Genomic DNA, 57,671 nt, shown 5'->3' on the forward strand with positions numbered 1-57,671 from the left:
CCCGCGAGCAGGTCCCGCCGCTGTCGATCATCAACGACACCCTGCTGTCGGGAATGAAGACGGTCGGTGAACTGTTCGGATCCGGCCAGATGCAGCTGCCGTTCGTCCTGCAGTCCGCCGAGGTCATGAAGGCGTCGGTGGCGCACCTGGAACAGTTCATGGAGGCGACCGACGAAGACGGCAAGGGCCGAATCGTGCTGGCGACCGTGAAGGGCGACGTCCACGACATCGGCAAGAACCTCGTCGACATCATCCTGTCGAACAACGGCTACGACGTGGTCAACATCGGGATCAAGCAGCCCATCGCCACCATCCTGTCGGCCGCGGAGGACAGTGGCGCCGACGTCATCGGCATGTCGGGCCTCCTGGTGAAGTCCACGGTCGTGATGAAGGAGAATCTCGAGGAGATGAACACCAGGGGCAAGTCGGAGATCCCCGTTCTCCTCGGCGGTGCGGCGCTGACCCGCACCTACGTCGAGGGCGATCTCGCCGACGTCTACTCCGGTGACGTCCGGTACGCCCGCGACGCGTTCGAGGGCTTGAGCCTGATGGACGAGCTGATGGCGATCAAACGCGGTGAGGGCCCCGATCCGGACAGTCCCGAAGCCAAGGCCGCCGCCGCGAAGGTCGCCGAACGCAAGGCACGTCGCGAACGCTCCCAGCGCATCGCGGAGAAGCGGAAGGCCGAACAGGAGCCGGTCGAGGTTCCCGACCGCTCCGACGTCGCCGTCGACAACGAGCTGCCGAAACCGCCTTTCTGGGGCACCCGGATCGTCAAGGGGATCCCGGTCGCCGACTACTTGTCGATGCTCGACGAGCGCGCACTGTTCCTCGGCCAGTGGGGACTGCGCGGGACCCGCGGCGGCGACGGGCCGGACTACGACGAACTCGTCGAGACCGAGGGGCGTCCCCGTCTGCGGGAATGGATCGACCGGCTGTCGGTGGAGGGCATCCTCGCCCACGCCGCCGTCGTCTACGGTTACTTCCCGGCGGTCAGCGAGGGCGACACCGTGCACGTCCTCGAGTCTCCCGACCCCGCCGCGGCGGTCCGCCACAGCTTCACGTTCCCGCGTCAGCAGCGCTCGCGGTTCCTGTGCATCGCGGACTTCATCCGCCCGCGGGAGCAGGCCGTGGCCGACGGTTCCGTCGACGTCCTGCCGTTCCAGCTCGTCACGATGGGGACCCCGATCGCGGACTTCGCGAACCGCCTGTTCGCCGACAACGCCTACCGCGACTACCTGGAGGTCCACGGCATCGGAGTGCAGCTGACCGAGGCGTTGGCCGAGTACTGGCACCAGCGGGTCCGTCGAGAGCTGACGTTCACCGCGGGTGCGATGGCCGACGAGGACCCGGATCGTCCGCAGGGCTTCTTCGATCTGGAGTACCGCGGTGCCCGCTACAGCTTCGGCTACGGGGCCTGCCCCGATCTGAACGACCGCGCCAAGATGATCGACCTGCTGGAGCCGGGGCGCATCGGCGTGGAGCTGTCCGAGGAGCTGCAGCTGCACCCCGAACAGTCGACGGACGCGTTCGTGCTGCATCACCCCGAGGCCAAGTACTTCAACACCTGAGTCTCTACGACCGTGGGACCCGCTGGGCGGTCCCCACCGAAAGGCGTCTGCTGTGGTCGACGATCGCGCACTTCCCCTGGCCGTCTTCTGGGACATGGACGGAACACTGTTGGACACCGAGCCGCTGTGGACGCTGGCGATGGAGGAGTTCGCCGAGCGGGTCGGGGCCGTCATGACGCCCGAGTTGCGGGAGGCCACGATGGGCAACAGCTCTGTCGACGCCCTCACCCGGGTGTACGACGCCGGTCGCGTGCCGGAGTCCGGGCGCGACTTCCAGGGGGACGAGGCGCGAATGGTGCAGCGGGTGCTCGACCTGTTCGCGGACGGACTGCGGTGGCGTCCGGGGGCACTCGACGCACTGGCACTGGTGGCCGAGGCTCAGATCCCGATGCTGCTGGTGACCAACACGATCCGCGAGGTCGCCGAGGAGATGCTCGACACGCTCGGTCGTGACAGGTTCGTCGCGACGGTGTGCGGCGACGAGGTCGCGGCGGGTAAACCCGAGCCGCACATCTACCGGCGGGCCGCCGAGATCGTCGGCCATGCGCCGCGCCGATGCCTGGCCGTGGAGGACTCGCCGGTCGGTGCCGCCGCCACCCACGCCGCGGGGGTGCCCGCGATCGTCGTCCCGTCGGCCGTGCCGGTTCCCGTGCGTCCGACGTACACCTACCGCGACACCCTCGTGGGGCTGACCCTGGAGGACCTCGCGGCGGCTGTCGCGCGACCCGGCTGACGGCGGTCGGCCCGAGCGGCGGCGCGACCCCGGGGCGTGCCAGAATACATAGCGTGAAAACCTTCGATGAACTCTTCGCCGAGCTGGCCGACAAGGCGCGGAACCGACCCGCGGGCAGTGGAACGGTCGCGGCCCTCGACTCCGGGGTCCACACGCTCGGCAAGAAGATCATCGAGGAGGCCGGGGAGGTCTGGTTGGCCGCCGAACACGAGTCGGACGACGCCCTCGCCGAGGAGATCTCCCAGCTCGTCTACTGGCTCCAGGTGATGATGATCAAGCGCGGACTGCATCCCGACGACGTGTACCGGCATCTGTAGATCCGCCCGCCCGTAGAGCACGCACGTCGACGTCACCGACGAGACCGATGCCACTCGGAGACCGACGTCACCCCGAAACCGTCAACTGCGCTAGGAGCACCGCCATGCTGCGAGTCGCCGTCCCCAACAAGGGCGCCCTGTCCGAGTCCGCCGCCGCGATCCTCTCCGAGGCTGGCTACCGGAAGCGGTCCGACCCCAAGGACCTCAACGTGATCGACGTCGCCAACGACGTCGAGTTCTATTTCCTGCGACCCAAGGATGTCGCGATCTACGTGAGCGCCGGCACCCTGGATCTGGGGATCACCGGCCGTGATCTGGCCGCCGATTCCGGTGCCGAGGTGATCGAGGAGGTCGCACTCGGCTTCGGCGGGTCGACGTTCCGGTACGCCGGTCCGGCGGGGGAGGACTGGTCCGTCGACGATCTGGCGGGCAAGCGGATCGCGACGTCCTACCCGAACCTGGTGCGCCGCGATCTCGCCGACCGCGGGATCGAGGCGGAGATCATCCGGCTCGACGGGGCCGTCGAGATCTCCATCCACCTCGGTGTCGCCGATGTGATCGCCGACGTCGTCGGGTCGGGCCGCACGCTGCGGCTCCACGATCTGACGGCGTTCGGCGAATCGCTGTGCGACTCGGAGGCCGTGCTGGTCCGCAATCCGGCGAACGCCGAACCGAACCGCGCGGCGCGGCAGTTCATCAAGCGAGTCCAGGGCGTCGTGTTCGGCCAGCAGTACGTCATGATCGACTACGACTGCCCCAAGACGCTGCTCGACCAGGCGTTGACGCTGACTCCCGGGCTGGAGTCGCCGACGATCTCGCCGTTGGCCGATCCCGACTGGATCGCCGTCCGGTCGATGGTGCCGCGCAAGACCCACCAGTCGGTCATGGACGAGCTGTCGTACCTGGGCGTCCGTGCGATTCTGGCGTCCGACATCCGGTCGTGCCGGTTCTGACAGGGCTCGTCGCCGATCAGCCCTGGGCGGCGATGAGGTCGGTCTGCGCCGACCGTCCGAGGAAGCCGCTGACGTCGTAGAGGTCGGCGAAGCTGGCCCCGTACCCGCGGGTTCCGACGGCCAGGTCCGCATCGATGCCCAGCCAACCGCTGGTCGGCCGGCCGACGAGATGCACGGTGGTGTCGAGGTTCATCCACGACCACTCCCGCGGATCGAGATCGGTGCCGACGCCGTTGGCCACGTCGAGGACCGTGAAGACCTGTTCGAGGTCCGTCGGCTCCTCCCCGGCGACGAGGGGGAGGGCGGGACGGATCCACACGGCCTGCGATCGGCCGTTGCGTCCCTCGGTGAGGGCGACGACGGTGGTCCCGATGAAGCCGACTCTGCCCCACGGGACGCCGTTCTCCGGGTCGTCGGGGAAGCCGATGATCTGGTCGAGATCGTCGGGGCCGAGCGGCAGCGGTTCGCGCGGCAGCGTCCGCGCCGATGTCGTGTCGGAGGCGGCCATGCGCCAGGCCACCGCGCGGCCGGCCAGCCGGTAGTCGCCGCCGGGCTCCTGGATCTCGAGGTCGGCGGAGACCATCGAGATGCGACGACCCGGCCGCGGCATCGTCGCGCGCACGCGGTTGACTCCGAGGCCCATCGCTCCGAAGATCTCGAAGGTCACGCGCGTGAACTCCTGGCCGTCGTCGGGGACGGCGCCGAGCATGCTTCGCACGAGCAGCCCCGCGGGCGGTCCGCCGTGCTGGATCTGCGGCGACCAGACGCTCACCGTGGCCTCGGTCGGTTGGAAGTACTCGTAGCCGTCGTCGTGTCCAGGCGGTGTCGGGACGGGTTCGTAGTAGCAGTCGAACGGCACCTCGTCGAAGTTCATACCGGCACCCTATGACAAGGTTGTCACAGCAGTGACCGCCGGTGTCCGCCGTCGGCGGCGCCACGCGAACCGGCCCCCGACGCACGTGCGGCCGGAGATCGGAGGACCAGCGCACGATGGCGACGACCGGCCCATTCGCCGTGGGAGACCGCGTTCAGCTCAGCGATGCGAAGGGACGCAAGTTCACCGTCGTCCTCGAGGCGGGTAAGGCTTTCCACACCCACCGCGGAGCCATCGCCCACGACGACCTCATCGGGTCGCCGGAGGGGTGCGTGGTGGAGGCGACGTCGGGCACACAGTATCTGGCCTTACGCCCGTTGCTGACCGATTACGTGCTCTCGATGCCTCGCGGCGCCCAGGTGATCTATCCCAAGGACTCCGCGCAGATCGTCGCCGAGGGCGACGTCTTTCCCGGCGCCCGCGTCCTGGAGGCCGGCGCCGGGTCCGGGGCGCTCACGCTCTCGCTCCTGCGCGCGGTGGGACCGACCGGCAGCGTCCTGTCGTACGAAGTGCGCGACGATCACGCGGCGCACGCGGTTCGCAACGTCGAGACCTTTCTCGGCGAGGCACCCGAGAACTGGCGACTGGTGGTCGGCGATCTGGCCGATCACGATCCCGAGGACAAGTACGACCGCATCGTCCTCGACATGCTGGCGCCCTGGGAGTGCCTGGACGTCGCCCGACGCACGATCCTCCCGGGCGGGGTGCTGATCGTCTACGTCGCGACGGTCACCCAACTGTCCCGTGTCATGGAGGGACTGCGCGAACAGCAGTGCTGGACCGAGCCTCGCGCCTGGGAGTCGCTGGTCCGCGAGTGGAGCGCCGTCGGACTCGCCGTCCGCCCCGAGCATCGGATGCAGGGTCACACCGCGTTTCTCATCACTGCGCGGCGGCTCGCCGACGGAACCGAAACCCTTCGCGTTCAGCGACGTCCGACACGCGGGTAGCGTGGTCATGGCAGTCCAGTGAAGGAGGCACGATGACCGAGTCGGATCAGACGTCGAGCAGCGTCGAGTTCTCGACGATGCAGCAGCGCGTCGAGAGTCTCACCGTCCGGAACGGGAAGCTCACCGAGATGCTCAAGGATGCGCGCTCCCAGCTCATCGCCCTTCGTGAAGAGGTCGACAACCTCGGGCAGCCGCCCAGCGGTTACGGGGTCCTCCTCGCGGTCTGCGACGACGACACCGTCGACGTGTTCACCTCGGGCCGCAAGATGCGGTTGACGCTGTCTCCGAACGTCGAATCCGCCTCCCTGCGGCGCGGTCAGTCGCTGCGCCTCAACGAGGCGCTCACGGTCGTCGAGGCCCTCGAGTACGACGCGGTCGGCGAGATCGCCGCGCTGCGCGAGATCCTCGCCGACGGGCGGCGGGCGCTGGTCGTCGGTCACAGTGACGAGGAACGCATCGTCGCGCTCGCGGACTCGTTGATCCACGTCGACGACGGTGGCGAGAACTCCCGGACGCTGCGGCCGGGGGATTCGCTGATGATCGACTCGAAGGCCGGTTACGCGCTCGAACGCATTCCGAAGGCCGAGGTCGAGGACCTGGTCCTCGAGGAGGTGCCGGATGTCGACTACGAGGACATCGGCGGGCTCCGGAGGCAGATCGAGCAGATCCGCGATGCCGTCGAGCTGCCGTTCCTGCACAAGGACCTGTTCCGCGAGTACGCGCTGCGGCCGCCCAAGGGCGTTCTGCTCTACGGTCCGCCCGGTTGCGGTAAAACGCTCATCGCCAAGGCGGTCGCCAATTCGCTGGCGCGGAAGATCGCCGAGTCGCGTGGTGACGACGCCCGCGAGGCGAAATCGTACTTCCTCAACATCAAGGGTCCCGAACTGCTCAACAAGTTCGTCGGCGAGACCGAGCGCCACATTCGGTTGATCTTTCAGCGGGCGCGCGAGAAGGCGTCCGAGGGTACGCCGGTGATCGTCTTCTTCGACGAGATGGACTCGATCTTCCGGACACGCGGCTCCGGGGTGTCCTCGGATGTGGAGACCACCGTCGTCCCGCAGCTGCTCAGCGAGATCGACGGCGTCGAGGGACTCGAGAACGTCATCGTCATCGGTGCGTCGAACCGCGAGGACATGATCGATCCCGCGATCCTCCGCCCGGGTCGGCTCGATGTGAAGATCAAGATCGAGCGGCCCGATGCGGAGTCGGCGATCGACATCTTCTCCAAGTACCTCACCACCGAGCTCCCGCTGCATCCGGAGGATCTGGCGGAGTTCGACGGTGACCGGCAGGCGTGTGTCGACGGGATGATCCAGCGTGTCGTCGAGCGGATGTACGCGGAGTCCGATGACAACCGGTTCCTCGAGGTCACCTACGCCAACGGTGATAAAGAGGTCATGTTCTTCAAGGACTTCAACTCCGGTGCGATGATTCAGAACGTGGTCGATCGGGCCAAGAAGTACGCGATCAAGGGCCACCTGGACACCGGGCAGAGCGGTCTTCGCATCTCGCACCTCCTCGATTCGATCCTCGACGAGTTCTCGGAGAACGAGGATCTGCCGAACACCACGAATCCCGACGACTGGGCGCGGATCTCGGGCAAGAAGGGCGAACGGATCGTGTACATCCGGACGCTGGTCACCGGAAAGACCGCGGGTGCGAGCCGGGCGATCGACACCGAGTCGAACACCGGCCAGTACCTCTGAGCGGTCGCCCCGCAGCGGAGTCATTCCCTCGACGGATACCGGACGTTCCCGACGTCTAGAGTGATCGGCGATGAATACGACACCGGTGACCCCGCTCAACGTGCGCGTGGCGCAGTCTCGCCCCCAGGTGCTCCGGACTTCGCCTGCGACACTCGGCCGGACGCCCGAGAACGCGGTGGTCGTGAACCATCCGCTGGTCTCGCGCGTACACCTGGCCTTCGAGTGGTCCGACGGGTGGACGGTCTCCGACAGGGGGAGCACCAACGGATTCTTCGTCAACGGGGCCAAGCTCGACTCGGTGCGGGTCGATCGGCCGATGCAGATCCGTCTCGGCGACGCGACCACCGGACCGGTCGTCGACCTGACGCCGCAACGCCCGTCCGTGCCGACCATCGTGCCCCCGTCGGCCGCGCAGTCGGCGCCCCCGGCCGGACCACCGGCGGCACCTCCGCCCGGACCGCCGCCCGGACCGCCGCCGCGACCGACCCCCGGAGCGCCGCGGGCGGCGAGTCCGGCTCGCCCGGCGCCCCACCACCCGGCGCCCCCATCCCCGGCTCCCCAGCGCCAGCCGCAGACACCGCCGCAGACTGCGCGGCGACCGCAGACCGGTCCGCCGGCGGCCGCGCAATACCAGCAGGCGCCGCCCAGGTTCGGTGCGCTCGCCGACGCACCGCACCTGGCCGCACTGCATCAGAACGCCTCCGCCGTGTACGAGGTGCCCGGGCATCTGCGCGGACGAGAGACGATCTCGATCACGGGCGCACAGACGATCGGCCGAACTCCCGACAACGACATCGTGGTGAGCGACGTCCTGGCGTCCCGTCACCACGCCCGCCTCACCCGCGCACCGCAGGGACTGCTGCTGGAGGATCTGGGGTCGGTCAACGGCACCTTCGTCAACGGCCAGCGGGTCATGGCGCACCGTCTCAGCGAGAACGACGTCGTCACGATCGGCAACTCCGACTTCGTGGTGGCCGAGGGAACCCTCACGCGCGGCCGCCCGCAGGCCCAGGTCGCCGGCGGCCTCGAGGTCGACGGCGTCGGCCTCACGATCGATGGCAAGGACCTGCTCAACGACGTCTCGTTCCGTGCGGCACCCGGTTCGCTCACCGCGATCATCGGGCCGTCGGGCGCGGGGAAGTCGACGGTCTCGAAGATCGTGGCCGGACTCGGCAATCCGACCGTCGGCGTCGTCAGCTTCGAGGGCCGCGGCGTGCACAGCGAGTACGAGGCGCTCCGGTCGCGTATCGGCATGGTCCCCCAGGACGACGTCCTGCACCACAAGCTCACCCTGCGGCAGGCCCTTCGCTACGCCGCGGAGCTTCGGCTGCCCTCCGACCTGTCGACCGCCGACCGCGACGTGGTGATCGACGGTGTGCTCAGCGAACTGCAGCTCACCGAACACGTCGACACGCGGGTCGACAAACTCTCGGGCGGTCAGCGCAAACGCGCATCGGTGGCCATGGAACTGCTCACCGGCCCGTCGCTTATCATCCTCGACGAGCCGACATCGGGACTGGATCCGGCACTCGACCAGCAGGTGATGAAGACGCTGCGGCGACTGGCCGACGCCGGTCGCGTCGTCCTCGTCGTCACCCATTCGCTGACCTACCTGAGTCTGTGCGATCAGGTCCTGCTCCTGGCGCCGGGCGGCAAGACCGCCTTCTGCGGCGCTCCGTCCGATGTCAGCGCCGAGCTGGGGACATCCGACTGGGCCGAGATCTTCTCATTCGTCGCGGATCAGCCGGACCAGGCATGGGCGTTGTACCGGGACCGCCATCCGCAGACCTCTCGGCCGTCGTCGGCACCGCCGATCGATCCGCCGCCCACACCGCCGCATTCGAGTCTGGTGCGACAGACGAGCACGGTGTCGCGCCGGCAGCTGCGTCTGATCTGGGCGGACCGCGGCTACCTCGCGGTCCTCCTGCTGATGCCCGTGATCCTGGGCGCGTTGACGCTGGTGATCCCGGGGGAGAAGGGGTTCAGCGCACCCGACGGTCCCCCGGGGATGCTTCCGAAGGATCCGGGGGAGGCGCTGCAGATCCTCACCGTCCTGGTGATCGGTGCCGCGTTCATGGGAACGGCGCTCTCCGTCCGCGACCTGGTCGGGGAACGGTCGATCTTCGAACGCGAACGTGCGGTGGGACTGCGACCCGCGGCGTACCTGTTCGCCAAGATCATCGTGTTCTGCCTCGTGACCACGTTCCAGGTCGCGATCATGATCGCGCTGACCTACGGGCTGCGGGCGTTGCCGTCGGCGCAGGATGTGACACCTCCCGATGCCGATGGTCCGCTGATCCCGCCGGCCGCGGCGCTGTTCCTCGCGGTCGTGACCGCAGCGTGGGTGAGTGTCCTGGTCGGCTTGACGATCTCCGCAGCGGTCCGATCCAGCGAGCAGACGATGCCGCCGCTGGTGATCGTCATCATGGTCCAGCTGGTCCTCTCGGGCGGACTGATCGCCATCGGTTCGGCGGCGGTCAAGCCGATCACCTGGCTGCTCCCGACGTACTGGGCGTATGCCAACGCGGCGCAAGCCGTCGACGTTCCGTACATCGCGCCGGACGTCGCGCAGGTGAAGCCGGTCGACGAGGAATCCGTCGACGGCCCGATCATGTACACCATGTGGGACCCGACGCCGATCCACGCGCTCATCGCTTACGGGGCGCTGGCGGCGCTGGGGGCCGTGCTCACCGGCGTCGTGTACTCGAGGCTGCGGCTGCGCTCGCACTGACCGGCACTACGCTGGCAGTCATGCAACGCATCATCGGCACCGAAGTCGAATACGGGATCTCCGCGCCGGGTGACCCGTCCGCCAACCCGATCATGACCTCGACGCAGGCCGTGCTCGCGTATGCGGCTGCCGCACAGGTGCCGCGGCGCGATCAGCGAACCCGGTGGGACTACGCCGTGGAGTCCCCGATGCGGGACGCCCGAGGCTTCGACCTCGGCTCGAGCAGCGGTCCGCCGCCCATCATCGACGCCGACGAGATCGGTGCGGCGAACATGATCTTGACCAACGGGGCGCGTCTGTACGTCGACCACGCCCACCCCGAGTACTCGGCCCCGGAGGTCACCGATCCCCTCGACGCGGTGATCTGGGACAAGGCCGGAGAACGCGTGATGGAGGAGGCGGCGCGGCACGTCGCCAGCGTTCCCGGCGCACCGCGCCTGCAGTTGTACAAGAACAACATCGACGGCAAGGGAGCCTCGTACGGGACGCATGAGAACTACCTCTGCGACCGCGCCACCCCGTTCGAGTCGATCGTCGCCGGCTTGATGCCGTTCTTCGCTTCACGTCAGGTGATCTGCGGCTCCGGTCGCGTCGGCATCGGGCAGCGCGGTGAGGAGCCCGGATATCAGCTGTCGCAGCGGGCCGATTACATCGAGGTCGAGGTGGGGCTGGAGACCACCCTCAAACGGGGGATCATCAACACCCGGGACGAACCGCACGCCGATCCGGAGAAGTACCGACGGCTGCACGTCATCATCGGCGACGCCAATCTGGCCGAGACCGCGACCTACCTCAAGGTCGGCACCACTGCACTCGTCCTCGATCTCATCGAGGCCGGGGTCGACCTGTCCGATCTGGCGTTGGCTCGTCCGGTCGACGCCGTGCACGCGATCAGCCACGATCCGACCCTGCGCGCAACGGTGGCGCTCGAGGACGGTCGGGAGATGACGGGACTCGCCCTGCAGCGCGAGTATCTCCACCGGGCGCAGACGTTCCACGACCGGAACCACGTCGACGATGCGCGCGCCGCCGACGTCCTCGCCATGTGGGCCGACGTCCTCGACCGGCTCGAGCGCGACCCGATGGAATGCGCGGACATCCTCGACTGGCCGGCGAAGCTGCGGCTCCTCGACGGCTTCCGGACCCGCGAGGGTCTCGGATGGTCGGCGTCTCGACTCCATCTGATCGATCTGCAGTACTCCGACGTCCGGCTCGACAAGGGGCTCTACAACCGCTTGGTGTCGCGGGGCTCGATGAAGCGCCTCGTCACCGAGGAGCAGGTCGCGAACGCGGTGCACAACCCGCCGGAGACCACCCGCGCCTATTTTCGCGGCGAGGCGGTCCGTCGATTCGGCGCAGACGTCGCCGCCGCGAGCTGGGATTCGGTGATCTTCGACCTCGGCGGCGACTCGATGGTGCGAATCCCGATGCTCGAACCGCTCCGCGGGACCGCACGGCATGTCGCCGAATTGCTCGAGACCGCGCAGAGCGCAGCGGAACTCGTCGACCGGCTCACCGCACAGTGACCGCGACGGGGACCACCACACGGACCCCGACCGGAGCCGGCCCGGGCCGGTAGGGTTGAGGTCCAGACCACTCTTCAGGAGGCGAATATGGCGCAGGAGCAGACTCATCGCGGCGGCGGGGGCGGCGACGACGAGATCGTCGGCGGCGGTGCCGCCGGACAGGAACGTCGTGAGAAGCTCGCCGAGGACACCGACGACCTGCTCGACGAGATCGACGACGTGCTCGAGGAGAATGCCGAGGACTTCGTCCGCGCCTACGTGCAGAAGGGCGGGCAGTGAGTCTGCGCCCCGGCGACACGGTTGGCCCCGACATCTCGTCGTTCACGGAGTACCTCCGGGTGAACGCTCCGGACCGGTTGCCGCACAACGCTCTTGCCGATCGCACCGCGACGCCGTCCGCGACCTCCGCGATTCCGCACGGCACGACGATCGTCGCCGTGAGCCACCCGGGCGGGGTGATTCTCGCCGGCGATCGCCGGTCGACGATGGGCAACCTCATCGCGACCCGCGATGTCCAGAAGGTGTACGTGACCGATGAGTTCTCGGCGGCCGGGATCGCCGGTACCGCGGGCATCGCCATCGAGATGGTCCGCCTGTTCACCGTCGAGTTGGAGCACTACGAGAAGATCGAGGGCGTCCCGCTGACGCTCGACGGCAAGGTCGCCCGACTCGCCACGATGGTGCGCAGCAACCTCGGAGCCGCGATGCAGGGCCTCGCCGCGATTCCGCTTCTCGTCGGATTCGACGCCGACGCCGACGCCGCGGCGCGCGGCCGCATCTTCTCGTTCGACGTGGCCGGGTCACGGCACGAGGAGACCGCCGGGTACGAGGCCATCGGCTCCGGTTCGGTCTTCGCCAAATCGTCCCTCAAGAAGCTCTATCACCCGGCCCTGTCCGGCGACGAGGCGCTGCAGGTCGCGGTGGAGGCGTTGTACGACGCCGCCGACGACGACTCGGCGACCGGCGGACCCGATCTGGTGCGCAGAATCTTCCCGACCGCCGCGCACGTGACGGCCGACGGCGCGCAGTTGGCCGCGGAGTCGCAGATCGAGGAGGCCGCCGAGGCCGTGATCGCCCGACGGCGTGCCGAGGCGGCCGGGGGAGGCGACCTATGACGTTCCCGTACTACGCCAGTGCCGAGCAGATCATGCGCGACCGCTCGGAACTCGCCCGGAAGGGCATCGCACGTGGGCGCAGCGTCATCGCGCTCACCTACGCGGACGGCGTCCTGTTCGTGGCCCACAACCCGTCCAACACCCTGCGCAAGGTCAGCGAGATCTACGACCGCATCGGTTTCGCCGCCGTCGGGAAGTACAACGAATTCGAGGGTCTCCGCAAGGCGGGCATCCAGATGGCGGACTTGCGGGGCTACAGCTACGACCGGGCCGACGTCACGGGACTGTCGCTGGCCAGCGCCTACGCCAACACCCTCGGAGCGGTGTTCACCGAGCAGGCCAAACCGTTCGAGGTCGAACTGTGCGTCGCGGAGGTCGCCCAGCCGGGGCGCGAAACCGCCTCGAGGCTCTATCGAATCGGCTACGACGGGTCGATCGTCGACGAGACGTCGTTCATCGTGATGGGCGGCACCACGGAGCCGATCGTCACGGCGATGACCGAGGCCTACCGTCCGGACCTCGATCTGGCCGCGGCGGTGAGGATGTCGGCGGCGGCTCTCGCCGCGTCGGCCGACACCCCTTCCTCGGGGAGCACGGCCTCGGGGGGCACGACATCGGGGAACGCGGGATCGGGGAGTCCCGCGGCAGGCGAGAAGGCGGCTCCGCCCGCGCTGACCGCGGCCGACGTGGAGGTCGCGATCCTCGACCGCACACGGCCGCGACGCGCCTTCCGCCGTCTCACCGACGCGGCCGTCGCCACACACCTCGGACAGGAGTGACCCGGTGGAACGACGCATCATGGGCATCGAGACGGAGTACGGCGTCACCTGCACCTTCCAGGGGCAGCGACGACTGAGCCCGGACGAGGTCGCACGCTACCTCTTCCGGCGGGTCGTCGCGTGGGGACGCTCGTCGAACGTCTTCCTCACCAACGGCTCACGCCTGTATCTGGACGTCGGCTCGCATCCCGAGTACGCGACCGCGGAATGCGACTCGATCTCCCAGTTGATCGCCCACGACCGCGCCGGGGAGCGGATCCTCGAGGAGCTGCTGGTCGACGCCGAGGAACGCCTCACCGCCGAGGGGATCGGCGGAGACATCTATCTGTTCAAGAACAACACCGACTCCGCGGGCAACTCGTACGGCTGTCACGAGAACTATCTCGTGAGCCGCGTCGGCGAGTTCGGCCGGGTCTCCGACGTCCTGTTGCCGTTCCTCGTCACCCGTCAGCTCATCTGCGGCGCCGGCAAGGTGCTCACGGTCGGGCACGAGGCCAAGTACTGCCTGTCCCAGCGTGCCGATCACATCTGGGAGGGCGTCTCCTCGGCCACCACCCGGTCGCGGCCGATCATCAACACCCGGGACGAGCCGCACGCCGACGCCGAGAAGTACCGTCGGCTCCATGTGATCGTCGGCGACTCCAACATGTCGGAGACGACGACGATGCTCAAGGTGGGGTCCGCCCTGCTGGTCCTCGAGATGATCGAGTCGGGGATCTCGTTCCACGACTTCGCCCTGGACAATCCGATCCGTGCGATCCGCGACATCAGTCACGACCCGACGGGTCGCCGCGAGATCCGGCTCGCCGGCGGGCGTACCGCCACGGCACTGTCGGTGCAGCGCGAATATCATGCGCGAGCGGTCGCGCATCTGGCCGACCGGACGCCGGATCCCGTCATGGATCGAGTCGTCGATCTGTGGGGGAGGGTGCTCGACGCCGTCGAGACCGACGACTTCAGCCGAGTCGACACGGAGATCGACTGGGTCATCAAACGCAAGCTGCTCCAGCGGTATCAGGATCGCCTGTCGATCGACCTCGCGCACCCGAAGATCGCGCAGCTCGACTTGGCGTACCACGACATCCGACGCGGCCGCGGCGTCTTCGACGTGCTCGCGCGCAAGGGCCTGGCCGACCGGGTGGTCACCGACGATGAGATCGACCGGGCCGTCTCGGAGCCGCCGCAGACCACTCGCGCCCGGCTCCGCGGGGAGTTCATCACGGCGGCGCAGGCTGCGGGCCGCGACTTCACGGTCGACTGGGTCCATCTCAAGGTCAACGATCAGGCGCAACGCAACGTGCTGTGCAAGGACCCGTTCCGCAGCGTCGACGAGCGCGTCGATCGGCTGATCGCCTCGCTCTAGCACCTACAGTGGGGCGGTGGCCAAGAAAAACGAGAGGCTCGTGAACCTCGTCATCTGTCTGATGTCCGCACGGCAGTTCGTCACCGCCGACTTCATTCGAGAGAACGTCATCGGGTATTCCGGCGGGGACCAGCAGGCGGACTCGTTCAAGCGGATGCTCGAACGGGACAAGCGGGAGCTCCGCGAGATGGGCATCCCCGTCGAGACGGGCCGCAACCCGTCCGGCGAGGAGGGATATCGCATCAACCCCGACGAGTATTCGCTCCCGGACATCACACTCGATCCCGACGAGGCGGCCGCCGTCGCGGCAGCCTCGGCGGTGTGGCATGAACCCGAGGTGGCGGCCGTCTTCCAGACCGCCCTGTTGAAGTTGCGTGCCGCGGGCGTCGAGGTTCGCCAGGACGACGAGTTGGCGGTGAGCCACGGTGCCGCGACGCGATCGGTCGGCGACGAGCGCGTGATCGGTGCACTCCTGTCGGCCATCGACGCGCGGCGGTCGGTGCGTTTCACCCATCGCACCGTCCGCGGTCGGAGCGAGCGCAGCCTCGAACCCTGGGGCGTCGTCTCCCACACCGGCCGCTGGTACGTGGTCGGTCACGACCTCGACCGTGACGCGACCCGCACGTTCCGGATCTCGCGGGTCACCGACGTCCGCGCCGACTCGGCTCCCGGAGCGGTGCGGGTGCCGTCCGACATCCGACTCACCGACATCGTCGCCGAGGCCGTCGCCGAGGCCTCCGAGGCCGCCGGCTCCACCGCTCAGGTGTGGGTCGCCGCCGACCGTGCGCATGGCCTGCGGCGGATCGCCGAGACCGCCGAACGCCACGAACATCTCGGCGAGGCCGGGGATCTGCTCACCATAGCGATCCGGTCCCGGTCCGGCCTCAAGCGTCTGGTCCTGGCCGCCGGCCCCGATGCGGTGGTCCAGTCGCCGGACGATCTTCGCGCCGAGGTGATCGCGGACCTGGACCGGCTGATCGCGCAGGAGGCGGCGTCATGACCTCGGCGACCGCACCGTCCCGGCTGTCGCGCCTGCTGGCGATGGTGCCGTACTTCCAGGCCCGTCCCGGCATCAAGCTCGCGACCGCAGCCGACGATCTCGGGGTGAGTGTTCCCCAGCTGACCGCAGACCTCGAACAGCTCTTCGTCTGCGGGCTGCCCGGATACGGCCCGGAAGACCTCATCGACATCCAGTTCTGGGACGGATACGTCAGCGTGCTGTTCACCGCGGGCATGGATCGTCCGCTCCGATTGACCGGCACCGAGGCCAACATCGTCCTGATGGCGTTGAACATGGTCTCCGACACGCCGGGGGCGGCGGATCCCGCCGCAGTGCGCAGTGCGATCGCCAAGATCGAGGCGGCGGTCGGCGCCGCCGGCCGTGCCGTCGCCACGGACGTCGCGGACGTCGGCGAGCGACCCGTCGACCAGTCGCTCCGCACCGCCATGGAGACGCGCCGCGCCGTGCGCATCCGCTACTACACGCCCAGTCGGGACTCGGTGTCCGAGCGAACGGTCGATCCGATCCGGATCACGGCGGTCGACGGGAACTCCTATCTCGAGGCGTGGTGCCGATCTTCGGAGGGCGTCCGACTGTTCCGTTTCGACCGGGTCGAGTCGGCCGACGTCCTCGACGAGGAGTCGGCGCCGCCGACCACCGTGGGTCCGCTCGAACCGCCGACCGACGTCCGCGCCCTGACCGGGGAGCTTCCGGTCGCCCGGATTCAGATCGATCCCGAGTCGATCTGGCTGCTCGAGTACTACGCGGCCGATCCGGAGTCGGAGCTCGACGAGGCTCCCGACGTTCCGATCGCGGCCACCCTGCGGTACGGGTCGCCGGAGTGGCTCACCCGATTCCTCCTCGGCTTCGGCGGTCGGGTCAGGTTGTTGTCGGCACCCGACGACATCGCCGCCGACCTGGGCCGGACCGCGCAGTCCGCGCGCGCCCGTTACCGGCGGTGATCTGACCGCGACGGGACGCCGCTGTTTGGGTAGACTTACGAGCAGACACCACTGTCGTGTGAAGGGTTCAATCATGGGTGCAATGTCACCGTGGCACTGGGCGATCGTGCTCATCGTGCTGGTCGTGCTGTTCGGTTCCGCCAAGCTGCCCGGAGCCGCCCGCGGCCTGGGACGTTCGCTGCGCATCTTCAAATCGGAGATCCAGGAGATGCAGAAGGACGGCAAGGACGGCAAGGACTCGACCGATGACGCCGAGGCCGAGCGTCGTGAGCTGCCGACCGCCCGGAAGCCGGTGAGCGACCCGGCCGACGGTGAACCGGTCGACAAGAAGTCCGCGTAACCGCGCACCACCGCGAGTGCGCACACGAATCTCGCTCGGTCGACTCGATCCTCGCCGCCGACGGAGCCGAGTCAATCCCGACGGCTCCATGCCCCTGGCGGAGCACCTGTACGAATTGCGGCGGCGACTGCTCATCTCGATGATCGCCATCGCCCTGACCACCGTCGTCGGCTTCGTCTGGTACAGCCACGGCCTCTGGCGGATCGAATCCCTCGGTGAGCTGCTTCGCGGCCCCTACTGCGATATCGACGCGAGCAGTCGAGCATCGCTGACATCGGACGGCGAGTGTCGGCTCCTCGCGACGGGACCGTTCGACCAGTTCATGCTCCGTCTGCAGGTCGCGTTGACCGCGGGCATCGTCCTGGCGTGCCCGATCTGGCTGATGCAGATCTGGCGATTCATCACCCCGGGTCTGCACAAGAACGAGCGCCGGTACGCCAACACCTTCGTCGTCGCGGCCAGCGTGCTGTTCGTCGCCGGTGCGGTCCTGGCGTACGTGGTGGTCGCGAAGGCCTTCGAGTTCCTGCTCAACGTCGGCAGCGACGTCCAGGTGACGGCCCTCGCCGGCGATCAGTACTTCAGCTTCATGATCCATCTGCTGATCCTGTTCGGAATCAGCTTCGAGTTGCCGTTGCTCATCGTCGCCCTCAACCTGGTGGGTGTTCTGACCTATCGGCGGATGGCCCGGTGGCGCCGCGGATTGATCTTCGCGCTGTTCGTGTTCGCGGCGATCGTGACCCCCGGCCAGGATCCGTTCACGATGCTCGCGCTCGCGGCGGCGCTGACGGTGCTGCTCGAGTTCGCGATCCAGATCGCCCGGATCCACGACAAGCGGAAGGCGAAGCGGAGTCCCGACTGGATGTCCGTTCCCGACGATCAGGCGTCGTCGCTCGAGCGCGGTACACCAGACGGGGTCGGCGCCGATGCGTCGTCGGGAGTTCGAATCGGTGCGGGGGCCGAGCGTGATTCCATTCGCTCCCGTGCCGCCTTCGATGAGATCCTGTAGGAGATGACCGTCGACACCGATTACCCGTCCGATCCACCGCTGCCGGAGCCGGGACCTCACCTCGCGGCGTTCTCCGCTCGCCTGGACTTCCCGCTCGACCCCTTCCAGCGTCGCGGCTGCGCCGCCCTCGAGTCGGGTCTCGGGGTCCTGGTGTGCGCACCGACCGGTGCGGGCAAGACGGTCGTCGGCGAATTCGCGGTGCACCTGGCGCTCGCCGAGGGGACCAAGTGTTTCTACACCACGCCGATCAAGGCGTTGAGCAACCAGAAGTTCCACGATCTGGTCGCCGTGCACGGTGAGGAGCACGTCGGACTGCTCACCGGCGACAACTCCATCAACTCCGATGCGCCCGTGGTCGTGATGACCACCGAGGTGCTGCGCAACATGCTGTACGCCGAATCGTCGACGCTGGCCGATCTGTCGCACGTGGTGATGGACGAGGTCCACTTTCTGGCCGACAGGTTCCGGGGCGCCGTGTGGGAGGAGGTGATCCTGGGTCTCGATCCGTCCGTGCGGGTGGTCAGCCTGTCGGCGACGGTCAGCAATGCCGAGGAGTTCGGCGACTGGATCACCACGGTCCGCGGCGACACCTCCGTCATCGTCGACGAGCATCGACCGGTGCCGCTGCACCAGCACATGCTGGTGCAGAACCGCATGTTCGGCCTCTTCGACCACAGGCATCCGGGACAGGTCAACCCGGAGCTGACGCGGTACATCAAGCACCGGCTGCTGTCGGACGACGCCGTCGGCGGATACCGCGAACGGCTCGCCCGGGAGCGGCGGAGACGACCCGGCGTCAATCGTCCACGCCTCGTCGAGCGGTTGGACGAGCACGGACTGCTGCCGGCGATCAGCTTCATCTTCTCGCGGAAGGGCTGCGATGCGGCATTGGCGCAGTGCCTCCGATCGGATCTCAACCTCCTCGACCCCGGGGACGTTCCCGCGGTCGACGAGATCGTCGACCGGCACATTCGGACCCTGACCCCCGGCGATGCCGAGGTCTTGGGGATCGACGACTGGCGCGACGGACTGCGTCGCGGGTTCGCCGCACACCACGCGGGCATGCTGCCGACGCTGAGACAGGCGGTCGAAGAACTGTTCGTGACCGGATTGGTCAAGGTGGTCTTCGCCACCGAGACGCTCGCATTGGGCATCAACATGCCTGCGCGCAGCGTCGTGCTGGAACGGTTGATCAAGTACAACGGCGAGGCGCACGTCGATCTGACGCCGGGGGAGTACACGCAGTTGACCGGCCGCGCCGGTCGGCGCGGCATCGACGTCGAGGGGCACGCCGTCGTCGTCTGGACGCCGGAGGTGGCTCCGGACCGTGTCGCGGGACTCGCCGGTGCCCGAACCTTCCCGCTGCGCAGTTCGTTCTCGCCGGAGTACAACATGGCGATGAATCTGATCGACAGGCTCGGTGTCGACGGGTCCCGTGACCTGTTGCGTCGATCGTTCGCCCAGTTCCAGACCGACCGGTCCGTGGTGGGGCAGGCGCGTCGGCTCGATCGAGCCCGCGACAACCTCCGTCGCGTGGACGGCGAACTCGACCAGGCCGCCCATCGCAAGGACGTGTCGGTCGAGGAACTGCTCGACTACATGTCGCTGCGCGAAGACATCCGTCGCCACGAGCGGGAGGTCAAGTTCGCGCGCCGGATGGAGAGTTCGGCCGCGGTCTCGGCCGACCTCACCGCATTGAAGCCCGGTCACATCATCGCAGTGACCGGCGGACGGCATCGGGGACTGGCCCTCGTGCTGGAGGCCGCGCAGCGCGATCTCGATCCGAAGCCGCTGGTTCTCGTCGACGACGGGTGGGCCGGACGCGTCGGGGTCAACGACTTCGTGAATCCGCCCGAGGTCCTCGGGCACCTGCGGATCCCGAAGTCGGCGAACCGACGAAGCGGGCGGGGCCGCCGGGAACTGGTCGAACGGCTCCGGGCGAGCGGTGTGGAACGGCCGCGGGGCCGCAATCGAAAGAAGAAGCACGTCTCGGATGCGGACCGACGACTGTCCGAGCTCCGCGCGGCCCTCCGCCGCCATCGGGTTCATGCGATGGCCGGCATCGACGATCTGCATCGCATCGCCGAACGCCGCAGCCGGCTGCTGCGCGACATCGCCTCGTTGGAGCGGGCTGTCGACGAGCGGACGGCGGCGTTGGAGACCGAGTTCGACGCCATCTGCGGGGTACTGGTGGAGTTGTCGTATCTCGAACACGATGATGTGGGCGAGCTCGTGGTGACCCCGACGGGTTCGGTGCTGCGCCGCATCTACTCGGAGAGCGACCTGCTGGTCGCCGAGTGCATCCGCGCCGGCGTCTGGGACAGGCTCTCGGCTCCCGATCTGGCCGCCGTCGTGTCGGCGGTGGTCTACGAGTCCCGCCGGGATTCGTTCTCCGGCGGTATCGATTCGATGCCCGGCAACGTCTCGTTGCGCGACGCCCTGGTCGACACGACGGTGGTCTGGGAGTCGGTCAACGAGGTGCAACGGCGTCACGGAGTCGTTCAAACGCGTGAACCCGACACGGGATTCTGTGTCGCGGTCGGCGCGTGGGCGGCGGGGCGGTCGCTTCGTGAGGCCCTGACGGCCGCGTCCGAGCGCGGACAGCTGCTCTCACCCGGTGACTTCGTCCGGTGGAATCGGCAGGTCATCGACCTGTTGGAGCAGATCCGGCAGAGTGTCGACCCCGCGACTCCGCTCGCGGCGACGGCACGGAACGCCGTCAAGGCCGTCCGACGGGGCGTGGTCGCCTCCGAACTGGATTGACCGCCCTACGGTAACGTGTCTGCAGCCAGGGCCCCCATGGGCGATGTGATCAGGAGAGGCGTGTAATGAGCAACGGTGACGAATCGACCACCCCGGACGACCGGGCCGACGACACCACTGCGGTGACGCCGCGTTCGGACCAGGCGGCCCCGTCGGGGGACGTCGGTGACACCACCGCCCAGGTTCCCCAATCCCCGTCGCAGCAGGCCCCGTCACAGCAGCCGACTGAGATTCAGCAGGTGCCGCCGCAGGCGACCGCTCCCGCGGCAGGTCAGCCCCAGCCCGGGCAGCCCCAGCCCGGCCAGCAGCCGTTCGGCCAACCCCAGTACGGGCAACCCCAGTCCGGGCAGCCCCAGTCCGGGCAGCCCCAGCCCGGTCAGCCGCAATACGGGCAACCCCAGCCCGGGCAGCAGCCGTTCGGCCAACCCCAGTTCGGGCAACCCCAGCCCGGGCAGCCCCAGTACGGGCAGCAGCCGTTCGCCCAGCCCCAGCCCGGGCAGCCCCAGTTCGGGCAACCCCAGCCCGGGCAGCCCCAGTACGGGCAGCAGCCGTTCGCCCAGCCCCAGCCCGGGCAGCCCCAGTTCGCCCAGCCCCAGTACGGACAGCCCCAGTACGGGCAGCCGTACGCCGGCGCTGCCGATCCGACGATCACCCCGAACGGTCCCGCGAAGCCGCCGCGCAAGCGGGGCAAGGGCGTCATCATCGCCGGCATCTCGGTGCTGATTCTCATCATCGCCGCCGTGGTGCTGATCACGGCATTCCTCGCGCCGGGGTGGGCGAAGGCGACCCTGTCGGGAGACGCGGTCGAGGACGGTGTCAAGACCACTCTGACAACCGCTGCTCCCGAGGGATACGGATACAAGGACGTCAAGGACGTCGAGTGCCCCGGTGACCAGAAGATCGAGGAGGGCCACAGCTTCACCTGCTCGGTGACGGTCAACGGCGATGAGAAGCGTGTCACCGTCACGATCAAGGATTCCGACGGCACCTACGAGGTCGCCCGCCCGTCGAACTGACGGCTCGCCCGCGATCGCGGGCCGTCCGGGTCACCTCGTGGCGAACTCGGTCCAGCCCAGTGATCGGCCCAGACGGCCCACCGCGGCCCCGACGCCCAGTTCCTCGACGAGCGAGGCCAGGCCGGCGGAGTCCGCCGGTTCGGTCGGCAGCACGGCGGCCGTCGCTGATTCGGCGGCCGCACCGTATCCGACGGTGATCGTCGCGTCCCGCTTCACGGCCGCGACGATCCGTGCGGCGTCGATGTAGTCCACGGAGTTCACCAGTGACTTTCTGGCGCGGGCGGGGACGTCGGCGGCACTGTCGCCGGCGGCCGTCAGGAGGGCGTCGAGCGAACCGAAACGGGTCAGCAGCGTCGATGCCGTCTTGTCGCCGATGCCCGGGACCCCGGGGAGTCCGTCGGACGGGTCGCCGCGCAGAATCGCCATCTCCGTGTAGGCCGCGCCGGCGCGGGTGACGGGCAGACCGTACTTCGCGGCCACCTCGTCCGGCCCCATCAGCTCTGCCTTCGCCAGTCCCCGGCCGACGTAGTACACGCGGACCCGGACGGGATCGTCGGCGACCACCTGCAGCAGGTCGCGGTCCCCGCTGACGACGATCACGTCGTCGGTGTCCTCCCGATCCGTCAGGGTGCCGATCACGTCGTCGGCCTCGCACCCGTCGGCTCCCGCCGTGGCGATTCCCGCGCAGCGCAGAAGCTCGAGGATCATGTCGACCTGCGGCGGCAGCGAGTCCGGGACCTGCTCGCGCCCGGTGTCCTGCGCGACGCGCTGCGCCTTGTACGACCCGATGAGGTCGGTCCGGAACGCGGGTCGCCAATCCAGGTCCAGACAGACCACCAGCCGCGTCGGCTCGTGTGTCGTCACCAGAGCCGCGATCGTGTCGACGAATCCGCGGACCGCGTTGACGGGTCTCCCGTCGGGTGCCGTCAGCTTCTCGGGAATCGCATAGAACGAGCGGAACCACAGACTCGCTCCGTCGAGGAGCATCAGCGTGCCGGCCATGCGGACCAGCTTTCCACACGTCGCGTGAAATACCCTGGTGGCATGGCCACCAGATTCGATTCCGATGTGTACTCCGACCGACTCCGCCGCGCCGCCGAGCTCACCGAAGCGGAGGGTCTCGATGCGTTGATCGTCGGGACGGGGCCCGACTTCCGCTATCTCACCGGATCGGAGGCCGAGACCTTCGAACGGTTGACGGCGCTCGTCATCCGGCCGGACGCGCGGCCGCGCGTGGTGACGGCACGCCTGGAACTGGCTGCGCTGCGCGAGTCCGCGATCGGCGATCTCGATCTGCCGATCGCCGACTGGGTCGACGGCGACGACCCGTATGCGCTCGCCCTCGACGGGTTGGGGGGCGACGCCCGTCTCGGTGTCTCCGACGCCCTTCCCGCCCTTCATCTGGTACCGCTGGCCGACCGGTCGACGGTGGCGCCGCGGCTGGCGACGCCCGTGCTCCGCGAGCTCCGCATGATCAAGGACGCCGCCGAACTGGCGGCTCTGCGGCGTGCCGGCGCCGCGATCGACCGGGTACACGCTCGGATGGGTGAGTTCCTCGTCCCGGGGCGGACCGAGAAGCAGGTCGCCGCCGACATCGACGCCGCGATCCGGGCCGAAGGTCACTCTCATGCCGAGTTCATCATCGTGGGTTCCGGGCCGAACGGCGCCGACCCCCATCACGAGATGTCCGATCGGATCATCGGCGCCGACGACGTCGTCGTGATCGACATCGGAGGTCCGGTCGACCCCGGCTACAACTCCGACTGCACGCGCACATACTGCTTCGGTGCGGTCCGCGCCGACATCGCCGCCGAGTACGCGACGCTCCAGCACGCCCAGGAGGCGGCGGTCAGCGCCGTGCGTCCCGGCGTCACCGCGCACAGCATCGACGCTGCGGCCCGCGACGTGCTGGCGGCCGCCGGGCTCGGCGATCGATTCATCCATCGCACCGGACACGGAATCGGCTTGTCGGTGCACGAAGAGCCGTACATCGTGAGTGGAAACGACGACGTCCTGCGACCGGGCATGGCCTTCAGCGTGGAACCCGGCGTCTACTCCGCTGGGGACTGGGGGGCGCGGATCGAGGACATCGTGATCGTCACCGACGACGGCTGTGAATCGGTGAACACCCGGCCGCGCGACCTCACGGTCCTCCCGGTCAGCCGGTGAACATGGCGGCCGACCCCAGCACCCGGGTCACCGTCATCTCGATGACGACGCGACGCGGGTTCGGCTTCGGCTCGCGGTAGCGCGCCGCGTAACGGGCCTCTGCGTCCCGGACCGACTCCGGATCGCGCCGAACGCGGACGGGCCCCTCGAGGGTCAGCCACCGGGGGCCGTCGACGTGCGTGAGCGCCGCGTGTCCGCCTCGGTCGGCGTTGCGGACCTTCTGGCTGCCCTCCATCGTGATGACACGCGCCGTGTCAGTGGCGCGGTCGACGGTGAATCCGACCGCCACCACGTGCGGGCTGCCGTCGTGCCGGAGGGTGGCCAGAGAGCCGAGGTGGTAGGCGGAGAGCATCTCCACGGCGGCGGGGGACAGGTCGACAAGTGTGCGGGCCATGGCTGTTCACGGTACCCACCGGCGGTCGAGGTCCACGATGCGGTCGGATCGCGACGCGACCCCGTCGCATGCGTGTCGGATGCGTCACGGGATACTGGACGGCGTGGGAACACTGGTGCTCTTCGGCGGACGCAGCGAGATCGGCGTGGCCACGGCTGCACGTCTGGCGGCGGGCCGGCACGTCGTCCTGGCCGCACGCCGACCCGACGATCTGGCCGCGGAGTCGACCACGATGACCGCGGCCGGTGCGGCCTCGGTCCATCGTGTGGCGTTCGACGCCGACGACGTCGAGTCCCATCCGGAGTTGATCGCATCGATCGTTCGCGACCACGGTCCCATCGACATCGCGATCGTCGCATTCGGCATCCTCGGCGACGCCCGGCGGGCCGAGACCGATGCGACCCACGCACTGCAGATCGCCCACACCGACTACTACGCACAGATCAGCGTGATGACGCCGCTGGCTGTGGCCCTCCGCGCCCAACGGTCGGGAACCATCATCGCCTTCTCCTCGGTCGCAGGCGTCCGTGTGCGTCGCGCCAATTACGTGTACGGCTCCACCAAGGCGGGTCTCGACGGTTTCGCCTCGGGGCTGGCGGACGCGCTCCACGGGTCCGGAGCGTCGCTGCTGCTCGCCCGTCCGGGCTTCGTGATCGGCGAGATGACTCGCGAGCTCATGGACTCGGGCGTGTCACCGGCGCCCTTCGCGGTGACCGCAGACCAGGTCGCGGACGCCGTCGCCAAGGCCTATCGGAAGGGTCGTGGCGAGGTGTGGATTCCCGGCGTCCTGCGCCCGATGTTCTTCGGCATGCGGCTGTTGCCGCGTGCCCTGTGGCGAAGGCTGCCCCGATGACCCGCCGGTACGTCGTCGTCGGGATCGGCGCCGACGGCTGGGCGGGACTGTCCGATCGAGCCCGATCGGAGCTGCGTACGGCGCGGGTGATCCTCGGCTCCGCGCGGCAACTGGCCCTCGTGGACTCGTACGTCGGCGCCGAGACCCTCGCCTGGCGGTCACCGATGTCCGGGCACCTCGACGAGCTCCTGGGGGACGCCGCGACGGCGCTTCCCCACGGAACACCGGACGATGCGGACATCCATGTCCTCGCCAGCGGCGACCCGATGTTCCACGGCATCGGATCGCGGATCGCCGCCGCGGTCGGCCCGGATCGGGTGACAGTGATCTCGAGTCCGTCGAGCGTCTCCCTCGCAGCCGTCGCGATGGGGTGGGACCTGTCGACCGTGGTCGTCGTCAGTGCCGTGACCGCTCCCGCGGAGGCGGTCGCCGCCGCCCTCGACGATGGGCGCCGCCTGCTCGTGCTCTCCCGCGACGCGGGCACGCCCGAACGTGTCGCGACGGTGTGCACCGAGCGAGGTTTCGGCGACAGCACCCTGCACGTCCTGGGGAGTCTGGGCGGACCCGACCAGTGTGTCCGGTCCGGTCGCGCCCGGGACTGGTCGGGCCCCTCGCCCGCGTTGTCGGTGATCGCCGTCGACTGCGTGGGGCCGACGATCTCGGCGGCGCCGGGCCTGCCGGACACCGAGTACGAGAACGACGGTCAGCTCACCAAACGCGTCGTGCGATCCGTGACCGTGGCGGCTCTCCGGCCCGGCGGCTCCCGCCTGCTGTGGGACGTCGGCGCCGGATCGGGCAGCGTCGGCATCGAATGGCTCCGCGCCGCGCCCGACGCTCGCGTCATCGCCTTCGAAGCCCACTCCGGACGCTCGGAGATGCTGCGCCGCAACGCCTCCCGTCACGGTGTGTCCCATCGCGTCACCGTATTGGGAGCCGCACCCGGGGCATTCGTCGAGGCCCCCGCACCCGACACCGTCTTCCTCGGCGGCGGGGTCGGAACGGCACTTCTCGACGAGATCTGGGCACTGCTGCGGCCCGGCGGCCGGATCGTCGGCAACGCCGTGACCGTCGAGACCCAGGAGGTCTTCGCGGCGGCGCACCGCCGATGGGGTGGAGAACTCATCCGCGTCGCAGTGGAGAACGCCGAACCCATCGGCCGGCTCACCGCATGGCGTCCGGCCCTGCCGATCGTCCAATGGGTGGCCGACAAACCCGTCGCACAGGAGGATCCGTGACCGTCTACTTCATCGGTGCCGGCCCCGGCGCCGCCGACCTGATCACCCTTCGGGGCGCCCGGATCCTGGAACGCTGCACGGTCTGCCTGTACGCGGGATCGCTCGTGCCCGCGGAACTCCTCGATCTGCTGCCGCCCGAGGCGGAGGTCATCGACACGGCGCGGATGCCGCTGACCGAGATCCTGAGCGCCCTGGCACGGGCGCACGCCGCCGGACACACCGTCGCGCGTCTGCATTCCGGCGATCTGGCCGTGTATTCGGCACTCACCGAACAGCTCCGCGGACTCGACGAGCTCGGGATCCGGTATGAACTCGTTCCCGGGGTCCCCGCGTTCTCCGCCGCGGCCGCATCGCTCGGCCGGGAACTCACCGTCCCCGGTGTGGGACAGAGTCTGCTGATTACTCGGGTGTCGACGCTCTCCACGGACATGCCGCCCGGCGAGGATCTGGCTTCCCTCGCCGCCTCCGGAGTCACGCTCGCCCTGCACCTAGCCGCCCACCGCACCGAGCAGATCGTCGCCGATCTCGCCCCGCATTACGGTGGCGACTGTCCGACGGCCACGGTCGCCTTCGCCTCGCGCAGTGATGAGCGAATCGTCCGGTGCCGGCTCGACGAGCTGCCCGACCGGCTGGCCGCCGAGGGCATCACACGGACGGCCGTGATCTTCGTCGGACGAGTGGTGGAGGCGGACGGCCAGCCCGACGCCGTCGACAGCTACCTGTACTCGCACGCCCGGATCGCCAAACTCCGGGGCCGCGCGGATGTCTGACCGGGTCCGGAGTCGACGGGTCCTCATCCTCGGCGGCACCGGTGAGGCACGCGACTTGGCCCGACTGCTCGCCGCCGCCGACGTCCCCTTCGTGAGTTCGCTGGCCGGCCGGGTCCGCAATCCCAGACTGCCCGTCGGCGAGGTCCGCATCGGCGGCTTCGGCGGGGTGGACGCGATGGCCGAGTGGCTCACCGACAACGGCATCACCGACGTCGTCGACGCCACCCACCCGTTCGCCGCGCGAATCACCCCCCACGCCGTCTCCGCCAGTCGGACCGCGGGCGTACGGTACCTGCGACTGGCGCGGCCCGCGTGGGAGCAGGGAGCAGGCGACCGGTGGGTCCGCGTGCCCGACATCGATGCGGCCGCCGATGCGGTGGCCGTGCGCGGCGGCCGCGTGATGCTCACGACGGGACGGCAGGACGTCGCGGCCTTCGCGGCGATCCGCGACGCGTGGTTCCTGATCCGCGTGGTCGACGAACCCGACGGCGCGATGCCGCCGCAACGGATCGTCCTGCGGTCTCGCGGCCCCTACGGAATCGACGACGAACGGCGGCTGCTGCGCGACCATCGCATCGAACTGCTGGTCACCAAGAACAGCGGGGGAGCCATGACCGCGGCGAAGCTTCGCGCGGCCGCCGAACTGGGCATCGAGGTGATCGTCGTCGACCGTCCCGCCGAACCCGAGGACGTCGACACGGCCGGCACCGCTGCCGATGCCGCCGATGCGATCCTCGACGGGCCGCCCGTCGCCGACGGTCAGTACCGACGCGGCGTGTAGACCAGATCGCCGCCGGCGCGGCGCGCCACCGTCGTCGTCGACGACCCGATGATCAGCAGGGTCCGCATGTCGACGGTGTCCGGATCGAAGTCGGCGACCGTCGTGACGGTGAGCCGCTGCCCGGGACCCCCCACATCGCGCCCCTGGATCACGACGCGGTCGGGCTCCACGAGCTCGGCGAGCAACGTCGCCAGACGGGTGATCTGCTCGCGACGCCGCGGTGATGCCGGATTGTAGATCGCCACCACCAGATCGGCGGCGATCGCGTGCCGAAGCCGATCGGCGATGACCGATTCCGGCTTGAGCAGATCCGACAGCGAGATCACGGCGAAGTCGTGGCCCAGGGGAGCGCCCACGGCGGCGGCGACCGCATGCGCCGCGCTGACGCCCGGGGCCACGCGCACCGGGACCCGGCCCCACCGCGGTTCGGCGGCGACCTCGGCGACGGCGGAGGCCATGGCGAACACGCCCGGGTCCCCGGAGGAGATGACCGCCACTCGACCGCCGCGCGCCGCGAGGTCGAGGGCGAATTCGGCGCGTTCGGCCTCCACACGATTGTCGCTGGCGTGCACCCGCTGGCCGGGTCGGGCCGCGACTCGGTGCAGGTAGGTCTTGTAACCGACCAGATCGGTCGCCGCCGCCAACTCGGCCGCCACCTGGGGGGTCGTCTGATCGACGGGTCCCGGACCGAGTCCGACCACGACCACTTCGCCGTGCGGACGGTCGCCGCCCGCGGCGAGTGGATTGTTCCGCCGACCCGGCACCACGATGAGCGAGAAGTAGGGGACCGATTCGGGATCGACGTCGACCACCCGCGCGATCCGCTGGCGTTCCGTCGTCGCCCGCTCCACATACCAGGCCTCGTCGAGACGACCGGCCGCGGCGAGGGCGTCACGGACCTTGACGAACGTCCGACCGAGCTTCATGACCGCCAGAGCGTCACCCGAGCGCAGATGCGCCACGAGTTCCCCGGTCTCCGCGGTCCCCGGGAGCACCGTGAGGGTCTCCTCGCCCTCCACCAACGGGATTCCCAGCGCGGCAGATGATGCGTTCACCGAGGTCACACCGGGGATGATCTCCGCGTCGAAACGGTCCGACAGCCGCTTGTGCATGTGCATGTAGGAGCTGAAGAACAGCGGATCGCCCTCGGCGAGCAGTGCCACGCTGCGGCCGGCTGCCAGATGGTCCGCGAGGAGCGCGGCACTTCGGGTGTAGAAATCGGCCATCGCTCCGGCGTATCCGCCGGGGTGATCGGTGGTCTCGACGGTCAGCGGATACATCAGCCGCTCCTCGACCTGGCCGGTGCGCAGATAGGGTTCGGCGACCGATCGGGCGATCGAATTACCGTGCCGCGCACAGTGATATGCAATCACGTCGGCTTCGCCGATGACGCGAGCCGCCTTGACCGTCACCAACTCCGAATCCCCCGGGCCCAGCCCGACACCCCACAGCTTTCCGGGGTCGGGCGCATCGGGTGCGGAGGTCGCGGCGGTCATTCGACGACGCTCGCCAGCGCGTTCACCGCAGCGGCGGTGATGGCCGAACCGCCGCGGCGACCGGTCACGGTGATGAACTCCAGATCGGTGCGGGCGGCGAGCGCCTCGCACGACTCGGCCGCTCCGACGAATCCGACGGGCGCCCCGACGATCGCCGCGGGCGGCGGCGCCCCGGCGTCGATCATGTCCAGGAGTGCGAACAATGCGGTCGGGGCGTTCCCGATCGCGACGACCGCGCGGTCGAGGTCGTCACGCCAGTATTCGAGAGCGGCCGCGGTCCGGGTGTTTCCGATCCGCTCGGCGAGTTCGGCGATACCGGGTTCGCGCAGATGGCAGCGGATCTCATTGTCCGCCGGGAGGCGGGCCCGGGTGATTCCGGACGCCACCATGTTGGTGTCGCACAGGACGGGACCGCCCGCCGCGAGGGCGGCTCGTGCGGAAGCCACCACGCCCGGCGACGCGACCACGTCGCGGACCAGGTCCGTCTGTCCCGAGGCATGGATCATCCGCACCACGACCGGTTCGAGATCGGCCGCCACGGAACTCAGGTCGGACTCCGACCGGATGATTGCAAAGGACCGACGGTAGATCTCTGCACCGTCGCGCACGTACTCGCTCATGATGCGCCCAAGACTACGCAGGCCCGGCTAGCCCGCCGAGTGGTACCCGTCTTCCGTCGCGATCCTCAGCACGTGCGGACCCGCGGGCGAGCCGCAGGCCCGCTCGCAACCGACCCAGTGCTCTCGGCCGCGGGATGCGGTCGCGGTGCCGGCGTCGAGGTGCGCCGCGAGGTCGGCGCGCACGTCGGCTCGGGACCTGTCGCATCCGGGCAGACCGGTGCACGCGCTGTAGCGAGTCCACGGCGACCCGGCATCGAAGTCGAAACCGAGCGGCGCCAACACGCGCACGACCGTCTCGGCGACCGTCTCGGACAGATCGGCGAGCAGGATCTCGCGGTCGGGGGTCACGATCACCGGTGCACCGACCGCAGCGACGTAGCGCGCCTGCTCAGCGGTCAACCGTCCGAACGGGACCACCGCTCCGAGCAGGACGCGTCCGTCGGTCTGCTCCATCCAGCCGACACGCGGCGAGCCCGCGGACCCCGCGATCGCGCCGGCATCGACCGGGGGCGCCGAGCCGGGTCGACCGTGTGCCGCCGCGCCGCTGAACACGGCGTCGACGACGGCGGTGTCCGCCGAACCGATCCGCCAGTGCCCCTCGGCCCTCCGCAGGAAGTCCTCGGCGACGCCGAGCATCGCGCTCGGCGCATCCGCGAGCGAGACGAGCCGTGCTGTCCGGCGACCGGCCACCAGCAGCTCCGCCTCGTCGGCGCCGGCGGCGATGATCGCCACGTCGGTCGACCGCCCGACCACGTCGCCGCGACCGTCGTCGAGCCCGAACCAGAATCGTCCCGACAGGCCGCGCGCGGCATCGGAGCCGCGTAGGAGTCGGTCGAGTTCCTCGGCGACACCCCACAGATCGGCGCGTCCGCCGATACGTCCGCTCAACGGCGACACGGTGACGTTCCGAACCCGATCGTGTTCTGCCCCCGCCGCGAGACCCGCGACCTCCATGCGCCGGGCGAAGTCTTCGACGACCTCCGGCGCCAGCCCGCGGACCTGCACGTTCCCGCGAACTGTGAGTTCCACGCCGCCGTCACCGAGATCGTCGGCGGCCGTCGCCAGGGCGTCGAGTGCAACGGCCTCGATGCGTCCGCCGGTCAATCGGATCCGGGCCAGCCGTCCATCGGCCGCCTCGTGGGTCCGAAAGACTCCGGGGCAACGGTCCGCTCGTGTCGTCACGGTTCCACGGTAGTCGGGTCGAGCATCCCGCGGTCGTCTCGGGCACACCGACTACAGTGAGGCCCAGCCTGCGCGGCGGAAGCCGGTTCGACTCCGGCACGGACGCGCCACTGTGTGGGTCGACGACCGGACGGTCGTCGACCCGAGTCAGACCCGCCACCGCAGGCGCCGTCGTGCCGCCGGCGCGATGTGGACCGCACGACGCCGGGCGCGCATCCCCGGCGAGGAGTACACCTGTGATCACGCTGCTCTCGACGTCCGACACCGATCTTCGGACGGCCGCCACGTGCGGCGCGGACTATCGCGTCGCGAATCCCGCCCGCATCCTCATCGACGACCTTCCCGGTCTGCTGGACGGCGCCGATCTCGTCGTGGTCCGACTGCTCGGCGGAAAGCAGGCGTGGGAGGACGGGCTCGCCGCGGTGCTGCGCGGTCCCGCACCGGTGATCGTGCTCTCCGGCGAGCACAATCCCGATCCGGACCTCATGGCGCTGTCGACGGTTCCGGCGGGTGTGGCGGCCCAGGCGCACGACTACTTCGTCGCCGGAGGCCGCGAGAATCTGGTGTCGGTCCACAACTTCCTGTCCGACACCGTCCTGCTCACCGGACTCGGCTTCGACGTCCCCGTGCAGGCACCCGACTGGGGCGTCCTGGACCGCCCCGCCGGCGACCTGCCCGACGATTCACCGCGTGTCGGCGTGCTGTACTACCGCGCCCAGCACCTGGCCGGGAACACCGACTACATCACCGCACTGTGCGATGCCGTCGAAGCGGCGGGGGCTCAGGCCGAGGGCGTCTTCTGCGCCTCCCTGCGCACCGCGCCGGACGATCTCATCGCCCACTTCGCCGGATACGACGCCCTGATCGTCACGGTTCTGGCCGCCGGCGGCGCGACTCCCGCCCTGGCCTCCGCCGGCGGGGACGACGAGTCGTGGAACGTCGAGCGGCTGGCCGCCCTCGACATCCCCATTCTCCAGGGACTGTGCTCCACGTCGTCGCGCGCCGACTGGGAGGCCAGTGACGACGGCATGACGCCCCTCGACGTCGCCAGTCAGGTCGCGGTGCCCGAGTTCGACGGCCGCATCATCACGACGGTGTTCTCGTTCAAGGAGTTCGACGATAACGGCCTGCCGTACTACGCACCGGACGCCGAGCGCTGCGCCCGGGTGGCCGGGGTCGCGGTCTCGCACGCGCGCCTGCGCCACATCGACGCCGGCGACAAACGGGTGGCGCTGCTGCTGTCCGCGTACCCGACCAAGCATGCGCGCATCGGCAACGCCGTCGGCCTCGACACCCCCCGCAGCGTGGTCCACGTCCTGCGCGCCCTGCGAGCGGCGGGCTACGACGTCGGGCCGGCGACCGGTGACGACGCCGTCCCGGGATTCGGCGATACACCCGCCGACGACGATCCCGACGCACTCATGCACGCCCTGATCGACGCCGGGGGACAGGATCCCGACTGGCTCACCGAGGAGGCGCTCGCCGCCAATCCCGTCCGCGTCTCGGCGGCCGACTACACGGAATGGTTCGCCACCCTGCCGCGCGAACTCCGCGACGCGGTGGTCGAGCACTGGGGGCCGCCACCCGGCGAGCTGTTCGTCGACCGCAGCGCGAACCCCGACGGCGATCTGGTGATCGCGGCCATGATCTTCGGCAACGTGGTCCTGCTCGTGCAGCCGCCGCGCGGTTTCGGTGAGAACCCGGTCGCGATCTACCACGACCCCGACCTCCCGCCGACTCACCACTATCTGGCGACGTATCGGTGGCTGGCGTCGCGGCCCGAACGGGACGGTTGGGGATTCGGCGCCGACGCCGTGGTGCACGTCGGCAAGCACGGCAACCTCGAATGGCTGCCCGGAAAGATGGTGGCGATGTCCGCGTCCTGCGGCACGGATGCCGCGCTGGGCGACCTGCCGCTCATCTACCCGTTCCTGGTCAACGACCCGGGTGAGGGGACACAGGCCAAGCGCCGGGCGCACGCCGTCCTGATCGACCACCTCATCCCGCCGATGGCCCGCGCCGAGACCTACGGCGACATCAACCGGCTCGAGCAGCTGCTCGACGAACACGCGAACATCTCGGCGCTCGATCCGGCGAAACTGCCGGCGATCCGTCAGCAGATCTGGACGCTCCTCACCGCAGCCAAGATGGACCAGGATCTGGGTCTGGCCGAACGGCCCGAGGAAGACGTCTTCGACGACATGCTGCTCGACGTCGACGGGTGGCTCTGCGAGATCAAGGACGCCGCGATCCGGGACGGACTCCACGTGCTCGGGCAGGCGCCCGACGGCGAGACGGAGGTCGACCTGGTGCTCGCGATGCTGCGGGCACGCCAGCTGTGGGGCGGGGCGCACACGCTTCCCGGCCTGCGGGAAGCCCTCGGGCTGGTGGAGAACGGGTCGGCCCGCGCCGACGTCGACCGCGTCGAGACGCTCGCCCGCGACCTGGTCACGGCATGCGCCGCCGGGGACTGGTCGGCCAACGCGGTCGAGTCGGCCGCGGCCGGTCACCCCGCCGCGGTCCGCGACATCCTGTCGTTCGCGGCGACCGAGGTGATTCCACGCCTGCGGGCCACGACGTGCGAGATCGACCGCGTCCTGGAGGCCCTCGCGGGTGGTTTCATCCCCGCCGGGCCGAGCGGATCTCCGCTCCGCGGGCTGATCAACGTGCTCCCGACCGGACGCAACTTCTACTCCGTCGACCCCAAGGCCGTCCCGTCACAGCTCGCCGCCGAGACCGGTCGGGCGATGGCCGACTCGCTGCTCGAGCGGTACCTCGCCGACCACGGGGAGTACCCGAAGTCGGTCGGACTGTCGGTCTGGGGCACGAGCGCCATGCGCACCTCGGGCGACGACGTCGGGGAGGTGCTCGCCCTGCTCGGCGTCAGTCCGGTGTGGGACGAGGGATCGCGCCGGGTGGTCGACCTCGAACTGATCCCGCTGCAGGAGCTCGGTCGGCCGCGCGTCGACGTGACCGTCCGGATCTCCGGGTTCTTCCGCGACGCCTTCTCTCACGTCGTGGCCATGATGGACGACGCGGTGCGCCTCGCTGCGGACGCCGACGAACCCGACGATCAGAACTTCGTGGCGGCCCACGCCCGCGCCGCCGTCGCCGAGCACGGAGACGTGCGCCGCGCCACCACCCGGGTGTTCGGTTCGCGACCCGGGACCTACGGCGCCGGGCTGTTGCAGCTCATCGACTCCAAGCAGTGGCGCACCGATGAGGATCTGGCAGCCGTTTACACCGAGTGGGGCGGCTACGCCTACGGACGCGGTCTGGACGGTGTGGCCGCGGTCGACGACATGCGGGCGGCCTACCGTCGGATCGCGGTGGCCGCGAAGAACACCGACACGCGCGAACACGACATCGCGGACTCCGACGACTACTTCCAGTTCCACGGCGGGATGGTCGCCACGGTCCGCGCACTCACCGGATCGAGTCCGGAGGCCTACATCGGCGACTCGACGCGACCCGACTCGGTGCGGACCAGAACACTCCACGAGGAGACCTCCCGGGTGTTCCGCGCACGCGTGGTCAACCCGCGATGGCTGTCGGCTATGCGCCGCCACGGATACAAGGGCGCATTCGAGATGGCCGCGACCGTCGACTACCTGTTCGGCTACGACGCGACGACCGATGTGGTCGCCGACTGGATGTACGAGCAGCTCACCGAGCAGTACGTCCTCGACGAGACCAACCGGGAATTCCTCGACTCGGCGAATCCGTGGGCACTGCACGGGATCACCGAACGGCTCCTGGAGGCCGTCGAACGCAAGATGTGGGCGGAGCCGCCGCCCGAGATGCTCGACGAGCTCCGGAAGGTCTACCTGGAGGCCGAAGGCGACATCGAGGGACGCTCCGAGGAGCGGTGATGGCGCTTCGGGAGCAGAATCGCCGTCTCGTTCGTTGACCCGGTGAACGCACGAGAGGACGAGACATGAGATTCATCTTCGTCGCATACGTCGTGGCCGAGATCGCGGCGTTCTGGGCGATGGCCCACTTCCTGTCGGTGGGCTGGGCCCTGCTCATCACCGTGGCCGCCGCCGGGATCGGATACGCCGTGCTCGGCGCCCGAGCACGCGGTCTCGGGACCGACGTGCGCCGCGCGATACGGCGCGAGACGGCGCCCGGCGGTGCACTGACCGACTCTGCGCTCTTCGCCGTGGCCGCGATCCTGACGATCCTCCCGGGCGTCGTGTCGACGGCCGTCGGTCTGCTCCTGATGACGCCGCCGCTGCGCGCCGTGCTGCGTCCACTCGTCGCCGCCGCGGCGGCGCGACGCGCATCGATCCTGAGCACGCCGATGACGACGGTGACCACCGGCCGTTTCCGTGGCACCGATTTCCGGGCGGGCGATTTCAGAAACAGGGGGTTCACGGACGGAGTCGTCGACGGCGATGTGGTCGACACCACCGTCCGCAATCCCGACGGATCAGTGCACGTCGATCAGCCGTCTCTTCCCGAGCCACGCGATCCCTGACGGCCTCGGCGGCACGCGACCCCGGAGTTCTGCGAGACTGTCCACTGTGACTACGCAGTTACTTCTCGGCGGCTCCGTGTACTCGTCCCCGGCAGTTCCCGACGCCACCGCGATGGCGGTCAGCGACGGGACCGTCGTGTGGGTCGGGTCCGACGAAGTCGGTCGCGCCCTGCACCCCGATGCGGAGATCATCGATCTCCGGGGACGGTTCGTCAGTCCGGCCTTCGTCGACGCCCACGTCCACCTCACCGACACCGGTCTCGCACTCGGCGGCCTCAACCTGTCGGCGGCCACGAGCCGTACCGACTGCCTGCAGCGGATCGCCGAGTTCGTCGCCGGGAACGACGACGAGATCATCTGGGGGTTCGGCTGGGACGCCTCGGCGTGGGACCGCTCCGTACCGGGGGAGGACCTGCCGCCCACCACCTCGGACATCGACGCCGTCACCGGCGGGCGGGCCGTGTACCTGGCCCGAATCGACGAGCACTCCGCAGCCGCGTCGAGCGCTCTGCGCGCGCTGGTCCCCGGACTGGACTCCGACCACGGCTATTCGCCGGAGCAGCCGCTCGTCGCCGATGCGCACCACCGCGTGCGTGCGGCGGCGCGAGCCCTCATCACGCCGGCGGCGCGACGGCGCGCCCAGGTCCGAGCGTTGGACCACGCGGCGTCCCGCGGCGTGGCGTCGGTGCACGAGAACGGGGGACCGGACATCAGCGGGATCGCCGACTTCTCGTCGCTCGCCGATCTCGACCACCCGGTGATCCTCCGGCGCTACTGGGGTGAGGCGGCCGCCGACGAGGACGAGGTCCGCGAGATCCTCGAACGGACCGGCGCCGACGCGATCGGCGGCGACCTGTTCGTCGACGGTGCGCTCGGGTCGCACACGGCGTGGCTGTCGGAGCCGTACAGCGACCGGACCGGGGTCAGCGGTGTGGCGTACCTCCACGAACAGACCCTTCTCGACCATCTGCGGGCGACGACTGCCGCCGGGGTCCAGGCAGGATTCCACGTGATCGGCGACGCCGCGACCGCGGCGGTCGCAGCGGCGATGACGGCCCTCGTCGACGAGGTCGGGACGGCGGCGCTGGCGCGGTGCGTGCATCGACTCGAGCACGCGGAGATGGTGACCCCCGAGCAGGCCGAGATCTTCGCTCGGTGCGGGATGGTCGCCAGCATGCAGCCGCTGTTCGACGCCGCGTGGGGGGGAGCCCACGACCTGTACGCCCGCCGTCTCGGCAATCCGCGCGGACTCGGACTCAACGATTTCGCGATGCTTGCCAAGGCCGGTGTCTCCCTGACCTTCTCCAGCGACTCTCCGGTCTGCGACATCGACCCCTGGGCCACGGTCCGCGCCGCCGCGCACCACCGCACCGAGAGCAGTTCCATCTCGCCGCGAGCCGCGTTCGCCGCATCCACCCGCGGTGGATGGCGTGCCGCCGGAACCGGTGACGGCGTGACCGGCACGCTCGTTCCGGGCGCTCCGGCGCACTACGCGGTCTGGGACGTGGACGAGTTGATCGTCGCGGCCGCCACCGAGGGCGTCCAGCGCTGGTCGACCGATCCGCGGTCGCGGGTGCCCGCACTGCCCGACGTCGCTCCCGGCGCCCGTCTACCGCGGTGCGTGCGGACCGTCGTCGCCGGCACGACCGTCTTCGAGAGCGAATGACGATCCGCTGGTGGCACCGCGTGCTCGGTGCCGCCGCCGCGGGTGCGCTCATGTACGCCGCATTCCCCCCGCGGGACCTGTGGCTCCTGACACCGTTGGCGCTGGCGGTGCTGTACGCCGTGCTCACGGTCGGACGACCGTCGGTGCGCAGCGCCGCCGGCTCCGGTTTCGTCTTCGGTCTCGCTTTCTTCGTGCCGCTCCTGCCGTGGATCGGCGAATACGTCGGCCCGCTCCCGTGGCTCGCCTTGGCCACCGTGATGGCGGCCTACCTGGCCGCCTTCGGCGCACTCGCCGCGGTGCTGATGCGGCGATGGCGTCTGCGTCCCCTCTGGTTCGCTGCGGCCTGGGTGACGATCGAGGCCGTTCGGTCGGCGTTCCCGTTCGGCGGCTTTCCCTGGGGGAGGGCCGCCTTCAGCCAGACCTCCGGATGGTTCCTGCCCCTGGCGTCCGTGATCGGCGTCCCCGGTCTCTCCTTCGTCCTCGCACTCGTCGGCGCCGCCGCCGCGACTCTCGTCGTCCGGATGGTCGACGCACCGCGCGGGCTCCGGACGGCCGGTGTCCTGTCGGCACTTGCGGCCCTCATCGTCCCGCCCGTCGTCGGTGTGGCGCTCGGGGGCGCGGGAAACCCCCTCACCACCCGGACCGGGAGCATCGACGTCGCCGCCGTGCAGGGAAACGTGCCGCGCCTGGGCCTCGACTTCAACGCGCAGCGGCGCGCCGTCCTGGACAACCACGTCCGCGAGACGCGGCGACTCGGCGCCCGCGTCGACGAGGGCCGCGCACCGCGACCCGATCTGGTCCTGTGGCCGGAGAACGCCGCGGACTCGTCACCGGCCGTCGATCCCGAGGCGGCCGTCGCCATCCGCTCGGCGGTATCCGCCGTGGGGGCGCCGCTGGCGTTCGGTACCTGGATGCGCGACGACGGTCGGCTCTACAACTCCACACTGCTGTGGTCCGAACACGACGGCATCGCCGATGAGGCCCCGTCGGGCCGGTACGACAAACACATCATCCAGCCGTTCGGCGAATACCTGCCCTGGCGGGACTTCTTCCGGCTGTTCTCGTCGTATGCCGACCGCGCGGGAGACTTCGTCCCCGGTTCGGGTCCGTCGGTCCTCACGGCCGACACCCGGCACGGGGAGGTCGTGGCGGGGGTCGCGACGTGTTGGGAGATCGCCTTCGACCGCGCACCGCACGCCTCGATCCGAGACGGCGCGCAGTTCCTGTACGTTCCGACCAACAACGCCACGTTCGGTCGCACCGAGATGACCTACCAGCAGTTGGCGATGTCCCAGGTGCGCGCCGTCGAGACCGGCCGCAGTGTCGTCGTCGCCGCGACCAGCGGCGTCAGCGCCGTGATCGCCCCCGACGGGACGCTGATGCGTGAGAGCGGATTCTTCGAGCCGGCCGTCCTCGAATCGACCATCGATCTGCGCTCCGGCGAGACCCTCGCGGTCCGTCTCGGCCCCTGGCCCGAGCGTGCCGTCGTCGCCGCCACGGGCGCGGCATTTTTGGTGGTGCTCGCCGGAGCCATTAGCCTCGATGTGTTCGCCGGTCGGAGGAGACCGGCTGCGGAGAAGGAGCACGATGACCAGCAGCCAGCCTGAGTCGCGGATCGTCGACGCCGACGGTGCGGGCGGCCTCGTCGTCATCCCGACGTTCAACGAGCGCGAGAACCTCCCGATCATCGTCGAGCGGCTCCTCACGGCCCAGCCCGGCATTCACGTCCTGGTGGTCGACGACTCGAGTCCCGACGGGACCGGTGACGTCGCCGAATCGCTCGCCGCCGACGATGCCGCCGACCGGGTCCACGTGATGCACCGGACCGTCAAGGACGGGCTCGGCAAGGCCTATCTCGCCGGTTTCGCCTGGGGCCTCGACCGCGACTACCGCGTGATCGTCGAGATGGACGCCGACGGCAGTCACGCACCCGAGCAGCTGTATCGTCTGCTCGACGCGGTCAACGCCGGTGCGGACCTCGTCATCGGTTCTCGCTACGTCCCCGGCGGTGAGCTGGTCAACTGGCCGAAGCGTCGGGAGGTCCTCTCCAAGGGCGCCAACACGTATGCACGCCTGATGCTCGGCGCTCGCGTCAAGGACATCACGGCCGGCTACCGGGCGTTCCGCCGCGAGGTCCTCGAAGGCATCGGACTCGACGAGGTCGACTCGGCGGGGTACTGCTTCCAGATCGATCTCGCATGGCGTTCCCTGCAGAACGGATTCACCATTCGGGAGGTGCCGATCACGTTCACCGAACGTGAGATCGGCGAGTCGAAGATGGATGGCGGCGTGATCATGGAGTCGTTTCTCAACGTCGCCCGCTGGGGGATCCGAGGACGGCTGTCTCCGCGTCGTCGGTGACGCCCCCCGACGAGCGACGGGCCGCGGCATCGTGCCGCGGCCCGTCGTCTCACATCGTGACGTGTTCGGGGATCAGGAGACTCCGCCGCCCCGGCGACGCTGCTTGAGCAGGTCCAAGCGCTCGGCGAGGAGCACCTCGAGATCTTCCTCGGAGCGCCGCTCCAACAGCATGTCCCAGTGGGTGCGCGGCGGCTTGCCCTTCTTCTCCTCGGGTGCGTCGCCGTCGATCAGCTTGCCCTCCATGCCGTTCTTGCACGGCCAGGTGGCGGGGACCTCGGCGTCGTCGGCGAACGGGATCTCGAAGATCTCACCGTTGTCGGTCCGGTACTGGACCATCCGACGCGGCGCGAGGTCGTGGTCGCGATCGGTCTCGTAGCTCACCGCTCCGAGTCGACTACCGCGCAGGACTCGATCAGCCATTCAGGGTTCCTCTCACAGGATCGGGGATCTCCACCATTCTACGCGCTCCCGCGACGCGGTACCGTCATGGTGTGTCCGCCACCGCCTCGAACGGGTCGCCCTCACGCCACCGCCCCTATGCGTGCTCCTGGTGCGGCCGCGAGATGGTCGACTCCGAACTCGGCCGCCGCCGCAAGTACTGCAAACGGTCGTGCCGTCAGCGCGCGTATGAACAGAGAACACTCCTCGAAGGCACCTCTATTCCCGCCGACGCCGTGATCTTGAGCCCGGCCGAGGCCGCCGACCTCGGCGACCGCATGTTCGAACTGCGCTGCGCCGCCGAGGACCTGTCCACGGCGATAGCCGAGGACGCCGAGCGCGACACCCTCGGACGCCTCGCCGACGAACTGCTCGAACTCGCACACCGCGCCGAAAGTCTCCGCTGACCGCCCCATTCGACCGCCTCCGATTCGGGCGATCTTCGCGGAGAGCGACATCACCGTCGGCCCATCACGCGGCGTCACTAGACTGGACGGTTGTGAACCACGATCGGCGCCCGGCACAGGATCCGGAACATCGCGACGACGCGCCGCCGTCCCCGCTGCATCGGGCCGGCGAGCTGCTGTCACGGACCGATCGCAGCGCGGCGGCGATCCGCGCCGCCCAGCTCGCCCGACGGCTCGCGCCGACCGACGGACCGCTCCCGGCGGCCGACCGGGCCTCGGACCGGGTGGCCCGCCTCCTCAACGACGTGCGCCCGGATCGGCCGAGCGCCGTCCGCGAACTCGGTCTCGCCTCGGTGGCGGTGTGGCAGTCCCTCGTGGAACGCCGCCGACCCGACCCCGCCCGTCCGGTGCCGGCCACGATCCTCTTCACCGATCTCGTCGGATTCTCGTCGTGGGCGCTGCGCGCAGGCGACGATCAGGTCCTCGACCTCCTGGAGTCGGTGAACTCGGCGTGTTCGGCCGTGATCGGCGGACACGACGGCCAGGTCGTGAAAACGCTCGGCGACGGCACCATGGCCGTCTTCCTCGACGCCGCCGAAGCGATCGCCGCCGCACACGAGGCCGTGGTCGCGGTCAGCGCCATCACGGTCGGCGACTTCCGTCCCGAACTGAGAGCCGGTCTGCACACCGGACATCCGCGTGCGGTCGGGGACGACTTCCTCGGCATCGACGTCAACATCGCCGCCCGGGTCTGCGACGCTGCGGGCGGCGGCGAGGTCTACGCCAGCGAGAGCACCCTGGCGCACGTGGATCCGGCGGCGTACACGACACGCCGGCGGCGGTTCTCGGCCAAGGGGGTGCCGAAAGACCTCAGGGTCTTCCGAGTTCTTCCCCGGTACGATCCGCCTGCCATACCGTGAGAGCATGACGACCGACCGCGGCTTCTTCGGCCATCCGCGTGCACTCGGGACGCTGTTCGGCGTCGAGATGTGGGAGCGCTTCTCCTTCTACGGGATGCAGGCCATCCTGGCCTACTACCTCTACTATCAGGCCGCCGACGGCGGACTCGGATTCGACGAGGGGTCCGCCAAGAGCATCGTCGGCGCCTACGGCGGCCTGGTGTATCTGTCGACGGTCCTCGGCAGCTGGATCGCCGACCGCCTGCTCGGTTCGGAGCGGACGCTGTTCTACAGCGCGATCGTGATCATGGCGGGACACATCAGCCTCGCCGCGATCCCGGGCGTCCCCGGGCTCACCGCGGGTCTGGTGCTCGTCGCGATCGGCAGCGGTGGCGTCAAGTCGACGGCGACATCGCTGGTCGGCGACCTCTACAGTCCCGACGACCTGCGCCGCGATGCCGGATTCTCCATCTACTACATGGGCATCAACCTCGGCGGATTCCTCGGACCGCTGCTGACCGGCTACGCCCAGGACCACGTCGGCTTCCACCTCGGTTTCGGGCTCGCCGCCGTCGGGATGTTCCTGGGCATCGTGCAGTACGCGGTCACCCGACATCGCTTCGATGACATCGGACGCTCGGTACCCGATCCGTTGCCGCGGGAGGCGCGCCGACGGGTCGTCGGCATCGGCGTCGTCGCGATCGTCGTCGTGATCGTGGCCGCCATGACGGGCCTGCTCAAAGCGTCCACGCTGTCGACCGTCGTCGTCACCGTCACGGCGATCGCCGCCGCCGGCTACTTCGCGGTCATCCTGACCAGCCGCGCCATCACGTCGGTGGAACGCAGTCGCGTCGTGGCCTTCGTCCCCCTCTTCCTCGCCTCGACCGCCTTCTGGGCGCTGTTCCAGCAGCAGTTCACCACGGTCGCGGAGTACTCCGACAAGCGCTTGAACCGCGAGATCTTCGGGTGGACGATGCCCGCATCGTGGGTGCAATCGATCAACCCGGTCTTCATCATCGTCTTCGCCGGTGTCTTCGCCGCCATCTGGACGGCCCTCGGACCGCGGCAGCCGTCGACTCCGGTCAAATTCGCGATGGGCACCGGCATCATGGGCGTCGCGTTCCTCTGTTTCATCCCGATGGCCGGCGGGGGACCGGGGAGTGCACCGCTCCTCGGACTGGTCGGGATCCTCTTCCTGTTCACCATCGCCGAGCTCTCGCTCTCGCCGGTGGGCCTGTCGCTGTCGACCAAACTCGCGCCCGCTGCGTTCCACACCCAGATGGTGGCGCTGTTCTTTCTGTCCGTCGCCCTCGGCAGTGCGCTGGCGGGCACACTGTCGACGTATTACGACCCCGACGACGAGGCACCGTACTTCTGGATCATCGGCCTGAGTTCCCTGGCCGTCGCTGCACTGCTCCTGGCGTTCCGGGCACCCATCAGGCGTCTCATGAGAGGCGTCCTGTGATGGCCGTCTTCGACGACGGTGAACTGGAGGAGTACTACCGTCGGATCGAGTCGCGGACCTTCGCGGCGAGTGCTCGTCCCACGCGGCGCGTACGGCCGCCTTCTCTCCCCGTGTCGTCCTGTCCGACACCGGAGAAGATCGCGTACCCGGATTCGGCAGCCGTCGCCGGTGCGATCCTCGCGATCTCCCGGTCGTCGACCGCGAGGACGATGCTGCGCTCCTACGAGTGCCGATGCGGTGCGTGGCACTTGACCAGCGCAGTACCGCGACCACCGGCATAGCGGCACCCCACCGGCGATCCCCGGCACCGGCACAGACAGCCACCAGAACAGACAGCGGTCCCCGGCAGCGTGATGCTGCCGGGGACCGCTGACGTGATTTGTTTCAGCGCACGGTATGTCTCAGTGCGCGGTCACGATCGGACCCTATCGGGGTGAACCCAGGACCGCGACCGGCATGTTCGCCAGCTGCAGGTTCAGGCGCTCGGTGGCGCTCTGGTTCATCCGTTCCGCGATTCGGTGCACGAACTCCGTGAACTTCGACGTGGTGCTCTTCGACGTAAGGGTCGAACTGGTGCTGCTCTGCATAGTGAACGCCCTCCTCCGCTTCTCTCAAGTCCACTTCACTGTAACCGCAGCGCCACGTTTCGTCAACCTCCATTGGGTGGCGGTTAACCTTCCGTTCACTTTCGTCGGTTCGTGTTCACCCGACGACCTAGCGGACGAGTGCGGCGAGCCGTTCGACCTCGTCCACGGAGCCGGGGGAGACCAGCATCGTCGTGACACCGGCAGCCTCCCACCGCGCGATCTGTTCGCGGACATGCCGCTCGTCTCCGACGATCGCCGAGTCGTCGACCACCGCGTCGGGGATGACGGCGGCGGCCTCGTCCTTGCGGCCGGCCCGGAAGAGCGCCGTCACCTCGTCGACCACGTCGCCGTACCCCATCCGCCGGTACACCTCGGCGTGGAAGTTCGTGTCCTCGCTGCCCATTCCACCCATGTAGAGCGCCAGGAACGGCTTGATCCCGGCGTACGCCGCGGCCGGGTCGTCGGTCAGGACGATCTGCGCCACCGCCGCGATCTCGAACGTCTCACGGGTCCGCCTCGCCCCGGCCCGCGCGAACCCCTCGTCGAGCCATTCGTTGTACTGATCGGCCATCCGCGGTGTGTAGAACAGCGGAAGCCACCCGTCGGCGATCTCCGCGGCCAACGCGATGTTCTTGGGCCCCTCCGCACCGAGGAGGATCGGGATGTCGCTGCGCAGCGGATGGACGATGGGCTTGAGCGCCTTGCCGAGTCCCGACGCGTCGGGGCCGTCGTAGGGGAGCCGATAATGCGGGCCTGCGCTGGTGACCGGTTCCTGCCGCGCCCAGACACGCCGCATGATGTCGATGTACTCGCGGGTTCTTGCCAGCGGTTTCGCGAACCGCTGGCCGTACCAGCCCTCGACGACCTGGGGACCGGAGACGCCGAGACCGACCACGTGCCGTCCGCCGGAGAGATGGTCCAGCGTCATCGCCGCCATCGCGCACGCCGTCGGAGTCCGCGCCGACAGTTGCAGGACCGAGGTGCCGAGCCGCAGTCGCCGCGTCGACGACCCGTACCACGACAGCGGCGTGTAAGCGTCCGACCCCCACGCCTCCGCGGTGAAGACCGAGTCGAAACCCGATCGTTCCGCAGCCTCGACGAGGTCGCGATGATTCGACGGCGGTGTGGCGCCCCAGTATCCGAGTTGCAGTCCGAACTTCATCCCTCGACCCTAATCGAGGCGAGTGTGCGTCAGCTCACCGTCGGTCGCCGTGACTCAGGTCGTAGACCCGCGCCCCGCCGTCGGCGCAGCTCCGGGTCAGCAGCCGTCGGGGCACCTCGACGAGCATCTGGTCGATGACCCCCTGCTCGATGCCCGCATGCAGCAGGTCGGGCACGACGCGTCCGGTGATCTGCAGGTAATTCCAATCGGGTGCGACCTCGCGCATCGTGTCGGCGTCGAACCACTCGCTGTAGCAGAAGGCGTCCTGCGACAGCGAGATCCGATCGCCGTAGCCGCGCCGCAGCAATTCGAGAAGGGTGGCGAACCTCGTCTCGTAGGGGAGCAGCACGTCGAGGCCGAAGCGGTCGAGGCCGATGACCGACCCGGCGTCCGCCAACCGCATGAGGTAATCGACATCCGCCGTGTCCCCGCAGTGCCCGATCATCACCCGCGTGGCGTCGACGCCCTCCTCGGCCAGGACGCGCTGAGCGATCAGACCCGACTGCGTGTGCGGGTTCGTGTGAACGAGGACCGGTGCTCCGGTCGCCACCGCCGCTCGGCCGACGGCCCGCATCACCCGCTCGACGCCCTCGCTGAGCCCCTCCGCCTCGATGGCGCAGTACAGGAAGCCGGCGGTGACCCGAGTGTCGCCGATCCCCTCGGTGAGATCGGCGATGAAGCGCTGTTCGAGCGGATCGGGAACGTCGAACCCCAGCCCCGGCCCCGTGTAATGGAACGGGAACGGCAGGTCGTGATAGGTGTACAGGCCCGTGGCGACGACGATGTTGAGGTCGACGCGTTCCGCGACGCGCGCCACGCGGTGCACGTTTCTGCCCAGACCCGCCACCGACACGTCCATGAGGGTGTCGACTCCGGCCCGGTGCGCCTCGTCGAGCAGCGCGACGGCCTTCGCCACCTGATCGTCCTCGTTCCAGCCGGGATCGAAGTTCAGTCGGTGGTCCTCGTTGACCACGAAGATGTGCTCGTGGGTCAGGACGGTTCCGAGGCTGTCGGCCGGGACGGGCCCCGTCACGGTGTTGATGCCGTCCATGATTCCTTCCGCCGCACTCGCTAGAACCGACCGTCGCCCCACGACGGCGCAGACCCCGAACCAACGTATCGGTCTGCGGCGCCGTGCGTGCCCGGTACGGATGAAGCCGTCACACACCGCCGGGACTGCCCCCGACGGGCGACGGGCATCCCGGGTGGTCCAGGTCACGTCCGGTTACTGTGTACGCATGCTGAGCGCGGGCCAGACATTTGCGGGCTACCGGATCGAGCGACTGCTCGGGGCCGGCGGAATGGGCGAGGTGTACCTGGCCGCGCATCCGCGCCTGCCGCGCCGGGACGCCGTCAAGGTGCTGCCCGCCGAGCTGACCGCCGACCCGGTCTATCGGGCCCGGTTCACCCGGGAGGCCGATCTGGCGGCCCGGCTCGATCATCCGTCGATCGTCAGCGTCTACGACCGCGGGGAGGAGTCCGGGCAGCTGTGGATCGCGATGAAGTACGTGCCGGGGGAGGACGCCGAGGCGATGCTGCGACGTTCCGGCCCACTGGTCGGCCCGGATGCGGGGGAACTCGTCACGGCCGTCGCCGACGCGCTGGACTACGCACACGCCCACGGAATGATCCACCGCGACGTCAAACCCGCCAACATCCTGATCGACGCGACCGACGCGACGCGCCGCAAGATCTACCTCTCCGACTTCGGTGTGGCCCGCACCATGGCGAACAACACCGCGCTGACCGCCGCTAACCTGACGGTCGGTTCGATCCAGTACGCGTCGCCCGAACAGCTGCGAGGCGTTCAGCTCGACGGCCGATCCGATCAATACGCGCTGGCCTGCACCGCCTTTCGACTGCTGACCGGCAGACCGCCCTTTCCACTGGCGACGCCCACCGACATCATCACCGCTCACCTCCAGGCGCCCCCTCCGCGCGTGAGCGCGCACCGCCCCGAACTGTCCGCCGCCGTCGACGACGTTCTCGCACGGGCGATGGCCAAGGACCCGGCGGCGCGCTACGAGTCCTGCGCCCGCTTCGCCGGTGACCTGGCGACGGCCCTGCGCGCTCCCGGGCCCGGCCGGAGTCCGTCGGCACCGTCGCCCGCGTACGCACCGACGATGCTCAACACTCCGTCACCGGAGCCCCCGCAACGCCCGACGGCGCGATACACGGCCCCCGGAGCACCGGACTCGGAGGTTCCGCCGGGCTATTCGCCGTACCCGCAGAGCCCGGCGCCCGGTTGGTACGGACCGCCTCCCGGCCTGCACGGCGGCGCGGGTCCCGCGCAGGCGCCGCCCATCCCGGGCCACGGCGGTACCGGCGGACTGAGCGGACGGACGATCGCCCTGATCGCACTCGGTGTCGTGATCGTCCTCGCCGCCCTCGCCGTCGGGGCGTACTTCCTGTTCCGCGACACCTCATCGTCGTCACCGGCGGCGGCCTCGACGTCACGGTCGTCGTCGTCGAGCGTCTCGGCCGACAGTTCCGCATCGCCCACACCGGCGACGGACCCCCGCGTGGTCGGCGGCGTCCCCACGGAATGCACCGTCGGTCGCACCACATCGACGCAGTCGACGACCACGATTCGCGACGGTGACATCTGGATCCCCGAGGAGAAGATGCCGCGCGGGTGGCGGCCCGACACCTACACCAGCCTCCCGTACGTGACGTCCGCGGCCGGGGTCACGGCCGCGCGGCCCGAGGGAACGCGCGGCTGGGCCGCACAGATCACCGTGGGGACGCTCCCGGCCGACTTCACCGGATCCACCGAGGCCATCGCCCGAAAGTTCCTGTCATGTCTGCCGGAGAACCCCGGATACGACACGGTGTCACCGTCGCCCCCGTCGCCGGGTGCGCCGATCAACCGGACGATGGAGGACCGTGTCACCGAGTACACGCTGATCAGGGCGCGGATCTCCGTGAGCGGCGGTCCCTCACGGGTCACCGGCGACGACATCGTCCTCGTGGTGGTCGGCACGACACCGAAGACCCTCGCGTTCGGGGCGAGTCCGACCGGAGACGCCAGGACGTCCCGCGAGGTCGAGACCGCCGTCACCGGACTGCTCACCCCGAAACGGTGACGGACCCGGACTCGAGCGACGCTCTGCGGCGACTGCACCGATCGGCGGGCCCCGGTACGGCAGAATGTTCCACATGCCAGCACCCGCCAGAGACGCCGACGCCGTCGCGCCCGCCGACCGCCACGATCTGATCCGCGTCCGCGGTGCACGGGTCAACAATCTCGCCGACATCGACGTCGATCTGCCCAAACGGCGACTGACGGTCTTCACCGGCGTCTCGGGGTCCGGCAAGACCTCACTCGTGTTCGGAACGGTCGCCGCCGAGTCGCAGCGCCTCATCAACGAGACCTACAGCGCCTTCGTCCAAGGCTTCATGCCGACGCTCGCGCGTCCCGACGTCGACGTCCTCGACGGGATCACGACGGCGATCATCGTCGATCAGGAGCGGATCGGCGGCAACCCGCGCTCGACCGTCGGCACCATCACCGATGCCAACGCCATGCTCCGGATCCTGTTCAGCCGCATCGGCACCCCGCACGTCGGGGGTCCGAACGCGTTCTCGTTCAATGTCCCGACGGTGCGGGGGAGCGGCGCCATTCGAGTGGAGCGCGGCTCGGGCGCGACCGCGGTCAAGACCTCGTACGAACGTCTCGGCGGAATGTGCCCGCGGTGCGAGGGGATGGGCACCGTCTCCGATTTCGATCTCTCGGCGATCTTCGATCCCGAGTTGTCCCTGTCGGCGGGGGCGCTGAAGGTTCCGGGATACAGCATGGACGGCTGGTACGGACGGATCTTCGGCGGCAGCGGGTACTTCGACATGGACAAACCCGTCGGCGCGTTCACCGACCGCGAACTCGACGATCTGCTGTACCGCGAGGCGACGAAGCTGAAGGTCGACGGGATCAACCTCACGTACGAGGGTGTGATCCCGAAGATCACCAAATCGATGCTGTCCAAGGACATCGAGTCGGTTCAACCCCATGTCCGGGCCTTCATCGAACGCGCGGTCACCGCGACCACCTGTCCGGACTGTGAGGGGACCCGGCTCGCCGAGCACGCTCGAGCCTGCCGGATCGACGGCGTCGGCATCGCGGACGCCTGCCGCATGCAGATCACCGATCTCGCGGAATGGGTGCGGACCGTCGAGGACCCGTCGGTGGCGCCGCTGGTCGACGGCCTGCGAGCCACCCTCGACTCGTTCGTCCAGATCGGCCTCGGCTACCTGTCGCTCGACCGGCCGACCGGCACGTTGTCGGGCGGTGAGGCGCAGCGCGCCAAGATGATCCGGCATCTCGGCTCCGCGCTCACCGACGTCACCTATGTCTTCGACGAGCCGACCGTCGGCCTGCACCCGCATGACATCGCTCGGATGAACGCCCTGCTGCTGCGCCTTCGGGACAAGGGCAACACCGTGCTCGTGGTGGAACACAAACCCGAGGCGATCGCGATCGCCGATCACGTGGTCGACATGGGTCCGGGGGCGGGCGTGCACGGTGGTCGAGTCTGCTTCGAGGGCACCGTCGAGGACCTGAGTCGGGCGGACACACCGACGGGCCATCACCTGCACGACCGCGTCTTCCTCAAAGACGATGTGCGCACCCCGACCGGTGCGATCGAGATCCGCGGGGCATCCAGAAACAATCTGCGCGACGTCGACGTCGACATCCCCCTCGGCGTGCTCACCGTCATCACCGGCGTCGCGGGTTCCGGCAAGAGTTCGCTCATCCACGGTTCCATGCCGCGCGACGTCGACGTCGTCTCCGTGGATCAGACGGCGATCCGCGGATCGCGTCGCAGCAACCCCGCCACCTACACCGGACTGCTCGACCCGATCCGCAAGGCGTTCGCGAAGGCCAACGGCGTCAAGCCCGGACTGTTCAGCGCCAATTCGGAGGGCGCGTGCCCGACGTGCAAGGGCGCCGGGGTGATCTACACCGATCTGGCCACGATGGCCGGGGTGTCGACACCGTGCGACGAATGCGAGGGGAGACGCTTCGACTCCGCCGTCCTCCAGTACACGTTCGGCGGCCGCGACATCAGCGAGGTCCTCGCGATGTCCGTCGACGAGGCCGCCGCATTCTTCGGCGACGGCGACGCCCGCACACCGGCCGCCCACAAGATCCTGACGCGGCTGGCCGATGTCGGACTCGGCTACCTCACGCTCGGGCAACCGCTGACGACGCTGTCCGGGGGCGAGCGTCAACGTCTCAAATTGGCGACGGCGATGGTCGAGAAGGGGTCGGTGTACGTGCTCGACGAGCCGACCACCGGCCTGCACCTCGCCGATGTTCAACAGTTGCTCGGGCTTCTCGATCGGCTCGTGGACGCCGGCGGGTCGGTGATCGTGATCGAGCACCACCAGGCCGTCATGGCGCACGCCGACTGGCTCATCGACATCGGTCCCGGTGCGGGCAACGACGGTGGGCGGGTCGTCTTCACGGGGACCCCGGCCGATCTCGTCGCCGGGCGGTCGACGGTGACCGGGGAGCATCTCGCGGAGTACGTCGCCGATGTCTCGCCGAGCACTCGGAGGCCCGTGACGGGCGCCTGATCAGGCGTGCGCGTGCGCGTTCACGGCCGCGGCCGAGTCGCCGACCACCACGGGCACCGGTGCCATCGTCGTCATGAACGATTCCGCACGGCGTTCACCGGATCGTGCCGCGCGGGCTCGGCCTCCCGGCAGCTGCGCCGCCAGCGATCGCGCCACGTTCAGGCCGATCACCATCGGGGGATACCAGGGCACGGCGACACCGGAGAAGCCGAGTTTCCGCAGTGCCCCCGGACCGAGGAAGGCGAAGGCGATCCCCATGTGCTGGGAGCGCGCCAACGCCCGGCGGAACCGGGGAAACGTGTCATAGTGCCACTCGTCGGGGTCGTCGAACATCGGCATCGCCAATTGCCGCGAGGTCTCGTCGGGAGTCGACAGTGCCGCCGAGGTGTGGGCGAGGATTCGGATGGCGTCGCGGAAGTCGCGCGGGAGGAACTCGTCGTCGACGCCGATGAGCCACCCGACGTAGCGGGTGAGGTGTGCGACGGCCTCGTACTCGCGCGGCGAGTTGACCAGGCCCAGACCGGCCACGCCGACCGACGGGGCCACCAGGGAGCCGACGAGGGTCGCGGCCATATCGGTCTGATTCACCGGAACGCCGAACAGGTCGTCATCCCAGTCCGCCATCCCGCCGACGTGACGGCGGACCATCGAATGGATGAAGCGCACCCGGATCGTCGACCGATAGCCGGCGCCGCCGACCTCCAGCCCGCCGGCGCTGATGACGTCCAGCGCCCACCGGGATGTTTCCGCGAACCGTTTGTTCGAGCCCTTCTTGAGCGCCCCGGTCCGCAGGAGGGTCTGGTTGAATCCGGAGAACAGGTAGCCGCCCATCAGGGCGACGTCGCGGGCGATGTAGAGGCCGTCCGTGCCGCCGCTCTGCATCACCTGCGCGGCCAGTACCAGCTGGTCGCGATCCACCCAGTCCGGTGTCCGCTCGGCGTCGCGGAAGAACTGCTCCATCGCCGCGGGCGCCCCGGCGACCGAGTCGATGCCGTCGGCGAGCGCCTTCTCGAACAGGGGCCGCGTCTCCCGCATCCCGGCGGCCGACATCGCGTCGACCACCGCGTCCATCGCGGGGTCGCCCTCCATGAGCGCGCTGCCGAGTCTGGCGAACTCGGCGTCGGTCGGCGGGTCGATCCTCAGGAGTCTGCTGAAGATCTCGATCCCTTTGGGAATGCGGCACGGTTGGTCCGGGTGCCTCGCCGGCGCTGCTGCTGTCATGGTGTTACCCCGATCGGTCGTGACGATCACATCTGCTTCCACGCTAAGCCGTCGCGTGCGATGAGTCCAGCAATTCGTCTCAACCCGCTGGTCAACGCTTCATCGAGAGCTTGAACGGCCGTCACGGACCCGCTGCCGCGCACGCGGCGGAACGGGGAGTTCCCCGCGAATCCCCGAATCGTGCGCCGATCCTGATCTACGGTCGACAGGAGAGAAGAAAAAGGAGCGAGGCCCTGAACGCAATCTGGGAATTCATTTCACACCGCAAGTCTCAACTCGTGGTGGATTCCTATTTGCACGTCAGCGCGGTGATCCAATGCCTCCTGCTGGCGACCGTGATCGGCGTCGTCGTCGGAATCCTCGTGTACCGCAGTCCCGCCGGATCGGCGGTCGCCACCGCACTCTCGAGCACCGTTCTCACGATTCCCTCGTTCGCACTGCTCGGCATCCTGATTCCGATCGTCGGACTGGGTGTTCCGCCGACGGTCATCGCACTCACCCTGTACTCCCTGCTGCCGATCATTCGGAACACGATCGTCGGCCTCGGGGCCGTCGACCCCGCGGTCACCGATGCGGCGAAGGGGATCGGGATGAGCCGGCTCCGGGTCCTGGCGCGTGTCGAGCTCCCGCTGGCGTGGCCGTCGATCCTCACCGGGATGCGGGTCGCCACCCAGATGGCGATGGGCATCCTCGCGATCGCCGCTTACGCCAAAGGCCCGGGACTCGGCAACCTGATCTTCTCGGGACTGTCCCGCGTCGGCAGTCCCACCGCGGTGCCGCAGGCGTTGACCGGAACGGCGTTGATCGTCGTCCTGGCCCTCGTACTGGACGGCATCTACGTGATCGTCGGGCGATTGACTACCTCGAAGGGGATCCGTTGACGGAGAGCACCACCACCCAGAACGACGGCATCTCAGGTGTCGACATCGTCCTCGAGCACGTGTCGAAGACGTACCCGGGACAGACCGAGCCCGCCGTCGCCGACGTCTCGCTGACCATTCCCGCCGGCGAGATCGTCGTCTTCGTCGGCCCCTCCGGCAGCGGCAAGACGACCACGATGCGGATGATCAACCGGCTCATCGAACCCACCTCCGGGACCATCACCATCGGCGGCCGCGACATCTTGTCCATGGACGGCAACAAGCTCCGCCAGAAGGTCGGGTACGCGATCCAGCAGGGCGGCCTGTTCCCACACATGACCGTCGCGCAGAACATCGCCGTCGTGCCGAAGCTGCTGAAGTGGGATCGCGCCCGAATCACGGCGCGCGTCGAGGAACTCCTCGACACCGTGGGCCTCGACCCCGCGCAGTTCGCCGACCGCTACCCGCGGCAGCTCTCGGGCGGCCAACAGCAACGGGTGGGTGTCGCCCGCGCGCTGGCCGCCGACCCTCCCGTCCTGTTGATGGACGAACCGTTCGGTGCGGTCGACCCGATCACCCGCGGACTGCTCCAGGACGAACTCATGCAGATTCAAGCCGAACTGCGCAAGACCATCGTCTTCGTGACGCACGACTTCAGCGAGGCGGTGAAGCTCGGGGACAAGATCGCGGTGCTGGGGGAGAAGTCGGTCGTCATGCAGTACGACTCCCCGGAGGCGATCCTCTCCAACCCGGCCAACGAGACGGTCGCCGGATTCGTCGGGCAGGGTGCGTCGCTGCAGCAGCTGAACCTGCTTCGCGTGCGCGACATCCGCCTCGAACAGCGGCCGACGGCGCGTGAGGACACGTCCGTCGAAGAATTCGCCGCACGCATCGACGACTGGGGCGTCATCCTCGACAGTCGCGACCGGCCCGTCCGATGGACCGACCGCAAGCACCTCACCGGCGCCACGTCACTGCGATCCGTGGGGCTTCCCCTCGGCGAGATCGTCACGACCGCATCGACACTCCAGGACGCGCTCGAGGCGATCCTCGCCGAACGAAACGCGTCCACCGTGGTCACCGGACCGCGCGGACGCTACCACGGCGTCGTGACGATCGAGACGCTCATCGAGACCATCCGGTCGCTGCGCGAACAGCACGAAGGGGATCCGCCGATCGCCGACCCCGCGGCACCGCACGACGACGCCCCGGGGTCCGACGACGCGGACTCGGAAGGGAGTCCCGGATGACCGCGGCGACAGCCGGAGCAGGCGAGGTCCCCGCCGAGAAGTCGGCGGCCGGGCTGCAACTGTGGATCCAGCCGGTCGTCGCCGTCATCCTCGCTGCCGGGGTCCTCGGGTGGGCGTTCAGCCGCGACCTCACCGAGACGCAGACGGCCACGATCAACACCTCGTACATCGCCAAACTGGTCGGCGAGCACCTGGCATTGACCGCGGCGATCACCGCGATCGTGCTCATCGTCGCCGTCCCGCTGGCGGTGCTGGTCACGCGGCGGCGGTTCCGCTGGCTGGCCCCGGTGTTCATCGGCGTCGCCAACATCGGGCAGGCCGCGCCGGCGATCGGCCTGCTCGTCCTGTTCTTCCTGTGGACGGCGACCACCGGCTTCTGGATCGGCGTGCTGCCGATCGCGTTCTACTCGCTGCTGCCCGTGCTCCGCAACAGCATGCTCGGCCTGCAGGAGGTCGACGCCGCCACCATCGACGCCGCGAAGGGCCAGGGGATGAGTGAGCTCCGGGTCCTCGGGCAGGTCGAACTGCCCCTCGCCGTCCCGTTCATCCTCGCCGGGCTGCGGACCTCCCTGGTTCTCGCGGTCGGCACGGCCACCCTGTGCTTCCTGGTGAACGCCGGCGGCCTCGGCATCCTGATCGACACCGGGTACAAGCTGCGCGACAACGTGACCCTCATCGTCGGCGCCGCACTATCGGTGGCGGTGGCGCTTCTCGTCGACTGGCTCGGCGCGCTGGCGGAACGCTACCTCGGACCGAAGGGGCTCCGATGAGCCGCACGCACCGCGCTCCGACGCGGATCGTCGCCGCCCTCCTCGCGCTCGTGCTCACCGGATCGCTCGCCGCGTGCGGACTCCGCTCGGGCAGTTCACTGCCGCTGCCGGTGAAACCGGGCTCGATCACCGTCCAACCCGATCTCGACGGTGAGACGATCACCGTCGGCTCCAAGGACTTCACCGAGAACGTCATCCTCGGCTACATCCTCGCGTTCTCACTGGCCGCCGCCGGCGCCGACGTTCGCGATCTGACGAACATCCAGGGCAGCAACAGCGCCCGTGACGCGATGCTCGCCGGCCAGGTCGACACCTACATCGAGTACACCGGAACGGGCTGGATCAACTACCTCGGCAACGAGACCCCGATCCCGGACTCCACGGCGCAGTTCGACGCGGTGCGGGATGAAGACCTGGCACGCAACGACGTGGTGTGGGTCAACCCCGCGCCGATGGACAACACCTATGCGCTGGTCGCCAACCAGGCCAATGTCGAGAAGACCGGTGTTCGCACGCTGTCGGAGTATGCGGCGTTGGTCAAATCCGATCCGGCCGCCGCGTCGACCTGTCTGGAAACCGAGTTCCGCAGCCGTCAGGACGGATTCCCGGGAATGGCCGCCAAATACGGATTCTCACCGGGCCAGGCCGACACGCAGATCCTGCAGACGGGCATCATCTACCAGGCGACCGCCAACGGGAACTGCACCTTCGGCGAGGCGTTCACCACCGACGGACGCATCAAAGCGTTGAACCTGACCGTCCTCGTCGACGACAAGCAGTTCTTTCCGCACTACAACGCGGCGGTCAATCTCCGCAAGGCGGTCGCCGACGCGCATCCGTCGATCGCACGGATCACCGCGCCGATCATGGCGATCCTGACGTCGGAGGAGATCACCGAGATGAACCGCCGCGTCGACGTCGACGGCCAGGAACCCGCCGACGTCGCTCGCGACTGGTTGGTCGACAAGGGTTTCGTCACCTACTGACGACCCGAGCCGTCCCGCTCCGGCGGGCTACCGCCACTGGCTCGCATACTCCGGGTTCGGCCGCATGTCGATGGCCGAGGCGACGCGGTTGGTCATGTTGAAGAACGCCGCGGTGGACGCGATGTCGAAGATGTCGCGGTCGGAGAATCCGGCGTCACGCAGTGCCTGCCGGTCGGCCTCCTCCATCTTTCCGGGGTGCTCGGTGACCTTCTCCGCGAAGTCGAGCATCGCGCGCTGTCGGTCGGAGAGGTCGGCGGCGCGGTAGTTCATGACGAGCGCCTCACCGAGATGCGGGTCGCCGGACAGTTCGCGGACCGAGGCGCCGTGTGCGGTCAGGCAGTAGTAGCACTTGTTGATCGACGACACGACGACGGCGATCATCTCGCGTTCGAGTTTGCTCAGCCCCGAATCGCCGAGCATGAGGTCGTTGTAGCTCATGGTGAACGCACGCAGCTTGGTCTCGTCGAACGTGTATGCCTGCAGGACGTTCGGTACCAGACCGAGCTTCTCGCGACAGATGTCGAAGTATTTCTGCGTCTCGTCGCTCAGCTTCTGGGCGGGCAGGTCGAGTGCGGTGATCTTCTCGGACACGGACAGTCCTCTCGTTGTGCGTCGCACGCGGCGTCGTGGGGCCGCTGGTGCGATCGTAGGTGCGCGTCTGGACGGGCGACGCCGTTTCACCGGCAGTCGTCTCACCGCTGGCGGTCTCAGCGCACCAGTCGGCGCGGTTCCGGATCGGTGCGGGCCTGCCAGCGGACTCGCTCCAGCTCGGGTGTCGTATCGGCCCGCTGGGGGTAGCCGATGCACAGGTACGCCACGAGTCTCCAGTCGTCGGGGACGTCGAGGGCCGCCGCCACGGCGCCGGGTTCCAGGATCGAGATCCACCCGACGCCGACGCCGCGCGCTCGGGCCGCCAGCCAGAGGGTGCTGACCGCGGTCACGACCGAATAGTCGAGCGTCTCGGGCATGGTCGCTCGGCCCAGTCCGTGGCCCTGCTCGGGGTCGGCGGCGGAGAACACGGCGAGCTGCACGGGAGCCTCGTCGAGTCCCGCCAGTTTCAGTGACGCATAGTGGGCGGCGCGGTCGCCGCGATAGCCGGCGAGGGCCTCGGCGTTCGCGCGCTCGAAGCTCGCACGTACGGCGCGTCGCGGGGCACGAGAGCGGACGTCGACCCACCGCCACGGTTGACTGTTGCCGACCGACGGCGCGAGTTCCGCGCGCGCGAGCAGATCGTCGAGGAGGCCGTCGGGGAGCGGGTCCTCCAGGAACCGTCTGACGTCTCGGCGCCATGCGAGCAGCCTGTCGAAATCGGCGACGAAGTCGGCGTCGAAGTCGCCGGTGTCCATGGATCCTCCTGTGGTCGCCCCGGCTCGCGATCGGTGTCCGCGGCCGTCACCCGGTCACCGTACTCGGAGCGGTGGGGAAGCGATCGCCCCTTCGTCGCGTCTTGTCAGGTGCGTGGGCGCCGGGGCGACTTGACGCGCGCCCGCCGTCGGCGGACCGGTGCGGCGTCGTGACCGTTGCGAGCCGATAGGCTGAGGACTGTCGGCGACGAGGGGAGTCCGCATGCCGTATCTGGGGATCATCATTCTGCTGCTGTGGGTCGCGGCGCTCGTCGACGTCATCGTCGCCGACGAGTACGCCGTTCGGCACCTTCCGAAAGTCGGCTGGTTGATCATCGTCATCCTGATTCCGCTCGCCGGTTCGATCGTCTGGCTTCTCGTCGGCCGACCCATCGGTCCCGTTCAGGTTCCGCATCGCACGACGGGTTTCCCCGAGTACGAGCGACAACAACGTCCGCGCGCCGTCGATGCGGCCCGCGATGAGGAGGAGTTCCGGCGGCAGTTCCGCGAGCGGGCCGAGGAGCAACGTCGAAGGGCGCGGGAACTGGCGGAGGAGCCGGATCCCGACGATCCCGCCGCATCCGCGTGAATCGGGACCGACTACCCGACAGCATGTGGTGAGGACCTCGGATCGTCCAGACTGGAGGGCAGTCCACGACTTATGAGGTTCCAGACTGATGACGCCCTCCCTCCTTCGCCGCTTTCGCCGAGTCGCGACGACCTGCCTGAGCCTGGGGCTCCCGGTCGGCATGGTGGTGGTCGCTGCGCCGGCCACCGCCGCACCGTCGACCGTGACGGTGACGGTCGACGCCTCGTCGCCGGGGTACGCCATACCGCCGGACTTCCTGGGCCTGTCCTTCGAGGCCGCCCAGATGCACCGGACGTGGGCCGATCCGGATCGCGGCAACGTGACCTCGCTGATCCGCGGCCTCGGCGACGGCAATCTGCGGTTCAGCGCGAACCAGGTGGACAACACGGCGTGGGTTCCCGATCCGAG

Annotated in this window: 52 protein-coding genes (2 of these 52 cut by a window edge); 39 read left to right on the plus strand and 13 right to left on the minus strand. The window is 69.1% G+C overall.

The window, feature by feature from the left end:
* The 4 genes from metH to hisG form a co-directional block, all read left to right on the plus strand.
* Positions 1-1,571, plus strand: partial view of a methionine synthase gene (gene metH, locus G528_RS0104455; protein WP_026917923.1) — the final stretch only. Its footprint begins 2,014 nt before the window's first position; only the last 1,571 of its 3,585 coding nucleotides appear in the window; its start codon lies off the left edge, out of view; its stop codon occupies positions 1,569-1,571.
* Positions 1,572-1,623: 52 nt separating this feature from the next.
* On the plus strand, positions 1,624-2,304 hold the full coding sequence (locus tag G528_RS0104460; RefSeq protein ID WP_026917924.1) for an HAD family hydrolase: 681 nt from the start codon (positions 1,624-1,626) through the stop codon (positions 2,302-2,304).
* Between the two features lie 53 nt (positions 2,305-2,357).
* Positions 2,358-2,621, plus strand: a complete 264-nt coding sequence (locus G528_RS0104465; protein WP_026917925.1) for a phosphoribosyl-ATP diphosphatase — start codon at positions 2,358-2,360, stop codon at positions 2,619-2,621.
* A gap of 104 nt (positions 2,622-2,725) precedes the next feature.
* Positions 2,726-3,574, plus strand: a complete 849-nt coding sequence (gene hisG / locus G528_RS0104470) for an ATP phosphoribosyltransferase (RefSeq protein WP_026917926.1) — start codon at positions 2,726-2,728, stop codon at positions 3,572-3,574.
* A 16-nt stretch (positions 3,575-3,590) separates the two neighbouring features.
* On the opposite strand, the gene G528_RS0104475 is transcribed toward hisG, so the two are convergent.
* Entirely contained in the window at positions 3,591-4,448 is an 858-nt protein-coding gene (locus G528_RS0104475) for a thioesterase family protein (protein ID WP_026917927.1), read from the minus strand.
* Between the two features lie 116 nt (positions 4,449-4,564).
* Here G528_RS0104475 and G528_RS0104480 point away from each other — a divergent pair, with 116 nt between their 5' ends.
* The 14 genes from G528_RS0104480 (at position 4,565) to G528_RS0104545 (ending at position 21,702) form a co-directional block, all read left to right on the plus strand.
* The gene (locus G528_RS0104480; protein ID WP_026917928.1) at positions 4,565-5,395 is read left to right on the plus strand and encodes a tRNA (adenine-N1)-methyltransferase; all 831 of its coding nucleotides are present in this window, start codon (positions 4,565-4,567) and stop codon (positions 5,393-5,395) included.
* 32 nt (positions 5,396-5,427) lie between these two features.
* Positions 5,428-7,101, plus strand: a complete 1,674-nt coding sequence (arc, locus tag G528_RS0104485; protein ID WP_026917929.1) for a proteasome ATPase — start codon at positions 5,428-5,430, stop codon at positions 7,099-7,101.
* A gap of 70 nt (positions 7,102-7,171) precedes the next feature.
* On the plus strand, positions 7,172-9,832 hold the full coding sequence (locus tag G528_RS0104490; protein WP_026917930.1) for an FHA domain-containing protein: 2,661 nt from the start codon (positions 7,172-7,174) through the stop codon (positions 9,830-9,832).
* A 20-nt stretch (positions 9,833-9,852) separates the two neighbouring features.
* Positions 9,853-11,358 carry a depupylase/deamidase Dop gene (gene dop / locus G528_RS0104495; RefSeq protein ID WP_026917931.1) on the plus strand — a complete coding sequence of 502 codons (1,506 nt, stop codon included), beginning with the start codon at positions 9,853-9,855 and terminating at the stop codon, positions 11,356-11,358.
* Between the two features lie 87 nt (positions 11,359-11,445).
* On the plus strand, positions 11,446-11,637 hold the full coding sequence (locus G528_RS0104500; RefSeq protein ID WP_026917932.1) for a ubiquitin-like protein Pup: 192 nt from the start codon (positions 11,446-11,448) through the stop codon (positions 11,635-11,637).
* Positions 11,634-12,473 (plus strand): proteasome subunit beta, encoded by an 840-nt coding sequence (gene prcB / locus G528_RS0104505; RefSeq protein WP_026917933.1) that lies wholly within the window; start codon positions 11,634-11,636, stop codon positions 12,471-12,473. The genes G528_RS0104500 and prcB overlap by 4 nt, the downstream gene beginning before the upstream one ends.
* A complete protein-coding gene (gene prcA, locus G528_RS0104510) occupies positions 12,470-13,252 on the plus strand; it encodes a proteasome subunit alpha (RefSeq protein WP_026917934.1) in 783 nt (260 codons plus the stop codon). The genes prcB and prcA overlap by 4 nt, the downstream gene beginning before the upstream one ends.
* Positions 13,253-13,256: 4 nt before the next feature.
* Positions 13,257-14,615 (plus strand): Pup--protein ligase, encoded by a 1,359-nt coding sequence (gene pafA, locus G528_RS0104515; RefSeq protein ID WP_026917935.1) that lies wholly within the window; start codon positions 13,257-13,259, stop codon positions 14,613-14,615.
* 61 nt (positions 14,616-14,676) lie between these two features.
* Complete coding sequence (locus G528_RS0104520; RefSeq protein WP_051198320.1) at positions 14,677-15,615, plus strand: helix-turn-helix transcriptional regulator; 939 nt, start codon at positions 14,677-14,679, stop codon at positions 15,613-15,615.
* The gene (locus G528_RS0104525) at positions 15,612-16,577 is read left to right on the plus strand and encodes a helix-turn-helix transcriptional regulator (protein WP_026917937.1); all 966 of its coding nucleotides are present in this window, start codon (positions 15,612-15,614) and stop codon (positions 16,575-16,577) included. Before G528_RS0104520 ends, G528_RS0104525 begins: the two co-directional genes overlap by 4 nt.
* A gap of 73 nt (positions 16,578-16,650) precedes the next feature.
* Positions 16,651-16,917, plus strand: a complete 267-nt coding sequence (gene tatA, locus G528_RS0104530) for a Sec-independent protein translocase subunit TatA (protein WP_026917938.1) — start codon at positions 16,651-16,653, stop codon at positions 16,915-16,917.
* Between the two features lie 88 nt (positions 16,918-17,005).
* Positions 17,006-17,923, plus strand: coding sequence for a twin-arginine translocase subunit TatC (gene tatC / locus G528_RS0104535; protein WP_211220594.1), 918 nt, complete (start codon positions 17,006-17,008; stop codon positions 17,921-17,923).
* 3 nt (positions 17,924-17,926) lie between these two features.
* Positions 17,927-20,686: a DEAD/DEAH box helicase gene (locus G528_RS0104540; RefSeq protein ID WP_051198273.1), complete on the plus strand. Its 2,760-nt coding sequence runs from the start codon at positions 17,927-17,929 to the stop codon at positions 20,684-20,686.
* A gap of 65 nt (positions 20,687-20,751) precedes the next feature.
* A complete protein-coding gene (locus G528_RS0104545) occupies positions 20,752-21,702 on the plus strand; it encodes a DUF4333 domain-containing protein (protein WP_026917941.1) in 951 nt (316 codons plus the stop codon).
* A gap of 30 nt (positions 21,703-21,732) precedes the next feature.
* On the opposite strand, the gene G528_RS0104550 is transcribed toward G528_RS0104545, so the two are convergent.
* Complete coding sequence (locus G528_RS0104550) at positions 21,733-22,704, minus strand: 5'-3' exonuclease (RefSeq protein ID WP_026917942.1); 972 nt, start codon at positions 22,702-22,704, stop codon at positions 21,733-21,735.
* A gap of 42 nt (positions 22,705-22,746) precedes the next feature.
* Here G528_RS0104550 and G528_RS0104555 point away from each other — a divergent pair, with 42 nt between their 5' ends.
* Positions 22,747-23,871, plus strand: a complete 1,125-nt coding sequence (locus tag G528_RS0104555) for a M24 family metallopeptidase (protein WP_026917943.1) — start codon at positions 22,747-22,749, stop codon at positions 23,869-23,871.
* Here G528_RS0104555 and G528_RS0104560 read toward each other — a convergent pair.
* Entirely contained in the window at positions 23,861-24,265 is a 405-nt protein-coding gene (locus G528_RS0104560; protein WP_026917944.1) for a TIGR03618 family F420-dependent PPOX class oxidoreductase, read from the minus strand. The two genes, G528_RS0104555 and G528_RS0104560, sit on opposite strands and share 11 nt — an antisense overlap.
* Positions 24,266-24,344: 79 nt before the next feature.
* On the opposite strand from G528_RS0104560, the gene dprE2 reads away from it, so the two are divergent.
* The 4 genes from dprE2 to G528_RS16380 are packed head-to-tail and all read left to right on the plus strand — an operon-like array spanning position 24,345 to position 27,904.
* Positions 24,345-25,118, plus strand: a complete 774-nt coding sequence (gene dprE2 / locus G528_RS0104565; RefSeq protein WP_051198322.1) for a decaprenylphospho-beta-D-erythro-pentofuranosid-2-ulose 2-reductase — start codon at positions 24,345-24,347, stop codon at positions 25,116-25,118.
* On the plus strand, positions 25,115-26,353 hold the full coding sequence (locus tag G528_RS0104570; protein WP_035719001.1) for a bifunctional cobalt-precorrin-7 (C(5))-methyltransferase/cobalt-precorrin-6B (C(15))-methyltransferase: 1,239 nt from the start codon (positions 25,115-25,117) through the stop codon (positions 26,351-26,353). Before dprE2 ends, G528_RS0104570 begins: the two co-directional genes overlap by 4 nt.
* Entirely contained in the window at positions 26,350-27,123 is a 774-nt protein-coding gene (gene cobM, locus G528_RS0104575; protein ID WP_026917947.1) for a precorrin-4 C(11)-methyltransferase, read from the plus strand. The genes G528_RS0104570 and cobM overlap by 4 nt, the downstream gene beginning before the upstream one ends.
* Positions 27,116-27,904: a cobalt-precorrin-6A reductase gene (locus G528_RS16380; RefSeq protein WP_051198275.1), complete on the plus strand. Its 789-nt coding sequence runs from the start codon at positions 27,116-27,118 to the stop codon at positions 27,902-27,904. Before cobM ends, G528_RS16380 begins: the two co-directional genes overlap by 8 nt.
* On the opposite strand, the gene G528_RS0104585 is transcribed toward G528_RS16380, so the two are convergent.
* From G528_RS0104585 to G528_RS0104595, 3 genes are read right to left on the minus strand one after another with little or no spacing between them, the layout of a single operon-like run.
* Positions 27,883-29,400 carry a precorrin-2 C(20)-methyltransferase gene (locus G528_RS0104585; RefSeq protein ID WP_026917948.1) on the minus strand — a complete coding sequence of 506 codons (1,518 nt, stop codon included), beginning with the start codon at positions 29,398-29,400 and terminating at the stop codon, positions 27,883-27,885. The genes G528_RS16380 and G528_RS0104585 overlap by 22 nt on opposite strands.
* Positions 29,397-30,020 carry a precorrin-8X methylmutase gene (locus tag G528_RS0104590; protein ID WP_026917949.1) on the minus strand — a complete coding sequence of 208 codons (624 nt, stop codon included), beginning with the start codon at positions 30,018-30,020 and terminating at the stop codon, positions 29,397-29,399. The genes G528_RS0104585 and G528_RS0104590 overlap by 4 nt, the downstream gene beginning before the upstream one ends.
* A 27-nt stretch (positions 30,021-30,047) precedes the next feature.
* Entirely contained in the window at positions 30,048-31,202 is a 1,155-nt protein-coding gene (locus G528_RS0104595; RefSeq protein WP_026917950.1) for a precorrin-3B synthase, read from the minus strand.
* Between the two features lie 236 nt (positions 31,203-31,438).
* Here G528_RS0104595 and cobN point away from each other — a divergent pair, with 236 nt between their 5' ends.
* The 5 genes from cobN to G528_RS0104620 all read left to right on the plus strand — a co-directional run bounded on the left by cobN (position 31,439) and on the right by G528_RS0104620 (position 39,709).
* Positions 31,439-35,074 carry a cobaltochelatase subunit CobN gene (cobN, locus tag G528_RS0104600; protein WP_026917951.1) on the plus strand — a complete coding sequence of 1,212 codons (3,636 nt, stop codon included), beginning with the start codon at positions 31,439-31,441 and terminating at the stop codon, positions 35,072-35,074.
* A gap of 65 nt (positions 35,075-35,139) precedes the next feature.
* On the plus strand, positions 35,140-35,682 hold the full coding sequence (locus G528_RS0104605; RefSeq protein WP_026917952.1) for an FxsA family protein: 543 nt from the start codon (positions 35,140-35,142) through the stop codon (positions 35,680-35,682).
* 46 nt (positions 35,683-35,728) lie between these two features.
* A complete protein-coding gene (locus tag G528_RS0104610) occupies positions 35,729-37,348 on the plus strand; it encodes an amidohydrolase (protein ID WP_026917953.1) in 1,620 nt (539 codons plus the stop codon).
* On the plus strand, positions 37,345-38,955 hold the full coding sequence (gene lnt / locus G528_RS0104615) for an apolipoprotein N-acyltransferase (protein ID WP_035718858.1): 1,611 nt from the start codon (positions 37,345-37,347) through the stop codon (positions 38,953-38,955). Before G528_RS0104610 ends, lnt begins: the two co-directional genes overlap by 4 nt.
* On the plus strand, positions 38,936-39,709 hold the full coding sequence (locus G528_RS0104620; RefSeq protein WP_035718860.1) for a polyprenol monophosphomannose synthase: 774 nt from the start codon (positions 38,936-38,938) through the stop codon (positions 39,707-39,709). The genes lnt and G528_RS0104620 overlap by 20 nt, the downstream gene beginning before the upstream one ends.
* Positions 39,710-39,781: 72 nt before the next feature.
* Here G528_RS0104620 and G528_RS0104625 read toward each other — a convergent pair whose 3' ends face one another.
* A complete protein-coding gene (locus tag G528_RS0104625) occupies positions 39,782-40,129 on the minus strand; it encodes an RNA polymerase-binding protein RbpA (RefSeq protein WP_026917956.1) in 348 nt (115 codons plus the stop codon).
* 143 nt (positions 40,130-40,272) lie between these two features.
* Here G528_RS0104625 and G528_RS0104630 point away from each other — a divergent pair, with 143 nt between their 5' ends.
* The 3 genes from G528_RS0104630 (at position 40,273) to G528_RS0104640 (ending at position 42,918) form a co-directional block, all read left to right on the plus strand.
* Positions 40,273-40,554 carry a hypothetical protein gene (locus G528_RS0104630; RefSeq protein WP_026917957.1) on the plus strand — a complete coding sequence of 94 codons (282 nt, stop codon included), beginning with the start codon at positions 40,273-40,275 and terminating at the stop codon, positions 40,552-40,554.
* Between the two features lie 92 nt (positions 40,555-40,646).
* Complete coding sequence (locus G528_RS0104635) at positions 40,647-41,474, plus strand: adenylate/guanylate cyclase domain-containing protein (RefSeq protein WP_026917958.1); 828 nt, start codon at positions 40,647-40,649, stop codon at positions 41,472-41,474.
* A gap of 4 nt (positions 41,475-41,478) precedes the next feature.
* Positions 41,479-42,918, plus strand: a complete 1,440-nt coding sequence (locus G528_RS0104640) for a peptide MFS transporter (RefSeq protein ID WP_035718863.1) — start codon at positions 41,479-41,481, stop codon at positions 42,916-42,918.
* A gap of 425 nt (positions 42,919-43,343) precedes the next feature.
* Here G528_RS0104640 and G528_RS18390 read toward each other — a convergent pair whose 3' ends face one another.
* The 3 genes from G528_RS18390 to G528_RS16385 form a co-directional block, all read right to left on the minus strand.
* Positions 43,344-43,505: a hypothetical protein gene (locus tag G528_RS18390; protein WP_156890347.1), complete on the minus strand. Its 162-nt coding sequence runs from the start codon at positions 43,503-43,505 to the stop codon at positions 43,344-43,346.
* A 127-nt stretch (positions 43,506-43,632) separates the two neighbouring features.
* Complete coding sequence (locus G528_RS0104655; protein ID WP_026917961.1) at positions 43,633-44,667, minus strand: LLM class F420-dependent oxidoreductase; 1,035 nt, start codon at positions 44,665-44,667, stop codon at positions 43,633-43,635.
* Between the two features lie 34 nt (positions 44,668-44,701).
* Entirely contained in the window at positions 44,702-45,718 is a 1,017-nt protein-coding gene (locus tag G528_RS16385; RefSeq protein WP_051198277.1) for a phosphotriesterase family protein, read from the minus strand.
* A gap of 187 nt (positions 45,719-45,905) precedes the next feature.
* Here G528_RS16385 and G528_RS0104665 point away from each other — a divergent pair, with 187 nt between their 5' ends.
* Together G528_RS0104665 and G528_RS0104670 are read left to right on the plus strand one after the other, a co-directional pair.
* Complete coding sequence (locus tag G528_RS0104665) at positions 45,906-47,753, plus strand: serine/threonine protein kinase (protein WP_026917962.1); 1,848 nt, start codon at positions 45,906-45,908, stop codon at positions 47,751-47,753.
* 73 nt (positions 47,754-47,826) lie between these two features.
* Positions 47,827-50,244: an ATP-binding cassette domain-containing protein gene (locus G528_RS0104670; protein ID WP_156890348.1), complete on the plus strand. Its 2,418-nt coding sequence runs from the start codon at positions 47,827-47,829 to the stop codon at positions 50,242-50,244.
* On the opposite strand, the gene G528_RS0104675 is transcribed toward G528_RS0104670, so the two are convergent.
* Positions 50,245-51,465 (minus strand): oxygenase MpaB family protein, encoded by a 1,221-nt coding sequence (locus tag G528_RS0104675; protein ID WP_026917964.1) that lies wholly within the window; start codon positions 51,463-51,465, stop codon positions 50,245-50,247.
* A 278-nt stretch (positions 51,466-51,743) separates the two neighbouring features.
* On the opposite strand from G528_RS0104675, the gene G528_RS0104680 reads away from it, so the two are divergent.
* The 4 genes from G528_RS0104680 to G528_RS0104695 are packed head-to-tail and all read left to right on the plus strand — an operon-like array spanning position 51,744 to position 55,331.
* Positions 51,744-52,346 carry an ABC transporter permease gene (locus G528_RS0104680; RefSeq protein ID WP_425402207.1) on the plus strand — a complete coding sequence of 201 codons (603 nt, stop codon included), beginning with the start codon at positions 51,744-51,746 and terminating at the stop codon, positions 52,344-52,346.
* A complete protein-coding gene (locus tag G528_RS0104685) occupies positions 52,343-53,575 on the plus strand; it encodes an ABC transporter ATP-binding protein (RefSeq protein WP_026917966.1) in 1,233 nt (410 codons plus the stop codon). The genes G528_RS0104680 and G528_RS0104685 overlap by 4 nt, the downstream gene beginning before the upstream one ends.
* Entirely contained in the window at positions 53,572-54,345 is a 774-nt protein-coding gene (locus G528_RS0104690; protein WP_026917967.1) for an ABC transporter permease, read from the plus strand. The genes G528_RS0104685 and G528_RS0104690 overlap by 4 nt, the downstream gene beginning before the upstream one ends.
* Positions 54,342-55,331 carry a glycine betaine ABC transporter substrate-binding protein gene (locus G528_RS0104695; RefSeq protein WP_051198279.1) on the plus strand — a complete coding sequence of 330 codons (990 nt, stop codon included), beginning with the start codon at positions 54,342-54,344 and terminating at the stop codon, positions 55,329-55,331. The genes G528_RS0104690 and G528_RS0104695 overlap by 4 nt, the downstream gene beginning before the upstream one ends.
* Positions 55,332-55,358: 27 nt before the next feature.
* On the opposite strand, the gene G528_RS0104700 is transcribed toward G528_RS0104695, so the two are convergent.
* Positions 55,359-55,922, minus strand: a complete 564-nt coding sequence (locus G528_RS0104700; RefSeq protein WP_026917969.1) for a peroxidase-related enzyme — start codon at positions 55,920-55,922, stop codon at positions 55,359-55,361.
* 116 nt (positions 55,923-56,038) lie between these two features.
* Positions 56,039-56,677, minus strand: a complete 639-nt coding sequence (bluB, locus tag G528_RS0104705; RefSeq protein WP_026917970.1) for a 5,6-dimethylbenzimidazole synthase — start codon at positions 56,675-56,677, stop codon at positions 56,039-56,041.
* Between the two features lie 220 nt (positions 56,678-56,897).
* Here bluB and G528_RS0104710 point away from each other — a divergent pair, with 220 nt between their 5' ends.
* Complete coding sequence (locus G528_RS0104710) at positions 56,898-57,263, plus strand: PLD nuclease N-terminal domain-containing protein (RefSeq protein ID WP_026917971.1); 366 nt, start codon at positions 56,898-56,900, stop codon at positions 57,261-57,263.
* Positions 57,264-57,351: 88 nt separating this feature from the next.
* Positions 57,352-57,671: the beginning of a hypothetical protein gene (locus G528_RS0104715; RefSeq protein ID WP_156890349.1), read on the plus strand. It continues 1,231 nt past the right edge of the window; the window shows 320 of its 1,551 coding nt (coding positions 1-320); it begins with the start codon at positions 57,352-57,354; the stop codon falls past the right edge of the window.

It is taken from the genome of Gordonia shandongensis DSM 45094, from assembly GCF_000423025.1.
GTDB classification, from domain to species: Bacteria; Actinomycetota; Actinomycetes; order Mycobacteriales; family Mycobacteriaceae; genus Gordonia; species Gordonia shandongensis.

What these genes read in the sequence shown, in the direction of transcription:
- hisG (WP_026917926.1), top strand. Translation starts at nt 2,726, where the DNA reads ATGCTGCGAGTCGCCGTCCCCAACAAGGGCGCCCTGTCCGAGTCCGCC.
- G528_RS0104475 (WP_026917927.1), bottom strand. Translation starts at nt 4,448, where the DNA reads ATGAACTTCGACGAGGTGCCGTTCGACTGCTACTACGAACCCGTCCCG.
- G528_RS0104480 (WP_026917928.1), top strand. Translation starts at nt 4,565, where the DNA reads ATGGCGACGACCGGCCCATTCGCCGTGGGAGACCGCGTTCAGCTCAGC.
- arc (WP_026917929.1), top strand. Translation starts at nt 5,428, where the DNA reads ATGACCGAGTCGGATCAGACGTCGAGCAGCGTCGAGTTCTCGACGATG.
- G528_RS0104490 (WP_026917930.1), top strand. Translation starts at nt 7,172, where the DNA reads ATGAATACGACACCGGTGACCCCGCTCAACGTGCGCGTGGCGCAGTCT.
- dop (WP_026917931.1), top strand. Translation starts at nt 9,853, where the DNA reads ATGCAACGCATCATCGGCACCGAAGTCGAATACGGGATCTCCGCGCCG.
- G528_RS0104500 (WP_026917932.1), top strand. Translation starts at nt 11,446, where the DNA reads ATGGCGCAGGAGCAGACTCATCGCGGCGGCGGGGGCGGCGACGACGAG.
- prcA (WP_026917934.1), top strand. Translation starts at nt 12,470, where the DNA reads ATGACGTTCCCGTACTACGCCAGTGCCGAGCAGATCATGCGCGACCGC.
- G528_RS0104520 (WP_051198320.1), top strand. Translation starts at nt 14,677, where the DNA reads ATGTCCGCACGGCAGTTCGTCACCGCCGACTTCATTCGAGAGAACGTC.
- G528_RS0104525 (WP_026917937.1), top strand. Translation starts at nt 15,612, where the DNA reads ATGACCTCGGCGACCGCACCGTCCCGGCTGTCGCGCCTGCTGGCGATG.
- tatA (WP_026917938.1), top strand. Translation starts at nt 16,651, where the DNA reads ATGGGTGCAATGTCACCGTGGCACTGGGCGATCGTGCTCATCGTGCTG.
- tatC (WP_211220594.1), top strand. Translation starts at nt 17,006, where the DNA reads ATGCCCCTGGCGGAGCACCTGTACGAATTGCGGCGGCGACTGCTCATC.
- G528_RS0104540 (WP_051198273.1), top strand. Translation starts at nt 17,927, where the DNA reads ATGACCGTCGACACCGATTACCCGTCCGATCCACCGCTGCCGGAGCCG.
- G528_RS0104545 (WP_026917941.1), top strand. Translation starts at nt 20,752, where the DNA reads ATGAGCAACGGTGACGAATCGACCACCCCGGACGACCGGGCCGACGAC.
- G528_RS0104550 (WP_026917942.1), bottom strand. Translation starts at nt 22,704, where the DNA reads ATGGCCGGCACGCTGATGCTCCTCGACGGAGCGAGTCTGTGGTTCCGC.
- G528_RS0104555 (WP_026917943.1), top strand. Translation starts at nt 22,747, where the DNA reads ATGGCCACCAGATTCGATTCCGATGTGTACTCCGACCGACTCCGCCGC.
- G528_RS0104560 (WP_026917944.1), bottom strand. Translation starts at nt 24,265, where the DNA reads ATGGCCCGCACACTTGTCGACCTGTCCCCCGCCGCCGTGGAGATGCTC.
- dprE2 (WP_051198322.1), top strand. Translation starts at nt 24,345, where the DNA reads ATGCGTCACGGGATACTGGACGGCGTGGGAACACTGGTGCTCTTCGGC.
- G528_RS0104570 (WP_035719001.1), top strand. Translation starts at nt 25,115, where the DNA reads ATGACCCGCCGGTACGTCGTCGTCGGGATCGGCGCCGACGGCTGGGCG.
- G528_RS16380 (WP_051198275.1), top strand. Translation starts at nt 27,116, where the DNA reads ATGTCTGACCGGGTCCGGAGTCGACGGGTCCTCATCCTCGGCGGCACC.
- G528_RS0104585 (WP_026917948.1), bottom strand. Translation starts at nt 29,400, where the DNA reads ATGACCGCCGCGACCTCCGCACCCGATGCGCCCGACCCCGGAAAGCTG.
- G528_RS0104590 (WP_026917949.1), bottom strand. Translation starts at nt 30,020, where the DNA reads ATGAGCGAGTACGTGCGCGACGGTGCAGAGATCTACCGTCGGTCCTTT.
- G528_RS0104605 (WP_026917952.1), top strand. Translation starts at nt 35,140, where the DNA reads ATGAGATTCATCTTCGTCGCATACGTCGTGGCCGAGATCGCGGCGTTC.
- lnt (WP_035718858.1), top strand. Translation starts at nt 37,345, where the DNA reads ATGACGATCCGCTGGTGGCACCGCGTGCTCGGTGCCGCCGCCGCGGGT.
- G528_RS0104620 (WP_035718860.1), top strand. Translation starts at nt 38,936, where the DNA reads ATGACCAGCAGCCAGCCTGAGTCGCGGATCGTCGACGCCGACGGTGCG.
- G528_RS0104625 (WP_026917956.1), bottom strand. Translation starts at nt 40,129, where the DNA reads ATGGCTGATCGAGTCCTGCGCGGTAGTCGACTCGGAGCGGTGAGCTAC.
- G528_RS0104630 (WP_026917957.1), top strand. Translation starts at nt 40,273, where the DNA reads ATGGTCGACTCCGAACTCGGCCGCCGCCGCAAGTACTGCAAACGGTCG.
- G528_RS0104640 (WP_035718863.1), top strand. Translation starts at nt 41,479, where the DNA reads ATGACGACCGACCGCGGCTTCTTCGGCCATCCGCGTGCACTCGGGACG.
- G528_RS18390 (WP_156890347.1), bottom strand. Translation starts at nt 43,505, where the DNA reads ATGCAGAGCAGCACCAGTTCGACCCTTACGTCGAAGAGCACCACGTCG.
- G528_RS0104655 (WP_026917961.1), bottom strand. Translation starts at nt 44,667, where the DNA reads ATGAAGTTCGGACTGCAACTCGGATACTGGGGCGCCACACCGCCGTCG.
- G528_RS16385 (WP_051198277.1), bottom strand. Translation starts at nt 45,718, where the DNA reads ATGGACGGCATCAACACCGTGACGGGGCCCGTCCCGGCCGACAGCCTC.
- G528_RS0104665 (WP_026917962.1), top strand. Translation starts at nt 45,906, where the DNA reads ATGCTGAGCGCGGGCCAGACATTTGCGGGCTACCGGATCGAGCGACTG.
- G528_RS0104670 (WP_156890348.1), top strand. Translation starts at nt 47,827, where the DNA reads ATGCCAGCACCCGCCAGAGACGCCGACGCCGTCGCGCCCGCCGACCGC.
- G528_RS0104675 (WP_026917964.1), bottom strand. Translation starts at nt 51,465, where the DNA reads ATGACAGCAGCAGCGCCGGCGAGGCACCCGGACCAACCGTGCCGCATT.
- G528_RS0104690 (WP_026917967.1), top strand. Translation starts at nt 53,572, where the DNA reads ATGACCGCGGCGACAGCCGGAGCAGGCGAGGTCCCCGCCGAGAAGTCG.
- G528_RS0104695 (WP_051198279.1), top strand. Translation starts at nt 54,342, where the DNA reads ATGAGCCGCACGCACCGCGCTCCGACGCGGATCGTCGCCGCCCTCCTC.
- bluB (WP_026917970.1), bottom strand. Translation starts at nt 56,677, where the DNA reads ATGGACACCGGCGACTTCGACGCCGACTTCGTCGCCGATTTCGACAGG.
- G528_RS0104710 (WP_026917971.1), top strand. Translation starts at nt 56,898, where the DNA reads ATGCCGTATCTGGGGATCATCATTCTGCTGCTGTGGGTCGCGGCGCTC.